The following is a 55,431-nucleotide window of genomic DNA, read 5'->3' on the forward strand; positions in this document are numbered from 1 at the left end:
CCGCGCCGCCGCAGACTGCCGCCGATGCGGCGCGTAGATCACCGAGAACGGCCGCGACCGCCCCCGCAGCTGCGGCAGCACTTCCACCAGCTCCCCACGCTGCAACCGCTCGCGCACGATGAACTCATAGCTCTGGCAGATGCCGATGCCCTGTTCGGCCAGCGACACCACGCCCAGCACATCGTCGGAGGTCTCGATGGACGAACGCGGCAGCCAGTCCACCTCGCGCCCGCCGTCGCGGAAGATCCAAGGCGCCAGCCGCCCGGTGCGCGGCATAACAAACGGCAGGCACAGGTGCTGCTGCAGGTCGTCCAGCGTCTGCGGCGTGCCACGGCGCTGCAGGTAGTCCGGCGCGGCCACCAGCAGCAGCGGGGCGTCTTCAAGCTTCCGCCCAACCAGCCCGCTGTCCGGTAGCTGGCCCAGGCGGATGGCCAGGTCGAAGCCTTCGGCCACCAGGTCCACGTTGCGGTTGGTGATGTTCAGTTCCACCTGCACCTGCGGGTACTGCTGCGCAAAGCGCGCCAGCACGGGCGGCAGCCGGTAGTGACCGTAGGTGGTGGGCACGCTCAGGCGCACGCGGCCGGCCAGCGCACCGTCCTGGGCCAGCACGTCGCGCTCGGCGTCGTCCAGCAGGCCGAAGGCGGTGCGTACCTGGTCCAGATAGAGCCGCCCGGCGTCGGTCAGGCCCACGCGGCGGGTGGTCCGCTGCAGCAGCTGCCGGCCCAGCCGCGCTTCCAGACGGGTAACCGCGCGGCTCAGCACCGAAGGCGTGGTGGACAGCGCCACCGCGCCGGCGGTGAACGAGCCGTGCTCGACCACTGCCAGGAACGCCTCCACATCGCCCAGGTAGTCGAACTTGCGGCTCATTTGGCTCTCCGGCGAACAGATGTTTTGCGATGGGGCCAATTTATCGCCGCTGGGGCGATGAATAAAGTGGCGTCCATTCCCCAATAGGAGCTCCCCATGAACCTGATGACCCGGCTGGCCGCAGCGCTGGCCCTCACCCTGGCCGCCAGCGGCGCGCAGGCCGCCAACGTGCTGGTGGTGCTGTCCGACGAAAACCACCTGGACCTGAAGGACGGCAAGGTGCTGTCCACCGGCTTCTATCTCAACGAGTTGATGCAGCCGGTCAAGCTGCTGCTGGACGCGGGCCACGAGGTGACCTTCGCCACGCCGCAGGGGCGGGCCCCGACGGTGGATGCGTCCTCGGTGACGCCGGCGTACTTCGGCAACGATGCGGCGCAGCTGACGCTGCACAAGGAGCTGCTGGAGAAACTGGCGCTGACCTCGCCGACCGCCTCGCCGGTGGTCAGCCTGGCGCGCGTCGAGCAGCAGGGTTACGCGCGTTTCGATGCGGTCTACATTCCCGGTGGCCACGCGCCGATGCAGGACCTGCTGAAGAGCCCGGCGCTGGGCCGGCTGCTGGCCGACTTCCACCAGCGCAACAAGACCACCGCGCTGGTCTGCCACGGGCCGATCGCGCTGCTGTCCACGCTGCCGGATGCGGGTGGTTTCGTGGCAAAGCTGGAAGCGGGTGCGATGCCGGCCACGCCGAAGTGGATCTACAGCGGCTACCAGATGACGGTAATCAGCAACCAGGAAGAAGAGCAGGCCAAGCCGCTGCTGGGCGGCGGTGAGATGAAGTTCTACCCGCAGACTGCGTTGCAGCGTGCGGGTGCGAAGTTCAGTAGCAACACCACGCCGTGGACGGGGCATGTGGTGGTGGACCGCGAGCTGATTACTGGGCAGAACCCGGCATCGGCGCTGGAGGTGGGGCAGCGGTTGGTGGAGCGGTTGAAGTAAGCCGGGTTCTCCATCGCATGCGGTGCCGTGGCACCATGGCGGACTGGCCTCGTCCTTATGGGTGGGGCCATTTTTCCAGGGAAGCCCTCGAACACGACATGCGAACGTCCATCCACTTCATTCTCTCCGCCCTGTGCCTTGGCTTGCCGTCCGGCTGTGCCAGTGGCCCGGAGGAGCACGCCTCAAGCCGCGAGATCACCGGCGCATTCGTGGCCGACGACGGCCAGCTGTACCTGCTGCCGCGCTTTGAGGAGCCGATGCGCTTCAATGCCGCGCCGTTCCGTGAGTACCGGGCGCTGATGGACAGCCCGCTGCGCGAGGCAGTGGCCTGCGCGCAGATGTACTTCCATGAGGACTGGCGCGACCCGGCCAACAAGGCCAAGGTGCACGGCAGCTATGCGCTGCTGCTGCGGCCGGAGCAGGTGACGCCGGAACAGGCCGCGCAGTTCAAGCTGGAGCGGATTGAAGTGCTCCCGCGCGAGGCGAAGTATGTGGATGAGCGTGCGCGCTACTACCTGCCGCAGGACCGGAGCCGCTACGCGTTGGCGTTTGACCGTGCCTGCAATCTTTCCAAGAAGGGCGGCAGCTATTACAGCGCGCTGTTCGAGGGCGACGGCGAGCGGGTGAAGTTGCCGGATGCTGCGGCGCTGGCGGAGAAGGGGAAGCTGGCACAGCCGATCAATGCGCGGGCGCAGCGGATCCTGCCGGAGAGGGAGGACAAGCCGGGTGTGGGTTCGGCGGCGGGCAAGGTGTTGGGGGCGGCGTTGATCCCTGTGGCGGTGCCGGTGTTTGTGTTGAGCCTGCCGTTCCTGGGGCCGGATCATTGGAAGTGAAAAGGCGTTGAGGGAGAGTCATCCACGTGTGGTGTGGATCTACTTGGGCATCGCCTGAACGTTCATCCTGGAGATCTCTGTGCCCAGCACGCTGGAAACTGTTCTGAAGACCGTAGGTTTCATTGTCCTTGCGGCGCTTCCGTTGGTGATCCTCTGGTTCATCCTTCGGCGAATGTCGGCAACTGCTCGCTCGTCCGTGAAAACGGGGCTGCGTTTGGATCCCCCTCGCCGGATCTCCGGTACATCCATGACATTGGTGATGGTGGATGGCAAAGAGGATCGCGAGCACTATTTCTTTGATACAGAATCGTTCTACCTGCGGCGGGGACCGGTGCCCACAGCGTTTCCGCTCTCGCAGATCACCTCAGTCACACGAACTTCCGACGTCATCTATTCCCGTTATGTCTGGCAGGTGTGCTTCAGCAGAGCATCGGGTAGAAAGTGCGTGACGTTCACCAACAACCTGTCGCTGTTCAATCGGGATTTCCTGCTCTTTCTGGCGGCGGTGCGGAAGGCCAACCCGCTCGCGACCGTTGATCGAGCGAGTCCCTTCTTCTGATTATGTGGCGATATCAGTGGCCCCGATTGGCAAACAGGGGCCCAGGAGGGCGGGTTGTTGTGAATGATCTCGCACGTGTCTCACCCACTCAGCCCATGCTGGCGGCGCGGGCCTGGATATCGTGCTGCACGCGCTGATCTTCCAGCTGCTGCTCCAGCTGGTTGGCGATGGCGCGCTGATGCGCTTCGCGGCTGACGGCGTCGAACTGCTGCATGGATTCTTCGACCGAGGTCTGTGCGGCCAGTTCGGTCGGCATTGCGGCGCGCTGGTGTGCGGGGTCGCTGGGCTCGCCCTGGACCACGAACAGAGTATGACCGGCGGGTTTGTCTGCGGTGGCGTTGCTCAGCAGTACGTGGTCGACGCGGTCCAGGTCGTTGTCCTTGGCCAGCACCAGCAGGCTGGCGGTCATGCGCTCGCTGGCTTCGTCGAAGGTGCGACCGTGTTTGGCGTCCAGCGCCGCTACGCCTTCGCGCACCTGTTGATAGAGCGCATGATCGGGATGCTCGGGCTGGGTAGGCAGCAGGGGCGCGGGCGGCGCTTCGGGTTCCTGGATCGTTGCGCTTGAGGGTGATGCCGGCGGTGCCTCCACGGGTGGTGGCGTGTAGGGAGGCTCGTGCTGCGAGACTTGGGTCGCCGCGTCTGTCATCAGCGGGGGCGCAGCGGGCTCGGCTCTCGCGAGTGTGGCTGGAGCGTCTGACTCCGGCTGGACCGGCGCCGACTTCGCTTCGGCTTCGTGGAGGCGGGCAGTAGCCGGCGCGGCTTCAGCCACTTCGGTCTGGATTGACGGGGCCGGGGAGTGTGGGTCAGTTGCAACGGGCTCCTGCGCAGGAGCCGGGTGCCCGATATCCGGCGTCGGTAGCGCACTCACTTCTGGCTGCGCGGGAGATCGCTCAGCGGAGGGAATGTCGGGTGACGGCACAGGAGCTGCCGGCATCGGGTGCGCAGGAGGATCTGCCTCGGTATGCGCTTGCCGCTCGCTTGACTCATCCCGTGCAGGTTGCGTTGCAGCGGCTGCGGTCGGCTCCTGTCGTGGTGCTTCGCGGCGAGCCGGTTCCTGTACAGATTCCACACGATCCGAAGGCGTCGGCGCTGCAGGCGCAGGAACATGATGCTCCTGTACCAAGGGTGATGTGTTGGGCGCAAGCGCAGCGCGTTCAACGGTGCGCGTATCGATCACTGTTTGTGGCGTCAGGCGTTCTTCGGCGTGCTCTCCGCGAACCTCAGCCACGGCAGCGGCGGCCATCTGCTGCACCTGCGGTGCAGCGACGCCAAGTCGATTGGCTTCCTGCATGGCCTGTTCGTGGGCATCGCGCTCGTTGGCGGTCAATGCCTCGATACTGCGTTCGCGGGCGCTGGGTACGGGCGCCTCCATCTGTTGGATGGCCCGGATCTGCGGGTAGGTACTGTTCAACTCGTCGCGGATGTTGCCCTCGGCCAGCGAATCGTAGATCCAGCCGTCATGCAGCCACTCACCATCGCCCTGATGCTGATAGGTGCGTCCGTCGGAGGCGAGTACGTGATCGGGATGCTCACGGGCCCAGATCACTTCATCAGGAATAGCTCCGTACTGGGACCAGCCCTGTGCGGTGTAGGCCTCCTCATACTGCTTGGCAAAGGCCGCCGAGCTTCGGGCGGCATTGAAGGCCATGATGCCCTGTGCGGCTTCATCAAACTGGGCTGCCTTGGTTGCGTCGGCTACCTCTACAGTGGTGTTCTTGATGCCGTGCTCGAGGACCTGATGGACGACCTCGCGTCGCCATTCGCCGGTTTCCGGGTTGCGCTCCCAGGAGCGCGGGAGTGCGCTGGGTGTATCGCTGGCGTCGCCTGCGATGCTGAAGGGATTGATCGGTTGATCAGGCTCGGACAGCCGCAGCCCGACGGCCCGGCTTGAGGCCTGGTAGTTCAGCTGCTGGGTCAGTTCGGCATCGGCGGTCAGCAGCGTGGTCGCGCCGTAGATCGGGCGGTCGGCCAGGGTGCCGACGGTGCCTACGATCTCCCGCTCGCTGTGTGTCCAGCCATTTTCGGGATGCGCCGGGTCAAACGTCCATACCCTACCGGTGTTGTCGGCCTGATTGTTGATCTGGTACTTCTCAATCCAATCGACGATCTCACTGCCACCCCAGGCGCCCAACCCGCCACCGATGATGCCGGTGACAATGGCGCCGGGGCCGGACTCGATGCCCAGCAGCGTACCGACTTTGGCGCCCACTACCGCGCCGGTCCAACCGCCGACGCTGCGTGCTCCGAAGTCCAGCAGCGCGGCTTCCGCGCCCGTCCGGTTGTCCCGCGCGTAGAGGTCGGCAATCCTTGTTCCTTCCGTCGCGGCTTCAACGACCGTCGCTGCGGCGCCACCGATGACGGCGCCCCGCACCATGTTTGGGCGCACGCGGATGGTGTGATCGATGCCGCGTGCTTCCTGGATGTTGGGCGTAATGCCTTCAACAACCTTGAGCGTTGCGCGCTCATCGAGAACGGCTGCGGCTGTAGGTGGACTTATCTTGTCGTTGAGGGGAAGGGCGGCCGTGAGTTCGGCGTGCCAGCGGCCTTGTGCGCGCCAATCATCGCGCAGGGTTTGGGTGATTCGAGGGTCTTTCAGTCGAGCTTCGCGTTCGGTTTCCAGCGCTGCGCCCGGTAGGCGGGTATCGCTATGGCTGTCGTAGACCTGAGCGCCTTCGCGTCCGTAGAGTCGAATCTGGGTGCCGGTCTCGGCCTGGACCTTGTCCAGATTTCCGGGCAGGGCATCGTAAACGTGTTTGCGCACGTCCTCGGGGACGTAGCGGCCGAAGCCATAGTTGTCCAGAGAGTTGGAAAAGCGTGCATCCACGCCAAGTTCGCTTTCCAGCCGATGCGCGACGACGCCTCGAATCTCCACTTCGTAGCCATTGGCCTGAAGATCCTTGATCAGCGTGATCGCACTATCACCATTGCCCAGCGTCGTGTCGAGGATGAGGTTCCTACGACCCTCGACTGCTCCCGCACGCAGTTCTTTTGCCCAGTGGCTGGCGTCCTCGTGGGTGTGCCCGGCCCAAGTGTACGGGTGCCGCTCGTACAGTCGCTCTACATCTGGATACGCATCGCGTAGTTCGTCGGGATCCACGACAACTACATTTCCGCCAAGTTCCGCTCTGCTGATGTCCTTCAGCGTGCCCTTTCCTGCGCCTGGTTGCCCTGCGAGGAGGATGGCCTTTGGTGTTGTCTGTGAGGTATGGTGACTCAAGCCACTCTCGGGAATGATCGTTTCCCGAAGAACCCGCTGATGTACGTCTACCGGCAACTGACCATCCATGGAGGCCATTAGCTTTACTCCATACTGGCGTCAAAGTGGGCACGCAGCTCGCTGAGATTCGCTAGGCCAATGTTGCTGGACCTGGCAAATGACATCAGTCGTTCCTTTTCTTTGGCTCGTTCAATCGCTTGCGTATCGCCTGATGCCACCGCGGCGTCAATTTCAGCGCGCGCTTCAATCTTGAAGGCGCTCAGGCAGTCCTCCAACTCCCAGACTGCGGCCTCGAAGGGTGGGGTGGACTTGATTCTTCTATTCTCTATCGAATTGAGAGCCTTCTGCAGTCGTTCGATATGATCCGGATAGTCCTTGAGCAATTCAAGGAGCTTTGACGGTACCGGGGGAAGGGGCTGAGGCATGGCTTTCACCTATCTAGCGATTTGATGCGTTCTCATGAGTATCTGCACTTGCAGTGGCAAGTTCAATGCTGCCCACGGCAGGCCGGCTATCGTCTCCCGGCTGGCCAGCTGGAACCTCCGTCTTGGGGTGATCCTGGCGCTGGCCGCATTCGTGCCGCTCTTGGGACTACTTTCTCTCCTGGCAGTCGGCGTTTCAGCGCTGGCCGGCCACCACAAGACTATTCACGTGCCTCGGTCTTTGGCCAAGAAGTAGCCCGCCAGATCGCTGACGTTCAGCATGCTGGCTCGGGAATCTCAAATTCGACGGTACGGATCAATTCTCCTTCACCTTGGTCATGTCTACTCCGCAAGAATGAAGGCATGAGGCATCAGCTGGCTTGTAATTTGGTCCAAACGGCTTTCCGGAAGGATGACATCAGAGATGCGGGCGAAATGACTTGCGGGGCTCAATTGCAGATGCGGCTCCAACTAGCGCCGCTTCTCCGATTCCTTGAAATAATCGCGAAGTTCATGGAGACCTTTCATTCCGCCATTGCCGGATCGCGCTCGGAACATCAGCTTGAATTTGCCGTCGGTCGCTGAAATCAATTCAGCATCACCTGATGCCTTAGCTGCCGTCAGCTCAGCCTGGGCGTCATTGATAAAGCTGTCGAGACAATCCTCGAGCTTCCACACTGCATCCTCAAACGGCGGTAAAGACCCCGTGCTTCTGGTGTTGACGGAAATGAGCGCTTCCCGCAGCCTCTCGATAAGCTCCGGATAGTCCTTGAGCATTTCCCGGAGGTTCGCCGGGACAGGAGGGGAAGCAAAAGCCATGACTATCACCCTTTCGGCAGACCCATGCGGATTCAAGAGTATCCGCATATTCCCTGGCGGGTCCAATATCATTTGCGACATCAGGCGGAGTGCCCGAGCGGCCTCCGTCCTTGGGATCATCGAGTTGAGGCTACGTTGAGGGAGAGCATCCACGCGTGGCGTGGATCTTATCTCTTGCCGATCTGGCACCTTGGGGGCCGAGAGCCCGGCGTGGGCGACCGTGTGGATCCAGGTCTTGCGACCGAGAAGTAGCTTGGGTCCCCACGCCGGATTCTCCCTGAACCGCCCGAACAGTTGGTTGAGTTGGCGCTCGAACTGATAAGACTGGGCAAGCGGGGAGAGCTCTCGACCCTGTCAGCCTAGCGGAGTTCTGCCATGTTTGGGATCGGGATCGATGTGAGCAAAGCCACGCTGGATGTGGTCGTCCATGGAGAGCAGTTTCGCCAATTCAGCAACGACAAGCGCGGCTTTGTGCGCTTGATTCGGTGGCTGAAGACGTGGCCGATCAAGCAGGTCGTTCTTGATGCAAGCGGGGGTTACGAGCGTGCTGCTCTGGATGTATTGCACGCCGCCGGCCTGCCGATGGTGCGAATCAATCCGGCGCGTGCACGGCGATTTGCCCAAGGCACGGGCCGTGCCGCCAAGACCGATCGGCTCGATGCGACAGTGCTGGCGCAGATGGCCCATTTGTTGCCGCTGACCCGCTACGTACCGCCTGCCCCTTGGCAGCAGCGTCTGGCTGAATTTGCGCAATGCCGCAGGCATCTGGTGCAGATGCGGGTCAGTCAGATGCAGCGCTTGCGGCGATTGGTCGATCCGGATCTGATTGCGATGAAGCAACGCCATATAGCCCAGCTATCTGACGACCTGAAGCAACTGGATAAAGCTATTGCCGAGCAGCTTGAGGGACAGCCTGGCTGGAAGAATATCGGCACGCTCAAAGGCGTCGGCCCCATCCTGATCAGCACACTGGCCTGCGAGTTGCCCGAACTGGGCAGCTTGGGAAGCAAAGCCATAGCATCGCTGGTGGGGTTGGCCCCGATGAACCGCGAAAGTGGCACCTGGCAGGGCCAACGGCGGATCAGTGGTGGGCGCGCAGTAGTACGCGAAGCCCTTTACATGGCGGCCCTGACGGCCATCCGGTACGAGCCAGGACTGCGCGCGTTTTACGCTGGCCTGAAGGCCAAGGGCAAAGCGAGCAAGGTGGCGCTCGTGGCGGTCATGCGCAAAATGCTGGTGATCCTCAACGCCCGTAAGCGGGACGCCGAGGTGGCCCTCGGCTGCCCCTGACAAGACAATTGCTACTGGAATCGCGGCAGTCACGTGTGGCGTGGATCTGCGGGGCTAAACTGGTTGCCTGTACTTGATGGAAGCTCGCCCATGTTCAGTGGAAAGGTTGCGGTGGTCACCGGCTCCACCAGCGGTATCGGTCTTGGCATCGCCACGGCGCTGGCACGGCAGGGCGCGGACATCGTGCTGAATGGCTTCGGCGATGCGGCGGAAATCGAGCGCATCCTTTCCGCATTGGAATCCAAGTTCGGGGTACGGGTGGCGCATGACGGCGCCGACCTGTCCCATGGCGAGGCAGTGCGCGGATTGATCGACCACGCCGTCGCGACGATGGGGCGCATCGACATCCTGGTGAACAATGCCGGCATCCAGCACACCGCGTCGATCGAGGAATTCCCGGTGGAGAAGTGGGACGCAATCCTGGCGCTGAACCTGTCGGCGGTGTTCCATGGAACGGCGGCGGCGTTGCCGCACATGAAGCAGCAGGGCGCCGGCCGCATCATCAACATCGCGTCGGTGCACGGGTTGGTCGGGTCAGTGAACAAGTCGGCCTATGTGGCAGCCAAGCATGGCGTGATCGGGTTCACCAAGGTGACCGCGCTGGAGAATGCGGGCACCGGCATTACCGCCAATGCGATCTGCCCGGGCTGGGTGCGGACGGCGCTGGTCGAGCAGCAGATCACCGCGTTGGCCGAGCGCGAAGGCACGGATCAGGAGACCGCCGCGCGTGCGCTGCTGGCTGAAAAACAGCCTTCGTTGCAGTTCGTGACGCCCGAGCAGCTGGGTGAGATGGTGGTGTTCCTGGCCTCGGACGCGGCGGCCCAGATTACCGGTACGGCGCTGCCGGTGGATGGGGGCTGGACGGCGCGCTAGCTGGCTGGCTGCGCCTTGCGCTGCAGCATCGGCAGCGCCACCAGCGTGGCGAGGAGGGTGAACAGCACCAGCGACGAGCCGACCGTGCCGAAGCCCAGGCCGCCCTTTTCCAGCGGCTTGGTGAGCAGGTCGCCGAAGGTGGCGCCGAACGGGCGGGTGAGCACGAAGGCGATCCAGAACAGGATGACCCGGTTGATGCCCTTGATGCGGCTGGCCAGTGCGGTGAGCGCGATGAGGCTGCCGATCAGCAGTGCGCCGCCGGTGAAGCCCAGCCCGGAATCGTCGGCGAGGAAGTCGCCCAGTGCGGTGCCGAGCGTGTTGGAGAACAGCACGGCGGTCCAGTAGAAGCCTTCGGCGCGGCGCGATGCGATGTTGCTGACCGAGATCGACTTCTCCGACATGCGCCATGCCAGCAACACCAGCGCCAGGCAGCCAGCCAGCAGGCTGGCGCCGGTGGCGTAGCCCAAGCCGAGCGTGCGGTCGATCAGGTCCGACATCGTCGTGCCGGCGGTGCTGGTGGCCAGCACCACCGACCAGAACAGCACCGGGTGGAAGCGCCGTGCCGACAACTGCATGCCCAGCAGGCCGGCGAAGATCGCCAGCAGGATGGCCGAGCTGGCCACGTAGCCCAGGTTGAGCGTCATCGACAGCAGGTCGCCGGCGGTCTCGCCGAGCGTGGTGGCGGCGATCTTCATCACCCAGAAGCCAAGGGTGACCGCCGCCACTTTGCTGTGCAGGGACTCTGCGTCTGAAGCACTCATCGAACGTCGCCAAGGATGCCTGTGGGCGATGCTGTGGTGGCGGGCGTCGGAGCGGGGTCGGAACCGGGTCTGGCGAGGGTAAGCGTGCGGGCGGCGTGCGGGCGGCGTTCAGCCGGCGCTGGCGGAGGCCGGAAGGTGAGCCAGCAGGGCGTCCCAGTCGGCCACGAAGCAGCCGTCGCGGCCGCGGTTGCATTCGGTGATCCACGCGTCCAGCGATTCGCTCTGCGCGCGGTAGGCGCTGACATCGCCCAGTACGGCGAAGTGCAGGCGGTAGTTCACCAGCATCTGCAGCCACTGCCCGGCCATTCCGGAGCGCAGCTCGAAGAAGTCTGGAGAGAGGCGCTGCACCGGAATGGCGATCCACTCGGCCTGGTGCCCGAGGGCATCGCCGACCAGGTCGCGCAGGGCGTTGCCATCCAGCTGGGGGCCTGTATCGGAGCTGCGCAGGATGCGGGTACTGCCGATCTGTTCGAGATGGGTGTGCATGGTGCGCTCTGAAGTCCGTATCGTCCGCCCAGTATGGCCGTGGAAGGGGAACGACGGCGAGCGGTTGCAGCATGAATCTGGCGAGTGGACGCGTTAGGCTGCGCCCGGCGCCTGCGCAACGCGGGTTCACTGCAACGGGGAAGGGCATGGCAGGGTGGAAGAGTCGTTCGTTGTTGACCGCGGTGTTGGTGTGGCCGGGTCTGCCGGCTGCAGCCGCCGAGCTGTGCACGGCCAGTGCCTATGGTGACGGGCAGGACAACATCGTGGTGCTGGGCGCGCCCGCTGCGGCACCGGCCACGGGCCAGCGCTATCTGATGCTGGACGGGCGACGTGGCGCCACCGGCGATGCCAACGCACCGGTGAGCTGCAGCGGCGATGTGGTCAGCTTCAGGTCGCCTGCCGGCGCCACGCAGCGCTGGCAGCGACTGCCGACGCGCGATACCGAGGCAACCTTCATCAGTGCGGGGACCACGCTGGTTGGGCAGTTGATCGAGCCGGCCGGCCCGGCCGACCCGACGCGGCCGCTGGTGGTGCTGGTGCACGGCTCGGAACGCACGATGGCGGTGGCGGCGATCTACCAGCGGATGCTGGTGGCGCAGGGAATTTCAGTGTTCGCCTACCAGAAGCGTGGCACCGGCGATTCGGAAGGCGAGTACACGCAGAACTTCGAGCTGCTGGCTGACGACGCGGCGGCGGCACTGACGAAGGCGCGCGCGCTGGCAGCGGGGCGTTTCGGCCGGGCCGGCTACTTCGGTGGCAGCCAGGGCGGGTGGATCGCACCGTTGGCGGCGACGCGCTCGCAGGCGGATTTCGTGGCGATCGGTTTCGGGCTGGTGGTGTCGCCCATCGAGGAGGACCGCGAGCAGTTGTTCGATGAGGCACAGCGCATGCAGCTGGCTGCGGCGGCGTTGGCGCAGGTCGGGCAGCTTTCAGACGCGACCGCGCGGTTGATGCGCACGCATTTCAATGAAGGGTTCGAGGCGCTGGCCAGAGTGCGTACGCAGATCGGCGCCACGCCGTGGGCAAGGACGATCAGTGGCGAATACAGCGGTGACATGCTGCGCATGAGTGACGCCGACCTGCGTCGGATCGGCCGCGCGCGCTTCGACAACCTGGAGCTGATCTGGGACTACGACGCCGAGGCCGCGCTGCGCCGCCTGAAGGTACCGTTGCTGTGGGTGCTGGCCGAGCAGGACCGCGCCGCGCCGATTGCCGCCACGCGTTCGATCCTGTCGCGCCTGCGCGCGTCGGGGCAGCCGATCGAGACCTACCTGTTCCCGGATACCGATCACGGCATGGTCGAGTTCCGTACCGATGCCGAGGGCAATCGCGTGTCGACGCGGATCACCGACGGCTACCTGCGCCTGCTGGCGGATTGGATCAAGCAGGATGTGCGTGGCGGTTATGGGCGTGCGCGCAGATTGAGCGATTGACCGGATGGGGAGCGCTGGCGGCGGATGGCGCTCCGCCGCCGATTGCGGCACGACTCAGTTTGGCTTCGCAAACACATCCAATCCCTTGCCGGTTTCCAGCAGCGACTTCAGGCTCGACAGAACGATCGGCCAGCCCTGGCGGATGCCGGTATCCATGCCGCTGCCCGGCTCCAGTTCCTCATGGGTAACCGTCAGCCGCACCATGTCCTGGTAGGGCACGATGTCGAAGGTGACCCGGCTGTAGGCAGCGGGGTTGTCGGCCTGCGAGGCGGCGGCCCAGGTGATGACCAGGCGCGAGGGTGGCGTGCTTTCCACCACTTGGCCGACCAGCTCGACCGAGCGCGTTTCGTTGGCACGCACATGCTGCCAGCGCGAGCCGGGCTTCCAGTCCGAGACGTTCTCGTGGCCCCAGTAGCGACTGGCGATCTCGGGGCGGGTGATGGCCTCGAACACCTTCTGTGGCGTGGACGCGATATAGATCACGTGGATGAAGCGGGTGGACTCTGCGGACATCGTCATTTTCCTTCCAGTTCGCGTTTCAGGTCATGCAGCAGGCTCAGGCGCTGCTGCTCGAACTTGCGTACCCAGCGCTCATAGACTTCATGCAGTGGCACCGGGTTGATGAAGTGCAGCTTTTCGCGACCACGGCGCACGGTGCTGATCAGGTTCGCGTCTTCCAACAGGCCAAGGTGTTGGGTGACCGATTGCCGGGCCATGTCCAGGTGCTCGCACAGCTGACCGAGGGTCTGGCCGTTGTCCTCGCAGAGCAGATCCAGCAGGGTTCTGCGCGTGGAGTCAGCCAGGGCCTTGAACACCTTGTCTGCATTCATGCGGGGCGTCTTCAGTTCCAGTTGTCGATCCTGACGTCATGCGGGTTGGGCTGGCCCTTGCCGGTTTCCAGCAGCGCTTTGAAGCTCATCAGGAACACCGCCCACTTGGTGCTGCAGTGGGAGGTGAACTCGACACGTTCCTTCCAGCCTTCGTGGGTGAACAGGACGATGCAGTAGTCGCCTTCCTGCTTCAGCGCGAAGCGCGCGTGCGTGCCGATCCATTCGGCAGGGCCGGCGAGGAACCGCCACAGCACGAGCTCGCCTGGAACAAGCTGTTCAAGCTTCATTTCCATGGCGCCGATTTCCTGGCCGTTGTTCGTGAAGCGCACCTTGACCGTGCCGCCGACCTCGCGGTCGCCATGGGTGTTTTCGGCCCACCATCCGGCCACGCCTTCGGGGGTGGCCAGCGCCTGGTACACCTGGCTTGCGGGGGCCTTGATGCCGACCCTGTGTGCGATATCCACCATTGCAGGTTCCTCGCGATGGGCAGGCAGGCGCCGCCCTTGAGTGGACTATATGCAGGCAAATGCCTGCATGGCATGGTGCGATGCTGGCCGCGCGCGGTTTCGGTGATGCGGCGACGTTCGCGGCACTGGCGCGATTGGCCATTGCGCGGGTGAGCGCGACTGCCTGACATGACTGTGGTGGGGCCTGCGGCGACGTGGGCCTTCTTTTTTGAACCATTAGTCTACCTACTAGTAGGTACATTTAACTCTGGAGATGTTCCATGTCGCACTCTCTGTCCCCCCTGGGCGTGATCCACACGGCAGTCAGCCTGGTACCGCTGTTCGCCGGCCTGTATGCCTTCATTCGCCATCGCGCGATCGACCCAGCCACACGTTCCGGCAAGTTGTACCTGCTCGGACTGGTGCTGTCGGTGGCCACGTCGTTCACCGTGTCCAGCACGGGCGGGATCAACCCCGGCCACGCATTCGGGGTGATCGTGCTGCTGGTGGCATTCGGCGGCGTGCTGGCCGCCCGGCTGCGCTGGCTGGGGCGCGCAGCGCGTTACCTGTCAACGTTCGCGCTGTCTTTCAGCTTCCTGCTGTCGTTGGTACCCGGCGTCAATGAAACGTTGACCCGCTTGCCGGCAGCGCATCCGATTGCTGCGGCGCCGATGTCCCCGGTGGTGCTGCAGACGCTGCTGGGATTGACGGTGGCGTTTGTGATCGGCTTTGCCGCGCAGTGCTGGCGCATGCGGTTTCAGGCGGTTTGCAGGCGAACTTGAGCAGATGCGCCTCAGTCCCGCACCGCGAGTGCAGCCAGCAGCGACTGCGGTTCGATCAGCGCAGCCGAACGTGCGGAATCGATCTGGACGTGTCGGCTGCAGAAGTTGAACGATCGACCTTGGGCAGGCGCGGATACGTCTGGAGATGCATCTGGCGTCTCGATCTGCAGCACCTCGTCAACAGCCAGTGCCAGCGTTGAAGTGCCTGCCTTGATCAACAGCATGGCCGGGCATCCACCCTCGAATGCCGGTTGACCGCTCATGCTGCACAGGTCGGCCACCGGCAACGCTTGCCCGCGCACCTCCAGGGTCGGCCTGCCCGGATGATCTACCGGGCCGAACCTCTCCGGGCCGCGTATTTCGATGGCTGCCCGCACGTCGATCGCGAACAGGGCCGTGCCTGCACGCATGACGACGATTTCGAACAGGTCAGCGGGCAATGCGCTTGCGTCCGTTGATGAATGAGCGGGTGGAGACATGCTGTGGGCGTGGAGAAGACCGTGGGGAAGACGCTTTGAATGATGACGGCCGCAGGAGTCACATGGCCGCGCGGGCCAGCGCGCGCGCGGCGGCGGTTCAGGTGCATCCGGCGGTCGCGCGTCGTGCACCGGCGGTGCCGATGCGCGGAAAGTGCGGACGCAGCAGGCCGACGAGCTGATCCATGCCCGGAATGGAATGGCCAAACTCGTCCCATCGCGCATTGACCAGGCCGGACACCACGATCTGCCCGGTCTCGATGTGGGTCATGGCCCAGTAGGGAACGGCACGGGTACTGATCGCCATGTCCAGTACCGGCACCACGGCAGCATGCGAACGGCTGTCATGGATGCGGCGCCTGACCGCCTCCAGGCCGTCGGGCGGGCCTTCGATGTACTGGAAAAAGCGCTGCCCGTCGACGAGCAGCGCTCCGGTGACGTCCACCCGGCGATTGAACGCGGCAGAGCCCGAGACGATCAGGCGGAGGGTTTCATCGGAAAGCCCAGCCGACATGTGGCTGGAGTAAGCAAATGCGTGGAGCATGGAAGGGGCTTCGTGTGACGCCCATCACTATACGTGGGTCTCCACCGTCCGCCGTGAGCCTTTTCTCACGTGGCGCTGGAGAGCGCTGAGTTGGATCAGCAGCCCACCAACCGATCCGCGCCAATACCGCCGCGATGCTGGCTGCGGTACTCGGTAGGGCTCGCATCGACCTGACCTCGGAAGTGCCGTCGGAAGGATTCCTGCGAACCAAAACCGGCCTGTTCTGCAATCCACTGCAATGGCCGGTCGGTGGTTTCCAGCAGTTCGCGGGCGAAGGCCACGCGCTCGCGGATCAGCCAGTCGATCGGCGACAGGCCGGTGGCTTCCAGAAACTGCCGCTGCAAGGTGCGTTGGCTGAGTGCAGCCTGCTCGGCGAGACTGCCCAGTGAATGGGGCTCGCGCAGGTTGCGGCGCATCCACTCCATGAGTTTCGCCAGACGCGTCGGTTCCCCGTTGGGGATCGCGCGGCTGACGCGCTGGCTGCGCCCGGCATCGCGCCACGGTGCCAGCACCAGCCGCTCGGCGACCAGGTTGGCCACGCGTGCGCCGTAATCCTTGCGCACCATGTGCAGCATCATGTCCATGCCGGTGGCTGAGCCGGCCGAGGTGATGATGCTGCCAGTATCCACATAGAGCACATCCTCGCGCACATCAATGCGCGGGAAGTCGCGTGCCAGCGCTTCGGTGAGGCGCCAGTGGGTGGTGGCCTGGCGGCCATCGAGCAGCCCGGCCCAGGCCAGCACGAAGGCACCGGAGCAGATCGAGGCGATGCGCGCGCCGCGTGCGTGGGCACGGATGAGTGCATCGAGCAGTGCCTGCGGTGGGCGCTCGCTGGGTTCGCGCCAACCGGGGATGACGATGATGTCGGCGTCGTCGACGGCATCGAGCGCGTAGGGCAGCTGCACTTGGGTACCACCGAGCATGCGCAGTGCACCGGGCTCGCCTGCGCAGAGCTGGGTGCGGTACCAGGCCACGCCGAGTTCCGGCCGCACGGGTGCGAACAGGCCGACCGCGCAGCCGAACTCGAACAGTCCCTGGCCGTGGCAGGCGACGATGGCGACGAGCGGCGCGTTGGGATCGGCGGATGGGCTGGGCATGGCTTGATGCTACGGGTGGTGATGTGCGCCGCAGAGTGATGCGCGGGCATGAGGTGATGCCTGTGGAGCATGTGTACGGGGGCATTCGTCTGGCTTGGGCACCCGACTCTACCCCGTCGGGTGTCGTCCGCCGCCGGCCGCGTGCGCAGCCCCGCCTAACCTCATTACCAGCAGTCATGTGGGTGGCCGGATATGACGGTTGGGTGACGCGATCCCGCCTGTTGCCGTGGGTGAACAGGCCCTTGAATGGAAGCGTGTTTCCGGCCCACCCCCACGAGCCCCCATGCCTGCCGCCCACGCCCCTGTCCTGAGCTCTCTCGCTGTTCTGATCACAGCCGTCCTTGCCGCGTCATCCAGCCATGCCGCTGAAGCCGATGCGGATCCTGCCACCACGGCAGCCTCCGCCAATGTCGCGGCATCCACGCTGGATGCGGTGGTGGTGACCGGCTCGCGCACCAGCACGCGTACGGTGAAGAACAGCTCCACGCCTATCGATGTGATCTCCGCCGAGGACCTTGCCTCCACCGGCCAGGCCAACCTGCTGGAAGCGCTGCAGCGTGCGCTGCCGTCGCTGAGCCAGATCGGCGGCTACCAGAGCGACCAGGAGAGCCTGATCCGCGGCTACCAGCTGCGCAACCTGTCGCCCGGCTACACCCTGGTGCTGGTCAACGGCAAGCGCCGCAATGCCAGCGCCTATGTGAGCGGGGCGAATGGCGGCGGCTTCCCGGGGCACGCCTGGGCAGACCTGGCACTGATTCCGGTCTCGGCCATCGACCATGTGGAAGTGCTGCGCGATGGTGCTTCGGCGATCTACGGTTCTGACGCGATCACTGGCGTGGTCAACGTGATCCTGAAATCGCAGGCGCACGGTGGCGAGTTTGCCGTGGAAAGCGGACAGAGCATCGATGGCGATGGTTCGCGTACCAGCGTGCGCGCCAATGTCGGCCTGCCGTGGGGCCAGGACGGCTTCATCAACCTGTCCGGCGAGTCCACCCGCCAGCATCATGCGATTCGTACCCGCCGCTACATCGATGGCTACCTGAGTTACCCGGCCGTGGATGCGAACGGCAATCGGGTGGCACTGCGTCCGAACAACCGGTTGCCGGCCGGCGCAACGCCGAACCCGGCCGAAGCCAGCCGCAATGCCGAGGCCAATACCATCCTCAGCTCGCCGTCGTATGCGCTGAAGGCCTTCGCGGTGAACGTGGGCCATGGCCTGGGCGACAGCGCGCAGTTCTACGCCAATGCCACCGCCAGCGACCGCACCGCGCAGGCGATCCAGAACTTCCGCCTGCCGGCGACCATCTTCACTACCTACAAGGCACCCGGCGTGCTGAGCGTGTTTCCCGATGGCTTCCTGCCGGTGCTGGAAACCAAGGAAAAGCAGTACACCGGTACCGCAGGCGTGAAAGGCCAGGTCGCGGGCTGGGACTACGACGCCAGCCTGACCGGCAACCGCAGCACAGTGCGTACCTATACGCGCAACTCGGTGAACTACTCGCTGCCGTACCCCGGCTCGCCCACTGATTTCTACGACGGCAAGCTGGACTACCAGCAGGGCATCGCCAACCTGGACCTGCGGCGTGGCTTCGAGGTGGCAGCGTTTGCCTCGCCACTGGAGGTGAGTGCCGGTGCGGAGTACCAGCACGAACAGTACGAGCGCGGGGCAGGGCAGTGGGAGTCGTATACCGGCTTCGGTGCCGCGGCGTTCGTCGGCTATTCCACCGCCGATGCGGTGAAGGCTACCCGCAACAGCAAGGCGGTCTATGTGGGCGCGGCCACCAACATCACCTCGCGCTGGTATCTGGATGCGGCCGCGCGCTGGGAAGACCATTCCGACTTCGGCAGTGTCTCCACCGGCCGCCTGACCACGCGTTTCGACTTCACCGATGCGCTGGGCGTGCGCGCCACGGTCAGCAACGGCTTCCATGCGCCCAGCCTGGGCGCGCAGTTCTACCAGGCCACTGGCAGCTGCCCGTGCGGGACCACGCTGGTGGCGCAGGTGTCTTCGCCGGCGGCGATCGCGCTGGGTGCCACGCCGCTGAAGCCCGAGAAAGCCACCAACTACAGCCTGGGCGTGACCTGGGACCCGAGCCCGGCGTTCCACCTGGCAGTGGATGCCTATCAGATCGACATCCGCGGCCAGCTCGGTCAGTCAAGCCAGATCGGTTACAACGCGCAGGATCCGGCGCGCGTCACCGACAACAGCGGCACGGTGCTGAGTGTGGCGCAGAAGAACACTATCGATGCGCTGCTGGGCTCGGCCGGCATCAGCATTCTGCCGGGTGATGCGTTCTATGCCAGCTACTTCACCAACGTGGGCAACACGCGTACACGCGGTGTCGAGCTGACGCTGGAGGCGAACCAGGAAACCACGTGGGGCAAGCTGCGCTGGAGCTACGCGGCCAACGTCGGCCGTACCACCATCCAGAAGGTCAGCGACATTCCGGCTGCGCTGCAGGGGCTGCCGAACATCAACCTGCTGACCAGGTCCAGCGAGTACGCGCTGCGCTTCCGCACGCCCAGCTACACCCAGGTGGCCGGGCTGGGCTGGCAGAACGGGCGCTGGCGCTCGAACCTGGACTTCACCTACTACGGCCCGATCAAGCGCCTGAACAACGGCGTGGAGTACAAGCAGCCACCGGTGCTGGTGACCAACCTGTCCGGTGGCGTGGAGCTGGGGGCGGGCTGGAGCGCGGCGCTGGGCATCAACAACGTGTTCGACAAGCGCACGCGCAAGGTGCCCGAGTACGCGCGCAGCGCCACCGATGTGGCCAGTATCGAGACGACCTGGGACAACGGCGATGTGCTGAGCAACGTTGGGGCGTACTGGTACGGGCGGGTCAGTTACCGGTTCTGATCTGGAGCAGTCGAGCATGGCTCGACTCTACAAAAGGCGAAGGGCGGCCGGACGTAGTCCGGCATCATCGAGGAGCAGTTCATGTCTTCTGCATTGAAGGTGGTTGCATTGGTGGGGTCGCCGACCAGTTCGGCGACGTCGCGTACGTTGCTGCTGGTGCGGTATCTGCTGGCGTCTCTGCAGGAGCGGGTGCATGCCAGCGTGGAGCGGGTGGAGCTGGCGCCGATTGCACGCTCGCTGGGCCAGTCACTGTCGCGGGGTGAAGTGGAACCGGCAGTGGAACAGGCGCTGCGGACCATCGAGACCGCCGAACTACTCGTGGTGGCAGCGCCCGTGCACCGTGGATCGTATCCGGGCCTGTTCAAGCACCTGGTCGACTTCATCGAACTGGAAGCGCTGGTGGATACGCCGGTACTGCTGGCGGCAACCGGTGGCAGTGAGCGCCATGCGCTGGTGATCGATCACCAGCTGCGGCCGTTGTTCAGTTTCCTGCAGGCGCACACGCTACCGATCGGGGTGTACGCCACGCCGGCCGACTTCGAGGGTGAGCACATCACCAGTGTGGCCTTGCAGGCGCGCATCGCGCTGGCGACCGAGCGTGCGGCCGGGCATCTGGCCACGCAGTCGCTGGCGGTAGCGGCGCCGCTGCGACGCATCGCCTGACGCCATAACCGGCGGCGCTTTGCTTATGGCCAAGGCGCATCTGCATGGCCGGATCTGACCGCCGATTGTCGCCTGGCATCGCCGTGCCGACGGCTGTCATCTCTAGCATCGATATCGACGCGGCATCGCATGGCCGCCCCCCAATGAGGACGACCCCGTGAGTCTGGACGCAATCGATAAGCCCATCCTGTTCCTGCTCGACCGTGAGTTCGAGGACGGACAGATTCCCGGCCAGCGCTTCTTCTGCCGGCACAGCCTGTTGCTGGAAGGGGCGCTGTCGAGCATCGACGGCCTCGACGCGCAGCTGGACGTACGTCGCATCGGCTTCGCACGGCCGCGCCGCGAGGTGATCGCCGAGATCGGCGAGCAGGACCAGTCGCTGCCGAAGCTGGTGCTGCCGCAGGGCGTGCGCAGCGACCTGGCCAGTGGCGCGCACCAGGATCGCCAGTACATCTCCGGTGCCGAACCGATCCTGGCTGCGCTGAACGGGTTGCTTGGCATTCCCGTGGCCCACCCCTGAGCGAGGACGCGACCATGAGTTATCAGATCAGCGTGTTGGACAAGAGTCCGGTGGCCGAGGGCGCCTCACCGGAGCAGGCGCTGCGCAACAGCCTGCAGCTGGCACAGCGCGCCGAGCAGTTGGGTTACCACCGGTACTGGTTTGCCGAGCACCATGCCGCGCCGACCTTGGCCAGCCCCGCACCGGAAGTGCTCGCGGCCTGGGTAATCGCGCAGACCCGGCGCATCCGCATCGGCAGCGGTGGGGTGATGCTGCGCCACTACGCGCCGTACAAGGTGGCGGAGAACTTCAACCTGCTGGCGGCATTGGCGCCAGGGCGCGTGGACCTGGGCGTGGGCAAGGCACCCGGTGGCCTGCCGGCCTCTACGGCTGCATTGGCAGCGGGGCGGCCGGCGTTTGCCGATTTCGACCAGCAGCTGCGCGACCTGGAGGGCTACCTGTCGGGTACCGACGCCGAGGCGCAGGCGCGCCCGATCCCGCAGCAGGCGCCGGAGCGCTTCCTGCTTGGTGCCAGCCCGCAGAGCGCCAAGCAGGCGGCCGAGCTTGGCTGGCGCTTCGTCTACGCCGCGCACTTTGATGGCGACCCGAAACACATCGAGGCTGCGTTCGATGCCTATCGCCGCGTCTCCTCGCAGCCACCGCTGCTGGCCACGGTGGCCTTCGCCGCACCGACTGCTGAAGCCGCAGCGCGTCACATCGGTGCGCTGCGGGTCTACAAGCTGCACCTCGGTCCCGGGCAAGCGGTGAACCTGCCCAGCCCGGAGGCGGCTGCCGAGTACGCGCGCCAGGTGGGCGTGGCCGACTTCCGCATCGAGGAAACCCGCCCGAGCGTGTTGTCTGGCGATGCGCAGCACGTGCGTGACGAACTGGATGCGCTGCACCGGCGCTTCGGCGTGGGCGAGTTCATTCTCGATGCACCGGTGGCCGACCTCGACGCACGCCTGACATCCCTTGAACTGCTGTCGCCCGCGCCGCGCGCGGCGGTGGCCTGACCTGCAGGAGCGATTCCCATGAGCACGACCCCGCGCCACATTCCGTTCGGCATCATGCTGCAGGGCCCCGGCAGTCACATGCATGCCTGGAAGCATCCATCCAACCCGGCCGATGCCAGCGTCAACCTGCAGTTCTACATCGACATCGCGCGCACTGCCGAGGACAACGGCATCGCCTTCGGCTTCGTGGCCGATGGCCTGTACATCAACGAGAAGTCGATTCCGCACTTCCTCAACCGCTTCGAGCCGATCTCGTTGCTGTCGGCACTGGCGACGGCGACGAAGAAGATCGGCCTGGCCGGTACGCTGTCGACCTCCTACAGCGACCCGTTCACGGTGGCCCGGCAGTTCGCCTCGCTGGATCTGCTCAGCGGCGGCCGCGCTGGCTGGAACGTGGTGACCTCGCCGTTGGAGGGCTCTGGCCGCAACTACGGCCGGCCGCACCCGGAGCACGCGCTGCGCTACCAGATCGCCGACGAGTACCTGGAGGTGGTGCAGGGACTGTGGGATTCCTGGGACGACGACGCCTTCGTGCGCGAGCGCGACAGCGGCACGTTCTTTGCACCGGAGAAGTTCCGCCGGCTCGATCACAAGGGGCGCTTCTTCCAGGTGGAAGGTCCGCTCAACATCCAGCGTTCGCCACAGGGCCAGCCGGTGATTTTCCAGGCGGGTTCTTCCGATGATGGCATTGCGTTGGCTGGCAAGTACGCCGATGCGGTGTTCACCCATTCGCCGTCGCTGGAAGAGACCCGCGCATTCACCCAGAAGGTGAAGAATTCGGCGATCGCGCACGGCCGCAGCGGCAATGACGTGAAGATCTTCCCGGGTATTGGCCCCATCGTCGGCCGCACTGCCGAAGAGGCCGAAGCCAAGTACCAGGCAATCGCCGCACTGGCCACGCTGGAGGACGCACTGGCCTATCTCGGCCGCTTCTTCGACCACCACGATTTCAGCCAGTACGACCCGGATGCACCGTTCCCGGAGCTGGGTGACATCGGCAGCAATTCGTTCCGTTCCACCACCGACCGCATCAAGCAGGATGCGCGTGAGAAGGGCCTGAGCCTGCGCCAGGTGGCGCTTGAAGCGGTGAGCCCGCGACCGAACTTCATCGGCACGCCGGAGCACGTGGCCGATGAGCTGATCCGCTGGTTCGACGCCGGTGCCAGCGACGGTTTCATTCTCGGCTTCGCCGCACAGCGCGAAGGCCTGGACGATTTCGTGACCCAGGTGCTGCCGATCCTGCAGGCGCGCGGCTACCACCAGCGCGAGCTGGAAGGGCAGACCCTGCGCGAGCACTTGGGCCTGCCGTACAAGGCCAGCCGTCATGCGATCGATGCCGAACCGGCGCGGAAGGTGGGGTAAGGCGATGAGCGGAGAGAATTCGGTAGCGCTGGGCCATGCCCGGCGAGATCCCGCGTCCATCGGCGTGCTGCCCGAAATCGCAGCACGCGCCGAGGCGGCGATTGCGATCCGTCATGACCTGCACCGGTACCCGGAGCTGGCCTTTGAGGAGCACCGCACCAGCGCCCGAGTGGCCGAACTGCTGCAGCAGTGGGGCTATGAGGTGACCACCGGCCTCGGTGGCACCGGCGTCGTCGGCACGCTGCAGCGCGGGCAGGGTAGCCGTCGTCTCGGTCTGCGCGCCGACATCGATGCACTGCCGATCCACGAGGACTCCGGCCTGGCCTATGCCAGCCAGACCGAGGGGCTGATGCATGCCTGCGGCCACGATGGTCACACCGCCATCCTGCTGTCGGCAGCGCATTACCTGGCTCATCATGGTGCTATCGACGGCACCCTGCAGCTGGTGTTCCAGCCGGCCGAGGAAACCGGTTCGGGTGCTTCGAAGATGATTGCCGATGGCCTGTTCGAGCGCTTCCTGGTGGACGCGATCTATGGCTTGCATAACTGGCCGGGCGTGCCGGTGGGCCACTTCGGCTTTGTCGATGGCCCGGCGATGGCGTCGGTGGACTGGGCGCGACTGAAGGTGATCGGCAAGGGCGGACACGGCGCCGAGCCGCAGGGTAGCGTTGACCCGATCCTGGCGGCGGCGCACATCGTTACCGCGTTGCAGAGCGTGGTGTCACGCAATGTCGATCCACGGCAGATGGGCGTGGTCACTGTTGGCTCGATCCACGGCGGACAGGCCGCCAATGTGATTCCGGACGTGGTCGAACTGAAGCTGACCGTGCGCGCCTACTTGCCGGAGGTACGCGACACCTTGCGGCGCCGGGTCACCGACATTGCCGAGCAGACCGCCGCCGCGTTCGGCGCACGCGCCGAGATCGAATTCCCGCGAGGCTTCCCCAGCGTGATCAACCATCCGCAGCAGACCGCCTACATCCGCGAGGTGGCGCTGCAGGGCTTCGGCAGTGAACAGGTGGTGCCGGAATTCGCGCCACGCACGGCCAGCGAAGACTTCGCATTCCTGCTGCAGGCGCGGCCGGGCAGCTTCGTGTTCGTTGGCAACGGCGACAGTGCGCCGCTGCACAGCCCGCGCTACGTGTTCAACGACGCGGCCATCGCACCGGCCGCCAGCCTGTGGGCGCGGCTGGCCGAAGACTATCTGGTGAAGGACGTGGCATGAGCAGCAACGAACGCTTCCTCTATACCTCGGTGGATGATCCGCTGGCACGGCCTCTGTTCGATGGCCTGGAACAGGAGTACGACAGCCGCTACGCCGACGTGCGTCGCCGCATCGGCGGCAGCGCCCGCGAGGAGCTGCAACGCTACCCGGCGCAGGCCTTCGCTGCACCGGTCGGGGCGTTCGTGCTGTTGCTGCGCGATGGCGTGGCGATCTCCGGCGGTGCCTTCATGCCGCACCGCGATCCGGACACTGCCGAATTCAAACGCATCTGGACGCTGCCCGGGCTGCGCCGGCAGGGCATCGCGCGTCGCGTGCTTCAGGAACTGGAAGACCAGGCGGCGCGGCAAGGGTACCGGCGGGTGTTCCTGACCACCGGCTTCCGCCAGCCTGAAGCGGTTGGCCTGTACCTCAGCCATGGCTACACCGCGCTGTTCGACCTGGAGGCCGACCCGGAAACCATCGCGCATCTGCCGTTCGAGAAGCATCTACGTGCGCCGGCGCCTGTTGTTGCGCCTACGCAGACCGTGTTGCACGGAGCCCACGCATGAGCACGCCTTCGACCGCATTGGATGGCATTGCCGCCCGTCCTGCGCCAGCGCCTGCGCTGAAGATCGTGCCGGCCCGGCACCCGCTGCAGGTGTTCGGCACAGTATTGGCACTGGCGCTGATCCTGATCGGGCTGCAGTCCGTGCTGGGCAATCCGCGCTGGGGCTGGGGCACCTTCGCCGAGTGGTTTTTCGCGCGCCCGGTGCTGGAAGGGCTGGGACGCACGTTGCTGCTGACCGCACTCGGAACTGGCCTCGGCTTCGCGCTGGGCACCTTGCTGGCGTTGGCCCGTGTGTCCGGTTCGCCGCTGCTGTCGGCGGTGTCGTGGGGCTACGTGTGGTTGTTCCGTTCGATTCCGCTGCTGGTGCTGTTGCTGCTGCTGAACAACCTGGGCTATCTGTACAGCACCATCGAACTGGGCGTTCCCTTCACCGGCATCAGCCTGTTCTCGTACCCGACCACGCAGCTGATTGGTGTGTTCACTGCGGCGGTGCTGGGTCTTACCTTGAACCAGGCGGCGTTCTCGGCCGAGGTGATCCGGGGCGGGATTCTGTCGGTGGACCACGGACAGTACGAAGCGGCCGCCGCGCTTGGCCTGCCGCGTAGCCGCCAGGTGCGCCGCATCATCCTGCCGCAGGCGATGCGCTCGATCCTGCCGGCCGCGTTCAACGATGTAATTGGCCTGGCCAAGAGCACTTCGGTGGTCTACGTGCTGGCGCTGCCGGAGCTGTTCTACACCGTGCAGGTAATCTACCGCCGTAATCTGGAGGTGGTGCCGCTGCTGATGGTGGCCACGGTCTGGTACCTGGTAATCCTTACCGTGCTGTCGCTGTTGCAGCGGCGCGTGGAGCAACGCTTCGCGCGTGGCCAGCTGCAGCGCGAGCGCTCGGTGTCGCGGGTGTCATCGCCCCAGCGTGTGCAGAGCGATGCCGCGCCGCGCGTGGCAAGCCGCCCGCGCATCGCCACGCAGGTGGAAGCGGGCGAGGGTGCTGCGGTGTCGCTGCACGGCGTAGGCAAAGTGTTCGGCGACCAGCCGGTGCTGGAAGACGTGAACCTGGACCTGCGCGCCGGCAGCGTGACGGTGCTGATCGGCCCGTCCGGCGCCGGCAAGTCCACGCTGCTGCGGCTGATCAACCACCTCGAACGCGCCGACGGCGGTTACGTGACTGTCGGCGGCCAGCTGATCGGCTACCGCCGCGAGGGTGACACGTTGTACGAACTGCCCGAGCGTGAGATCCGCCGCCGTCGTGCGGAAGTGGGCATGGTGTTCCAGGGATTCAACCTGTTCCCGCACCTGACCGCGCTGGAAAACATCATCGAGGCGCCAATGGCGGTGCGCGGCGTGCCGCGTGCGCAGGCCGAGCAGCAGGCGCGGACGCTGCTGGAGCGGGTTGGCCTGGCCGACAAGGCCGATGCGTTCCCGCGCCAGCTGTCCGGTGGCCAGCAGCAGCGCATCGCGATTGCGCGGGCACTGGCGCTGCAGCCGAAGGTGCTGCTGTTCGACGAACCCACGTCGGCGCTGGACCCGGAACTTGTGGCCGAGGTGCTGAGTGTGATCGAAGAACTGGCCCGTTCCGGCACCACGCTGGTGATCGTCACCCATGAACTGAGCTTCGCCCGCCGCGTGGCCGACCACGTGGTGATGATGGACCAGGGCAGGGTGATTGAACAGGGCACGCCCGAGGCTCTGTTCGAGCGCCCGCGCCAGCAACGCACCGCCGATTTCCTGGCCAAGACCCTGTAACCCCGGAAGGAACACCATGAGCCCTGCAGCACCGCGTCGTCCCTCGCGCAGCACCCTGTTGATCGTGGGCGTGCTGGTCATCGGCATCGCCGGCATTGTCTATTCGCGCGTACGCCAGGCACCGGATGCCGGTACCGAAGCCGCGACCAGCCTGGCCGGCACCAACGCCGCCGTGCTGAAGGGCACGTTTGACCCGAAGGCGCAGGCGTTGATCCCGGCCGACTATCGCTTCGTCACCCCCGGTACGTTCACCGTGGCGACCCATCCGGGACAACTGCCTCTGGCCGATTATGGGGCCGACAGCAAGGACGTAGTCGGCATCGAGCCCGACATCGCCCGCCTGATCGCCGATGCGCTGGGCCTGAAGCTGGTGATCGTACCGGTGGCCTGGCCCGACTGGCCGCTGGGGCTGGAATCGGGCAAGTACGATGCGGTGCTGTCGAATGTGACGGTCACCGAGGAGCGCAAGAAGAAATTCGATTTCTCCAGCTACCGTTACGACCTGCTTGGCATCTACACGCGCACAGATGGGCCGATCCAGAAGATCGAGAAGCCGGCGGATGTGGCGGGGCTGAAGGTGGTGGTGGGTGCCAGCACCAATCAGGACCAGATCCTGCGGCAGTGGGACCAGCAGAACATTGCCGCCGGCTTGAAGCCGGTGGAGTACCAGTACTTCGATGACGCCGTGGTCGGCCGGTTGGCGGTGATCACTGGCCGCGCCGATGTCTCGTTCGAGCCCAATGCCACCGGCGCGTACTCGGCACGCGACGGCAAGGTGCGGCGTGTGGGCCTGTTCCCGGGCGGCTGGCCGAACGCCGCGGCGATCTCGGTGACCACCCGTAAGGGCAGCGGTCTGGCCGATGCGGTGACGCAGGCATTGAACACCCAGATCGGCAGCGGCACCTATGCGCAGGCGCTGAAACGGTGGAATGTGGCCGAGGAGGCGGTGCCGCAGTCGCAGACCAACCCGCCGGGATTGCCGACGCTGCAATGAAACCGGGCGTGGCCCGGAGGGCCCCTGTAGAGTCGAGCTTGCTCGACTGGCGCATGGTGATCGGCGACATGCAGTCGAGCAAGCTCGCCTCTACCAACGCGCCTCCAGCGTTTTGAACGGCTTTGCCAGCAGCACCCCCTCGGCATCGAAGTTTGAAACGCTACGCCCATCCACACTTACCGTCTTCGGCATCGTGCGCGCCGGCCACCAGACCTTCACCGCCGTCCCGCTGCGCAACCCCTTGCCCAGCGTGACCGTCAGCACCCCTTCGCGCTGCCGCGCCTGCATCTGCAGCGTGCCGTACGCCGTCGGCAGGCGTTCCACCGCCAGCCCATCGCCAGCCACCCACGACGGTGGCGTACCTGGCAGCAGCGACAGCGCATCATCGTCCTCGCGCATCAGCATGCCGAACAGCGTGCGGCCGTACTCGGCGCCGATCCAGGTGTGCGGCATGTCGCCCAGGTAGCGCGGGAAACGCAGGCGCGAGTGCACGACCTCGGCCAGCACCTGCCACTCAAGCGGGCGCCGGTCATGCAGCAGCCCCTGCAGCAGCTCATCGGCCTCCTGCGGCTGGCCCAGGTGCACATAGCTCAGCACGTTGCGGATCTCATACGGCGTATAGGCGTACAGCGCGCCGGGCTGGCTGCGCTTGCGCACGTCCTCCAGATAACGCGCGAAGGTGGTCCGCAGTGCCTCGGCGGGCAGCACGCTCTGCGCGCCGGTGGGATCCAGTGCAATCGAGACGCCGGTGGGATCGCCATCGCCCAGGTCGGCCGAAGAGGGAATGAAGTCGATGCCCTTCCACGCCATCGTCGCCCGGATCGAGGCGTGCAGCGCGTCGTAGAGCAGCTTGTACTGCTCGCGTGCCCACATTGCGGTGTCGTGGTCGCCCAGCGATTCGGCCAGCCACGCACCGTCATGCCAGCCCTTCAGCCCCCAGTAGTCATCCCAGTAGCTGTGGGTGGGCGACGGATAGCCCTCATGGCTGATCGACGGCGCAAGAATACCCGCGAATCGTTCCGGCGCCGGCTGGTCGGCCTTGTAGCCGGGCACCAGCGTGCGCTCGCGCAGTTCCTGCAGGAAACGCAGCGCCGCTTTCACTTTCGGCAGATAGGCACGTACCGACTCGGGTCCGCCATCGAGGCGCGCGACATCGGCCACCAGTGCCACGTACTGGCCTTGGCTGTCGTACTCGATGTCCGAACCGAAGCCGGTGTTGACAGTGCCATCGTCGTTGAGGATCGGCGAGACCAGACCGTTGGCATGCACGCCGTGTTCGCTGTACCAGGCCAGGTAGTCGCGCGCGACGCGTGCTTCGCCCATGCGCAGGAGCACCGCCGAAGTGGCCATGCCGTCGCGGATGAAGGAGCGGTTGTAGTTGCGCGGACCGGGCTGCATCGCCGGGCCGGTCTGGTTGATCAGCATGTAGGCGGCCTGCGCGCGCAGCATGTCGACCAGTGAGGGATCGGGCAGGCGCAGGCCGACCTGGCCCAGCCGTGCCTGCCAGTCGGCGGAGGCCTGCGTGGCCAGGGAATCGAACGCCGCATTGGCATCGCGGGGCAGCGTGGCCAGATCGAGCGCAGGCGCTTCGGGCAGTGCACCCTTGGTATCGGCGGCGGCGGTACCCAAGGGGAGCGCGACCACGATGGCATCGCTGGCGCCCGGCGCCAACGAGACGCGGTAGTTCAACGCAGCCGAGGCAAGACCCTGGTCATCGTGCGCCTGTTGCGCGGAAGGCAGTTGGCCGGCAGCAATGTTCGCGGTGATTTCCGTGGCGCCATCCGTGCCGAACGGCGCCGTACCAGACTCAGCCACCGGCGTGAGCGACTGCAGCAGCGTGCGCCCATTGATGCGCACAGCCTGTCCATCGATCGCCACATCGCGAATGGGTGACAGCCCGCCGTTCTGCCACGGCGGATTCATCTGCATCGGGCGCACGACCAGGCTGAGGGTGCCGTCGATCCGGGTTTTTCCGGTGTTGTGCAGGCGATGGCGCAGGAACGTTACCGGCTGGCCGTTGCGCTCGATGGCGAATACCTCGCTGCGCAACTCCAGCCCGGGCTGCGGTGACCACGTAGCGGAGGGCATCGGCTTCCAGCCATCCCGCAGCGCGTGCTGTATCGGCTGTCCTGCCGCGCCAGCGGCGCGGCCGTCAGCACTTCGCCAGATCGGCTGCACCAGTGGCGCGCCCTTGAAGGCTTCCAGATTGCCGTATTCGTCGAAGATCGATTTCTGCCGGCCCGCATGCACGCCCACTGCGGTCCAATAGGTCTGCTGCATCTGCAGCGACGCCGGGAACAACGCGCGCTGCGCGCCGCTGGCGGCGATCTGGTACTGCTTCATCGGTGTCATCACGGCTTTCGGGCCGAGCAGGCGCAGTCGCGCGATCTGTGGTGCGGCGCCGTCCGCGCTCAGGCGGAATGCACGCAATGGTTGTGCTGCAGTGGCGGCCAACCAGCTTTGCCGATGGCTGGCCGCCTGTGCATCGTGTGCGAGATCCTGCCAGCGGCCTTGCGCGTCCTGCGCCTGCAATCGAGCAGCGCCGCGCGCGCCATCCGCCCATTCCACTACCAGGCCAGCCGTGGACTGCGCGCGGGGCAGGGTGATCTCAAACGCGTGAGCGCCTCCCTTTCCGGCCGGCATTGCGACCGTGCCACCCCCTTGCCAGAGCGCCGCTGCCTGCGTTGCATCGATACCGCTGATGCGTGCGCTGAGCGTGCTGTCCAACGGCTCCATCTCGAAGATCGACACGCCCCAGTCGGAGGTGCGCTGCGGGCTGGCCAGCCGCAGGTAGCGCGCCTGCCGCGGTGCGAAGTACAGCGTTTCCACTTCGCCCAGCGAATCGGCCATGGTGTACGCGGTCTGCCACTGCTGGCCGTCCAGCGAGGTCTGCAGCGAATAGCCTTCCGGGTTGGAGACATCCCAGGTGAGGCGTACGCCGGCCATCATCGCGGGGGCCCCCAGATCGATCTGGAACCAGTGGCCGGGGCTGAAGGCGCCGCCGGTGACGGTCTTCGGGTCGCCGTCGATCAGGTGGCTGATCGCCATCGCCGGTACCTGCTGCGAGGAACTGCTGGCCTGCCATTGGCTGCGCGGGGGGAGGGTCTGTGCCTGTGCGCTGGAGGCCAGGGCGGCCAACAGCAGGGCAGCGGCAGGGCGCAACGGGAAAAGCGGTGTGGAGACCTTGGAGCGTTCGGCGCGCAACGTCATTACGGACAGCCTCGCAGGTTCGACCGGAATCGGGCGAGCGCTACGCTAGCAAGGGATGTAATCGGTTACATGACGCACTGCAGCGCCGCAGGCCGCTTCTGTGGTTGACGCAGCCGAGCATGGCTCGGCTCCACATGGTTTCCGGCGGGTCAAGCGCACCGCACGCTACAGCTCCACCGTCTCCCACCAGCGCGTACCCGCCTGCGGCGCCTGCATGTCCAGTGCTTCGCCCATCATCGGCGTGGCCACCGGCACATTCTTTGCGGCCGCCAATGCGGTGATGCGCTCGAACGGCTGCTGCCATGCGTGCAGGGCCAGGTCGAAGGTGCCGTTGTGGATCGGCAGCAGCCACTTGCCGCGCAGGTCCAGGTGCGCCTGTAGCGTCTGTTCCGGCTGCATGTGCACGAACGCCCAGCGCGGATCGTATGCACCGGTCTCGATCATGGTCAGGTCGAACGGACCATACTTTTCGCCGATGGCCTTGAAGCCGTCGAAGTAGCCGGTGTCGCCGCTGAAGAAGATGCGGAAGTCACCGTCCTGGATCACCCACGACGCCCACAGGCTGCGATCACTGTCGCCCAGTCCGCGGCCAGAGAAATGCTGGCCCGGGGTGGCGGTCAGGCGCAGGCCGTTGGCTTCGGTCGATTGCCACCAGTCCAGCTGTTCGACCTTGCTGGCGTCCACACCCCAGGCGATCAGCTGGTCGCCGACGCCGAGCGGTGCAATGAAGCGCGCGGTCTTGCCAGCCAGCTGCATCACCGCAGCGTGGTCGAGGTGGTCGTAGTGATTGTGCGAGAGGATCACGCCGGCGATCGGCGGCAGATCGTCGATGCTGATCGGTGGCGCATGGAAGCGGGCCGGGCCCATCCACTGCACCGGCGAGGCGCGCTCGGAGAACACCGGATCGGTCAGCCAGTACTGGCCGCGCAGCTTCAGCAGGATCGTGGAGTGCCCCAGCCGGAACAGACTGCGGTCCGGCGCAGCGGCGAGGGTAGCGCGGTCCAGCGGCTGCACCGGAATGGGGTGGGCCGGGACGGTGCCCTTGGGCTTGTTGAACAGGAACGTCCACCAGACCTCCGCACCGTCGCGCAGGCCCATCGCCGGACGGGGCAGGGCATTGCGGAACTTGCCATCACGGTACTGCGGCGAATCGGGGAAGTCGGGAAGGGACCAGGACTTGCAGAAGGTGTAGGCGGTCACGGCGAGGATTCCAAGCAGGAGGACAAGGAGCAGGCGCTTCATGGGTGACGTCCGCTGGGTACACTGCACAGTGTAGTTTCGTCTTTTTCAAAAGTACACTGATGGGTGTAAAATGGTGGCGTCCGTTCAGTTATCCGGTTCCCGCCATGCCCCGTGCCCCACAACGCCTGACCGACCGTAAACGCGATGCCATCGTGCGCGCGGCGGTGGAGGAGTTCCGTGCATCGGGCTACGAGGCGACCAGCATGGACCGCATTGCAGAGGCGGCCGGGGTCTCCAAGCGCACCGTCTACAACCACTTCCCGAGCAAGGAAGCGTTGTTCTCGATGATCCTGGAGGAACTGTGGGAACGCAGCGTGGCCAGCGATGCATTGCCGTACCGCGCCGACCAGCCGCTGCAGGCGCAGCTGCTGCAGTTGCTGGGCCAGAAGCTGGAACTGCTCAGCGATGCCAACTTCATCGACCTGGCGCGGGTGGCGATGGCGGAGATCATCCACTCACCGGAGCGTGCGCAGGCCATCGTCTGCCGCATGGGTGAAAAGGAAAGCGGCGAGAGTGCCTGGATCCGCGCGGCCATCGCTGATGGCCGGCTGCGCGAGGTCGATCCGGAATTTGCTGGCCACCAGCTGCACGGGCTGGTGAAGAGCTTTGCGTTCTGGCCACAGGTGACGATGGGGCAGGCGCCGTTGAACGCACAGGAGCGTGCACGCGTGGCCGAATCGGCGGTGGCGATGTTCCTGGGGTTCTACGCGGTCTAGCTGGCGGCGAAGCGGCGGAACTCGTCGGCAGGCAGCGCCGCCGAGTACAGATAGCCCTGGCCGACATCCACGCCCAGTGCGCGCAGTTGCTGTTCCTGTGCCAGGGTTTCGGTACCTTCGGCCACCACGATGGCGCCGCAGCGGTGCGCGACTTCGACGATGAAGCGCACGATCGACTGCGACTTGGCGTCGGACAGCGTGGCGATCAGCGCCTGCTCGATCTTGACCTCGGCGATGGCCAGCTGCGAGAGCAGGATCAGGGTTGAATAGCCGGCACCGAAATCGTCCAGCGACAGGGTGACCTCGGCCGCCAGCAATTGCGCGATGTTGGCATCGACGACGTCGCGCTCGACGATTTCGGTCCATTCGACGATCTCCAGGCGCAGCATCACGCCGGGCACATCGTGCAGCTGCAGCAGTTCCTGCAGGCGCAGGCCGAAGTCGGGCAGGCGCAGTGACTCGGCCGAGACGTTCACGGCGATTTTCAGCTGCGTGCCATCGCGTCGGCACTGCTGCAGGAAATGGATGGCCGACTGCAGCGTGGCCCATTCCAGTTCAGCCAGCCGCCCCTGCCGGCGCAGCAGCGAGATCACCCGCATCGGCGCGATCAGCCGGTCCTCGCCGTCGCGCATGCGCAGCAGTGCTTCGGCGCCAACCAGCTGGCGATCAAGCAGGCGATGCTTGGGCTGGTAGCACAGCGGTGCGTCGCCCTGCTGCAGCCAACGTTCGAGAGCGACTTCGATCAGGGCGTCGATCTCGCTGTCGCGCTGGATCGGGTCGTCGAAGAACACGACGCCGGATTCGATCGCACTCAGCGCCACGGTGATTGCCCGGAAAGGCAGGTGACCATCATCTACGGCGGCCGGCGGCTTCAGTTCGACCACGGCACAGCGGAACAGCGGCCGGAAACCGGGCCAATCGCGGCCGACCCGATCGGCCAGGTTGCTGGCCAGCTCGGTGATCTGCGGTTGCGTGCGCAGTTCGGACAAGGTCAGATCGCGCACCAGGATCGCCAGCGCGGCATCGCCGAACTGGTAGATATCCAGTTGCCCCGCCGGCAGCGAGGGCAGCAGCCGATGCACCTCTTCGGTACTGTCGCGCTGCCACAGGCCGTTGTCCTGCAGCGGGCCATAGCGCAGGCGCAGATCGCGCAGGTTGCCCATCTCGGCCACGATCAGGCAGGCCTTGCCGACGCCGTCGTTGTCGCGCCAGTAGTGCTGCAGGCGCTCGCCGAGCGCACGCATGTTGGGCAGGCCACTGATCGGATCGACGCGCAGCCAGGCGTGTTCGCGCTGACGCTGTGCATCGATCTGCGCATCGTTGTAGACCAGTGCGAACACCGCGCCCAGCATCAGCAGCGATAGTGGCAGTGCCAGCAGGCGCTGGATCGCCAGCTCCTCCACAGGCAGCTGATGGGCGCCGATGATAACTACGCCCAGCGCCAGGCCCAACGCAGTGACGACGATACGCACGCCCCAAGCCTGCAGGATCATGCGCAGCGAGAGTTCATTGAGCATGCGCGGGTGCAGGCGCCTGCGCAGCCAGACGCCTGCCAGCATCTGCAGCGTGGCCTCGAGGCCGGCCGGCAGGAAATACTGGGTGCCGACGAACTGGTAGCGGGCCAGCAGGCTCGCGCCCAGGCAGGCCAGGCCACCGCGCCAGCCACCGAGCAGGCCGCTGACCAGCAGGATGTCGAAACCCAGGTGGAGCTTGACCACACCCTGGGTGTAGCGGGCCACGAACCAGGAATTGAACAGGTAGATCAGGCCCAGCGCCACGCCCACGTACAGGCGGCGGCCTTCAATGGCATGACCGGCGCGGCGGGTGGCGATCAACAACACGCCGATCATGCCGATGACCGCCGTGGCCTGCAGCAGGTACAGCGGCAGGCTGGGCAGGGCGCTGTCCAGGACCTGGGCCGAGACCCGTGAAAGCGCATCCATAGCAGGTTCCCGCCTGTGACCGACGGCCAGTGCGAGCAGGGTAAACCACAGGCGCCTGCGCGGCCACCAAGGGCCCGACCAAGGTCTCTGCAGTCAGTAGCGCGGGTCGCCGATGGCCGGCAGCACCAGTTCGCGCACGAAGCCGGACGGCGACAACTGCAGCAACGCGCGCACCATCGCAACCACGTCATGCACGGGCACCAGTTCGCCTTCGCCGCGCGCTGCGGCCTCTGCCACCGGCACCGACAGTGCATCGTCGGTGTTGAGGTAGCCCAGCTGCAGGCTGGTCACCGCCAGGCGGCGATCGCGGAAACCCTCGCGCAGTGCATCGGCGATGCCGTTGAGCGCGAACTTGGATGCACCGAACGCCACTTCCGGGCGGCCGCTGCGTGAGAGTGCCGAGGTCGAGCCGGTCAGCACCAGCTGCGGGCGTGGTGCGCCCAGCACCCGCGGCAGCAGGCGCTGCAGCAGCACCAGGGTCGCGGTGATGTTGACGTCGACCAGTCGGGTGAGCGCGGCATCGCTTTCGTCGAGGAAGGCGTACTGATCGCTGAAGGCGGTGTCTTCCCAGATGCCCAGGTTGTGGATCAGCACATCCAGATCGGCCGGTGCCTGCGCTGCGATGTGATTGGCAGCCAGGGTGGGCTGGGACAGATCGGCTTCGATCCACTGCAGGGTGACACCCTCGGGGCATTCAATATCGCGTGGACGCTTGCGCGAAACGCCGATGACGGTGTCGCCCGCACTGCACAGGCCTTCCACGAACGCACGACCGAGGCCCTTGCTGGCGCCGATGACCATCAATTTCATGTTGCTTCCTTGTGGTACTGCGGCAGCCTCAATCGGCTGCCAGAACGGTGTCCCAGTCGGCGAACGCACGCAGGCCGCTGCGCTCGGCGGTAATGATCGAGGCGGTGTTGTCGAGCTGACAACGGTACTGAGGCTGCAGCCCGGCCGCCTGCGCGGACACCGCCATGGCGTGTACCAGCTGGCGCGCGTGCCCGCGACCGCGGGCCTCGGGGAGGGTCAGCACGCCCATGTCGGCCAGGGCTGGATCCAGGCTTCACGGGTACATGCTTCCTGCGGCAACCAGCCGCTCGCCATCGAAGGCGCCGAACACCTGCCAGTGGTCCAGCTCGACCCAGGCGGCGTCGAGATCCTCTTCGCTGGCGCTGGCCTGGAACACGTCGAACACGGCTGCGTCGGCCGGGCCGAGACGGCGGATATGGGAGGGTGCAGGGCGCGCGGCCAGGATCGCAAGTTCTGCGGCAGGGAAGTAGAAGACACGATCCGCGCCATGCGTGCGCTGGCCGAGCTGCTGCAGGCGCTGTTGCAGCTGCGCCAGCGTCCAGTGCGGTTGCACGTGCAGTTGCAGGCGAGCCGCCAGGGCAGGGCGCAGCAGGGCGCGCGCAGGGCCGACGAGTGGCTGCAGCAGCATGCCGTCCTCGCCCTCATCGAAATCATCGCTGCACGCCAACTGCAGCAATGGATCATCCTGCAGCGTGCGCTGCCCGGAGAACACGCCGCGCCAGGTCGCATCGATCGACGGGGCAAACACATCATCCATGACCGGTATCTCGCTCAGTGCCGGGGCAGGTCCACCTGCAGGCCGGCGGCCTTCCATTCGGGGTAACCGGCAGCGAGCCGCTGCGCGGTCAGTCCGGCCTCGCGCAGCATCGCCACCGCATCGTTGGACAGCACGCAGTAGGGACCGCGGCAGTACGCGACAATGTGGACGGCACGCGGCAGTTCGTCCATCCGTGCGCGCAGTTCCGTAACGGGAATGTTCAGCGCGCCGGGCAGGTGGCCCAGATCGAATTCCTCGCGCGGCCGCACATCCAGCAACACCACGCTGCTGCGTTGTTCCAGCAACTGCTCCATGGTCAGTCCTTGCAGTGCATCGCGGCGCTGCAGGCTGTCGTGGATCACGCCGTGCATCTCGCTGCGCTGGTGGTCGGCATAGTCGCGCAGCGCAGCCAGCAGGCTACCCAGCGGACCCCCACCACTGCGGTAGAGGATGCGCTTGCCATCGCGGCGGGTCTGTACCAGGCCGGCACGCCGCAGCTGCTGCAGGTGCTGGATTGAAGGCGTGTGATATGCCTGTCGTGGCGACATTCGTGATGGATGCGGTAGTAGTCGGTGTGGGAGCAACCGCGGTGATGGACCTGTGGGCGCTGGTGCAGCAGCGGTTGTTCGGCATTCCCTCGCTGGATTTCGCGATGGTGGGCCGCTGGCTGGGGCACCTGCCACGCGGGCGCTTCCGCCACGATGGCATCGGCCGCTCGGCAGTGATCAGTGGCGAGCGCGCGCTGGGGTGGACCGCGCATTACGTGATCGGAGTGGTCTTCGCCGCGTTGCTGCTGGCCGTGGTAGGGAGCGATTGGGTGCAGGCACCGACCCTGTGGCCGGCGCTGGCCTTCGGCATCCTCAGCGTTGCCGCGCCGTTCTTCATCCTGCAGCCGGGCATGGGTGCCGGCATTGCCGCTTCAAAGACCCCGGCGCCGGGCAAGGCGCGCCTGTGCAGCCTGGTGGCGCACAGCGTGTTCGGCGTAGGCATGTACCTTTCCGCGCTGCTGTTGGCCGCGGTCCGTGCAGGATGAGCGAGAATCCGTGGGGTCACCGGCAACAGGAACACCGCGGCATGGAAGCACCCAATCCCTTCACTGATGGCCTGCCGCTGCCCTGGGCGTGGCGGGAAGCGTTGGCCAATGCGCGCATCGAGCGGCAGTCGATCGGCGTGTCGCGCGCGGATGTTGCCCGTGTGCATCGGCCAGGCCAGCCCGATGCCTTCGTGAAGTCGGAAGTGATCGACGCCTTCAGTGAGCTCGGTGATGAGATCGCGCGCCTGCGCTGGCTGCAGGCACAGGGACAACCGGCGCCAACGGTGATTGCCACCACCGAAGAAGCGGGCCGGCGCTGGTTGCTGATGAGCGCGCTGCCCGGCCACGATCTGGCCTCGTCGCCGGAACTCGCGCCGCAGGAGCTGGTGGAACTGCTGGCCGACGCGCTGCGTGGGCTGCACGCGTTGCCGGTGGCAGCCTGTCCGTTCGACCAGCGACTGGCCTCGCGCCTGCAGGCCGCGCAGGCAAGGGTGGAGGCGGGCCTGGTCGACGCCGATGACTTCGATGACGAGCGCCTGGGCCAGAGCGCACAGCAGGTCTTCGCCGAACTGTGCAGCACCCGGCCCGATCATGAAGATCTGGTGGTCAGCCATGGCGATGCGTGCCTGCCGAACCTGATGGTGGCCGAGGGACGTTTCAGCGGTTTCATCGACTGTGGACGACTGGGCGTGGCCGACCGCTACCAGGACCTGGCGCTGGCCGCGCGCAGCCTGGTCCACAACTTCGGCGACACGCGTTGGGTCGCGCCGTTGTTCCAGCGCTACGGCGCGGTGGCCGACGAGCGCCGGCTCGCGTTCTACCGGTTGCTCGACGAGTTCTTCTGAGCCCGCGCATGGCTGGCGATGGCCGCGCAGATCAGGCCGCCGACCACGCTCAGGTGCTCCAGCGCGAAGAACAGGGCCAGCTGCTGTTCCGCACCGTGCTTGGTCCAGAAGGTATGCACGATGACGATGGTCAGCAGCAGGAACACCGCCAGCGCGCCGGCGCCCAGCCAGAGCAGGCGATCAAGCAGCAGGCACAGTGAGCCACCCAGCAGCACCACGGCGCTGGCGAGGTTGAACAACACAGGCGGTTGCAGCCCGGCCGCCTGCATTTCGGCCACGCTGTTGTCCCACGCCAGCAGCTTGGCCAGGCCCGAGGACACGAACACCACGGCCAGCAGCAGTCGGGCGAGGAACCACAGCACGCGGCTGTCGAGCAGGGGGGTGATCATCCGTGGCATGCAGGAACTCCGGGTTGAGCGTGGGACAGGCCGCGCAGCATCGGGCCTCAACCGCGGTTGAGGTCAAGGCTGGCTGAACGGAGCCCGACGGTGATCAGGTTGTTGCCTTCTAAGTGGACGAACGTTCGTTCACTATTTACACCATGAACCGAGCCGACCGCAACGAGCAACGCATTGCGCAGATTCTGCAGGCCGCCCTGCAGTGCTTCCTCGCAAAGGGATTCCACCAGACCAGCATGCGTGACATCGCGCAGGCGGCCGGTGTCAGCCTGGGCAATCTCTACAACCACTTCCCGGGCAAGGAAGCGATCATCCTTGCCGTGGCGGTGGCCGAGAGCGAAGAACTGGCACCGTTGCTGCAGCGACTGGCCGCGTCCGATGGCGAGCGCGCACAGGTGCTGGTGTTCCTTCGGGACTTCCACGCACTCTGCCGGCAGCCGGAATGGGCGACGCTGGCCGTCGAAGTGCTGGCCGAGAGCGCACGCAATCCGGCCGTGGCCAAGGCATTCGCGGCCAATCGCAGGCAATTGCAGGCGACCCTGGCCGAAGCCCTGCAGCAGGTGGCACAGCGCGAACGTCGGCGTCCCGTGCTGGCGCCGGCACTGCAGGCGCAGGTGCTGCTGGATGCCATCGAAAGCGATGCGCTGCGTCGGGGGCTGGGCGAAGCCGATGGCAGCGATGAGGCTTCGCTGGATCCTGGCCTGCTCGCGCTGCTGCTCGGGGCGCGCGCATGAACGCCGCTGACCGGCGATTGCACGGCCTTGATCTGGCGCGTTACCTGGCGCTGGCCGGCATGGTGCTGGTCAACTTCCGCCTGGCGATGGCCGTGCCCGCAGAGGGAGAGGGTTGGTTGGCAGGGTTCTTCCATCTGCTGGAAGGCAAGGCCTCGGCGACCTTCGTCACCCTGGCCGGTCTTGGCCTGGTGCTGGCCACGCAGCGGCAGGGGTGGTGGCCAGCCAGTGTGCAGACCTGGCGCCGCGCACTGTTCCTGCTGGTGCTGGGCCTGCTGAACCTGACCCTGTTCCCGGCCGATATCCTGCACTACTACGCGGTGTATTTCGGGTTGGCGGTGCTGTGGCTGCGGGCCTCGCCGCGGGTGTTGCTGGCCAGCATCATCGCTCTGGCGGCCGGTTCGTTCTGGGCGTTGCTGCACTGGGACTACAGCCAGGGGTGGAACTGGCAGACGCTGGAGTACGCCGGTCTTTGGCACTGGCCGGGCGCGGCCCGCAACCTGCTGTTCAATGGCTTCCATCCTCTGCTGCCGTGGCTGTGCTTCTTCCTGCTGGGGATGTTGCTGGCACGCCTGCAGCTGTCGCAACCGCGGGTCCAGCGCGCGCTGCTGGTACTGGGCCTGCTGCTGATTGCGGCTGGACATGGCGTGCAGCAGCTTGCGCAGGGAACGCCCTGGCAGGTGTGGTTGGGAACGCAGCCGATGCCGCCGGGGCCCGCCTATGTACTCACCGGTGCGGGCGCGGCGTGCAGTGTCATTGCCGCCTGCCTGTGGCTGACACGTGTGCGACCGGGTGACTGGCTGGAACCGTTCACCGCGGCCGGGCGCATGACCCTGACCCTGTACGTCGGCCACATCCTGCTGGGCATGGGTACGCTGGAAAGCCTGGGCCTGCTCGATGGCAGTGCATCGCTCGCGTCGGTGCTGCTCTGGGCACTGCTGTTCCTGATGCTGGCGACCGGCGCGGCATGGCTGTGGTCGTGGCAGTTCGCACGCGGCCCGCTGGAGACGGTGATGCGGCGCATCGCAGGCTAGTTCTCCGGTCGTGCCGAGGCGATGTTGTGACGGACATGTCTGTGTCGTGGCGAGCGCATCTGCGATAGTGGTGGCAGGTAACACTTTCCGCTTGCATCCATGTCATTCGCTTCGGCGCAGCATCTCGGCGAAGTCCTGCAACAATCCTATGGCATCACCCCCACCGCCGTGGTGCCACGCCCGGTGGGCGCTGACGCCAATGCCAGCGTGTATCGCGTCGATGCGCGGCACGGGCAGTGGTGGTTGAAATGCCGCACCTACCAGGTCGACCCGGCCGTGTGGGACAGCCTGCATTGGTTGCGCGGCACGCTGGGGATCGATGAGATCGTCGCGCCGTGGCCGGCACTGACCGGTGGTGCGTCGGTGCAGCGCTGGGGATTGCAGTTCACCCTGTTCCCTTATGTGGAAGGCCAGTCCGGGTTCGAGGCGGCGTTGAGCCGCACGCAGTGGAAACGGCTGGGGGAGGTGCTGCGGCGCCTGCACGGCGCACAGCTGCCGGCGGAACTGCAGCGGGCGCTGCCGATTGTCCGGCTGGAAACCGCGGCGCTGGAGACCGTCGGGCAATGGTTGGCCGGCGAAGACCTGGCGGCCGCGAAGGACGGGCTGGGCCGCGCATTCGTTTCGGTATGGGACCAGCAGCATGCGCGCATCGCGGCGCTGCATGCGCAGGCACGGGAACTGCTCGCGGCATTGCAGGACGTGCCGGTAGACCTGTATCTGTGCCACACCGATCTGCATGCCGGCAACCTGCTGATGGGCAATGACGGTGGCCTGCACCTGATCGACTGGGATGGCCTGTCGCTGGCACCGCGTGAGCGCGACCTGATGTTCATCGGTGCTGCCGTTGGTGGGCGCTGGGGGCGCGAGAATCCGCTGGGCTTCGAGGAGGGCTACGGCAGCGACCGCGGCGACCCGCGCTGGATCGCCTGGTACCGGCATTGGCGCATTCTGCAGGACCTGATCGAGTTCCAGCAGGTGCTGCTGGGCAGCGATGGGGAGGAGCGTTCGCCGCAGTTGCGCCGGCAGTCACTGCATTACCTGGGGGAGCAGTTCGCACCGGGCAATGTGTTCGATGCGGCGGAGCGGGTGTATCGCGCGCTGGATTAGGTTCTGGGCCGTTGCCAGCATCGCCCCGGGTAGAGTCGACTATCGCGCGCAGCGCGGTTTCTGCCCGCTCCGAACGAAAAGCAGTCGACCAACAGTCGACTCTACCGATGGCCTGTCCATGCACGACCCGTGGCTTGCCCGTGCAGGCCCCATGGCTTGTCCATGCAGATGGTTTTCATTCTGCGGGCTTGGCTGCTGCCGAGGCAGCAGCACTTGCGGCGCGGCGCGACAACACGGCCTCGCGATGGGCGATGTACGCGTTGGCGGCGAGGATGATGCCGGCACCGATGATCGTCCAGCGGTCCACCGTTTCGTTGAACAGCAGCCAGCCGCATAGCGTGACCAGCGGCAGCTGCAGGAAGCTGATCGGGGTCAGCGCCGAGACTTCGCCCAGCCGCAGCGCACGCGTCCACAACAGCTGGCCGACGGTGCCGAGCACGCCGGTGGCCAGCAGCCACAGCCACGCCATGCCGGTGGGCCAGACCCAGACGAACAATGCCGGGACCAGCGACAGCGGTACCCAGAACACGTAGGTATAGAGCACCACGGTGTCCGCGTTGTCGATACGGGTCAGCTGCTTGATCTGGATCGCCACCAGCGAGCTGAGCACGGCCGCACCGACAGCGACCAGGCTGCCGGCCGTGAAGCCGGCAGTGCCGGGGCGGACGATCACCAGTACACCGATGAAGCCGACCACGACTGCGGCCCAGCGGCGCACGCGCACGGTCTCGCCCAGCCACAGCACGGCGGCGATGGTGACGAACAGCGGCGTGGAGTACGAGAGCGAAACCGCCTGCGCCAACGGCAGGTGGCCCAGTGCCCAGAACGCGCACAGCATCGAGCCCAGGCCGATCGCACTGCGCACGAAATAGCGCGGCAGCTGCCGGGTCTTCAGCGGCGCGTGGCCGGGACGCAGCAACATCGGCAGCAACGCGAGCAGACCGAAGGCATTGCGGAAGAACGCCACTTCCTGGGTCGGCACGTAGCGCGTGGCATAGCGGATGGCCACCGCCATCAGGCCGAATGCCATGGTGCTGCCGAGCATCAGCAGCGCCGCCCGCATCGGGGTGGCGCTGGGGGAAAAGGCGGGGGTGTTCACCACTGTGCGCCGAGCAGGCGGGGCTCCGGTTCGATGGGCACGCCGAACTTTTCCAGCACCGAAGCGGAAATGCGGCGCGCCAGTGCCAGCAGCTCGGCGCCGGTGGCGTTGCCGTGGTTGACCAGCACCAGTGCGTGGCTCGGTGCAACACCGGCATCGCCTTCGCGGAAACCCTTCCAGCCGCAGGACTCGATCATCCATGCCGCCGAGACCTTGCGCTTGTCCTCGCGGTCTGCCGGGAACACCGGCAGTTCGGGGAAGTGCTGCAGCAGCACGTCCACCTGTTCCAGCGGCAGCACCGGGTTCTTGAAGAAGCTGCCGGCGTTGCCCAGCACATCCGGGTCGGGCAGCTTGCGGCGGCGGATCGCAATCACCGCGTTGGCCACGTCCACTGCGCTCGGCAGCTCCACGCCCTGTGCCTGCAGCTCCTCGCGGATGCCGGCGTAGTCCATGCGCAGATCGTGCAGCAGCGGCAGCTTGAGCTCGATGGCGGTGATCAGGTAGCGATCCGGCTGCTGCTTGAACACGCTGTCGCGGTAGGCGAAGCCACACTGTTCGTTGTCCAGCCGCACCCAGGCCTGCTCCTGGCAGTCCCAGGCTTCAACGGCCTGGATGAACTCGCCGACCTGCGCACCGTAGGCACCGATGTTCTGGATCGGCGCGGCACCGGCGGTGCCGGGAATCAACGCCAGGTTTTCCAGGCCGGACAGGCCTTCCTGCAGCGACCACATCACCAGGCCATGCCACGGCACGCCGGCGCCGGCGCGGATCACCGCATGGTCGGCGCGATGTTCCAGGAAACTGATGTCACGGTTGCCGAACACCAGCACGGTGCCCGGCAGGTCTTCGGCGATCAGGACGTTGCTGCCGCTGCCCAGCACCAGCAGCGGGCCACTGGCCACGTCGGGCAGCGCGAGCACTTCCGGCAGCAGTGCGGCATCGTGCAGTTCCAGCAGCTGGGCTGCGCTGGCCTGCACATGGAAGGTGTTCAGCGCCTGCAGCGGCGCATTGCGGGTGAGCGTCCAGCGCAGCGGGGCGTTGCCGTCGACGGTATCCATGGGCGCGCTCACAGTGGGGCCACCGCGCCGCGGCTCGGCGCTTCGCGGCGGCGGCGGATCGCCTCCACGCATTCGGAGACCAGGGCTGGGCCACGGAAGATCAGGCCGCTGTAACACTGCACCAGCGCGGCACCGGCCGCCATCTTGGCCGCCGCATCTGCACCGGACAGGATGCCGCCGACGCCGATCAGCGGCACCGATTCGGGCAGGCGCGAACGCAGGCGGCGCAGCACCAGCGTGGACTGCTCCAGCACCGGCGCGCCGGACAGACCACCGGCCTCGTTGGCCAGCGGATCGCCGGCCACCTTGCTGTGGTCGATGGTGGTATTGGTGGCGATCACGCCGTCCACCTGCAGCTCGCCCAGCACGCGGGCAGCGGCGTCGATGTCGCGCTCGCTGAGGTCGGGCGCCACCTTCACCAGCATCGGCACGCGGCGGCCGTGGCGGGCAGCAAGGTCTTCCTGGCGGTCACGCAGCTGGCTGACCAGCTGGCGCAGTGCGGTCTCTTCCTGCAGTTCACGCAGGCCGGCGGTGTTGGGCGAGGAGATGTTGACGGTGATGTAGTCGGCCAGCGGATAGACCTTGTCCAGGCAGGCGATGTAATCGTCCACGGCCTGTTCGTTGGGAGTGTCCTTGTTCTTGCCGATGTTGATGCCGAGCATGCCGCGGCGGTTGCGCGCGCGTTCGACATTGCGTACCAGCGCGTCCACGCCCGCATTGTTGAAGCCCATGCGGTTGATGATCGCGTTGTGCGCCGGCAGGCGGAACAGCCGCGGCTGCGGATTGCCGGCCTGCGGGCGCGGGGTGATGGTGCCGATCTCGACGAAGCCGAAACCCAGCGCGAACAATGCATCGATGTGCTCGCCATTCTTGTCCAGGCCGGCGGCCAGACCGACCGGATTGGGGAAGGTCAGCCCGAACACCGTGCTGGGCATCGGCGCGATGCGTGCGGCCAGCAGCGGCGTGGTGCCGGTGCGATAGGCCAGGTCCAGTGCGGACAGGCCGAGGCCGTGGGCGCGCTCGGCGTCGAGCGAGAACAGGAAGGGGCGGGCAAGCGAATACATGCGTAGGTTTCAGTCCAGCGTGCCGAGGAAGGCTCGGGTTCGATATTCAAAAGCGACCTGGCCGTCGACCGCGTGGGCGGCGAACAGGTCCTGCAGAGCGTCGATCATCAGCGCGTGGCGCGGATGACCAGATTGCGGGGCATAGGAGGAGGACAGCAGGCGCCCGCGCAGGGCATCGAAATCCAGATGCTGTACGTTTGGCAGCTCCACCCTGCCGCGCAGACCGGGGCCGAACCAGGCCTGCATGGTGGCATCGTCCTGGTAGCGCTCGGCCACGGCGGTGTAGTCGGTACCGTAGTCCAGCAGCAACTGTTCGTAGCCGATCAGGAACGGACTGGCATCGAGCAGTCGTGAATTCCAATAGATCAGTGCCAGGCCACCCGGACGCAGGATGCGCTGCCACTCGGCGCGCACCGCCACGGTGTCGAACCAATGGAAGGCCTGCGCGACGCTGACCAGATCAACGCTGGCATCGTCCAGGCCGGTGGCCTCGGCGCGGCCATCGACGGCGGAAAAGTCCGGATACTGTGGCGCCAGCCACTGTTCGGCGGCGGCGCGCATGGCGGCATTCGGCTCGACCGCCACCAGCGGATGACCGCTGGCCAGAAACTGGCGGCTGGAGATACCGGTGCCAGCACCGATGTCGGCCACCCGGGCCTCGCGGCTGACACCCATCGGGCCGTGCAGCCATTCCAGCAGGGCCGGCGGGTAATCGGGCCGGTAGCGGACGTAGTCGGCGACGCGGCTGCTGAAGCGTTCAGTGCTGTCGGAGGCGGTCATGGCGTCAGTTCGACACCGCCGCCAGCCACGCCAGGCCACCGAAGAACAGGATGAAGACCAGGATGGCGGCAAGCGCGGCGCCGACCATCACCCAGCCCAGTACCAGGCCGGTGACGGCCAGGCCATCGCCTTCCAGTTCATGCGGGCGGCGGCGGATCTCGGCGCGGGCCATGTGGCCGGTGATGATGGCCACGATGCTGGCCACGAAGGGCAGGACGGTCCAGCTGGCGATGCCCATGACCAGGCTCACCACGGCCAGGGCGCTTGTCTGTCGGGGTGCCACGCTCATCGGGGTCCTCCTTGGCAGTGTGCACATGATAGTGCCTCTGCCCGGGCAATCCCATGCCCGGCGGATGCGAGGGCAGGCGTCGACCTTGGTCGACAAAGGGCAATTCAGCAGGGTAGGCGTCGACCTTGGTCGACGAAAGGCATGCCAACCAAGGTTGGCAGCTACCGGGGGCCGGTATCAGCCCATCAACACCTGGCCGCCATCCACGTTGAGCACGCTGCCGGTGACCCAGCGCGCCAGCGGCGAGCACAGGAACAGGGCGGCATCGGCGATCTCGCGCGGGTGGCCGAAGCGGCCGAACGGAATCTTCGCCAGCGTGCCGTGGTACAGGTCGGGGTCTTCGACGCGGCGGCGATCCCACAGGCCGTCATCGAACTCGATGGAGCCCGGTGCGATGGCGTTGACCCGGATGCGGTCCTTGGCCAGGGCCAGTGCCTGTGAGGTGGTGTAGTGCGAAAGGGCGGCCTTGGCAGCGGCATAGGGTGCGCCACCGGGACGCGGCTGCTGCGCGGCAATCGAAGAGAGGTTGAGGATGCAGGCGTCGCCGGACGCACGCAGCCATGGCAGGGCCAGGCGCGAGGCCCGAACGGCTGCCATCAGGTCGATCTGCAGGCTGGCGGCCCAGCCGTCCTCGTCGTCGGCCATGCCGTAGCCGGTGGCGTTGTTGACCAGCACATCGATGCCGCCGAGTGCACCAGCGGCGGCCTGCAGCCAGGCCTGGATCTGGCCGGGGTCGGCCAGATCGGCGGAAAACGTGTGCAGCTGGAAGCCCTGTGCCAGTGCATCGGCGCGCAGGGCATCCAGGCCGGCCTGGCCGCGGGCGCAGACCGCGACCTGCGCACCGGCGCCGGCAAAGGCCAGCGCCATTTCACGACCAATGCCCTTGCTGCCGCCGGCGATGAGCACGCGGCGGCCGGTGAAATCAATCACCGGCTTGCCAGCCTGTAGCGCCGAGCCATGCTCGGCGGCACTTCCTGAAGTGTTCATGGCCCGTCCTGCCGAGCATGGCTCGGCACTACAGATAGCGTTACAGGTCGAACTTGATGCCCTGGGCCAGCGGCAGCGAATCCGAATAGTTGATGGTGTTGGTCTGACGGCGCATGTAGACCTTCCACGCGTCCGAACCGGACTCGCGGCCACCGCCGGTGTCCTTCTCGCCACCGAAGGCGCCGCCGATCTCCGCACCGGACGTGCCGATATTGATGTTGGCGATGCCGCAGTCGCTGCCGGCCGCCGACAGGAACTTCTCGGCGGTCTTCAGGTTCTGGGTGAAGATCGAGGACGACAGGCCCTGCGGCACGCCGTTCTGCATGTCGATGGCTTCGTCGAGGGTGTCGTACGGCATCACGTACAGGATCGGCGCGAAGGTCTCGTGCTGGACCACGGCGTCGCTGTTCTTCAGGCCGGAGACGATCGCCGGCAGCACGAAGTTGCCTGCGCGGTCGATGCGGGTGCCGCCGGTTTCGATGGTGCCGCCGGCGGCCTTGGCCTGGGCGATGGCATCGAGGAACTGCTGCACGGCGCCGTCGCTGTTCAGCGGGCCCATCAGGTTGGCGGCATCGGTCGGGTCGCCGATCTTGCCTTCCACCTGCTTGTAGGCCTTGACCAGGGTGGCCAGCACGTCGGCGTAGATCGAGCGGTGCACGATCAGGCGGCGGGTGGTGGTGCAGCGCTGGCCGGCGGTACCGACCGCACCGAACACGATGCCCGGCACGGCCAGCTTCAGGTCGGCGGTTTCGTCCAGGATGATGGCGTTGTTGCCGCCGAGTTCCAGCAGGCAGCGGCCGAGGCGGCGTGCGACCTTTTCATTGACGGTGCGGCCGACCTGGGTCGAGCCGGTGAAGCTGATCAGCGGCACGCGACGGTCATCGACCATCTTTTCCGACAGCGCGGTGCCGGCATCGTTGATCAGGAAGAAGATGTCCGGGAAACCGGCTTCGCGCAGGGCGTCGTTGCAGATCTTCAGCGAGGCGATGGCGGTCAGCGGCGTCTTGTTGGACGGCTTCCAGATGCACACGTCGCCACAGATGGCCGCCAGGAAGGAGTTCCAGCTCCACACTGCCACCGGGAAGTTGAAGGCCGAGATGATGCCGACCAGGCCCAGCGGGTGGTACTGCTCGTACATGCGGTGGCCGGGGCGCTCGGAATGCATGGTGTAGCCGTACAGCATGCGGCTCTGGCCCACGGCGAAATCGGCGATGTCGATCATCTCCTGCACTTCGCCATCGCCTTCCGGCTTGCTCTTGCCCATTTCCAGCGCAACCAGGGAACCCAGGGCGTCCTTGTGCTTGCGCAGTGCTTCGCCGCACAGGCGCACGGCTTCGCCGCGGCGCGGGGCCGGCGTGGTGCGCCAGATCTTGAAGGCTTCCTGGGCGCGGGCGACGACGGTCTCGTACTCGGCCTCGGTGGTCGCGCGGACCTGCGCGATCGGCTCGCCGGTGGTCGGGTTGACCGGGGTGATCAGCTCACCGCTGGTCGCGCTCGACCACTCCCCGTTGCCCAGGTACGTGCCAGCGTTGATCGCGTCCAGGCCAAGGGACTTGAGCAGCTCGGAAGACATGCAGACTCCTGTGTTTCGTTACGTTGTTTGGCGCCATCGCGGGCAGGTGGGGGACGCGATGAACAGAACCGCCGATGGTAGCAGAGGGCGGTGCGCCGCTTTGATGCGGTGCGGGGCAGGGGGCGGCGACCCGGGCGTCAAGCGGTTGGCATCATGTGAAGATGAGTTGACGGTTTGTGACGCAAGGTGACGCATGTCGACACCCTGCGAAACAAACAAAAATAGTAATGGTTCTAATTACTTAGGTCTGTGCGAGGCGGAAAGTGGTCGCCATTGAGTGACCGGGTTCCTATCTTTTGCGCGTGACATCATTCACAATCCCCGCACATTTAATTGACACAACCTCGACATTTCCGTGCGGGCTGGGGAGTCCCGCGCGCGACAGCGAGCCGCTCGCTGTCGGGTCGGGTAGACATGGAGAAGTGCTTTGCTACATGGATCCGTAGAAGACCTTCCCGCCGAGCGGGCCCGGGCGGGTCGCCGCCGGGTCGAGGCCCGGGCGGCCCTGGAACTGGGGCTGCGCCTGGGTGATCTGTTGCTGCTGCCGGGCATGGCGGTGCTCTCGCACCTGCTGTGCTACGCCACTGGGGCGCCCAATCCCTCGCAGCGCATCGTGTTCGGCGCGGTGATTCTCAGCGCCATCGTCTGCTTCTCCATTGCTCCGGTCTATCGCAATTGGCGAATGCGCGGCCTGCTCGCCGACCTGTGGTTGCTCCTGCTGGCCTGGTCCAGCACGTTCGCCCTGTTCTCGCTGTACGCGGTGCTGGTCGGCCTGGGTGACTCGGTGCCGGTGCGATGGCTGGTGGGCTGGTATTTCACCGGGCTGGCCTCGATGGCGACCGTGCGCGTGCTGTTGCGGGTGCAGTTGCACCGGCTGCGTTCGCGTGGCCTGGATCGGGAGCGCGTGTTGCTGGTGGGCCTGCGGGCGCCGGCCCTCAGGCTGCACCGCCTGCTGCGCGGCAAGCCCGAGCTGGGCAAGGAAGTGGTCGGCTATTTTGCCAGTGCCGGCGACATCGCCACCCGCCGGGGCGGTGACGCGCCGCGTCGCCTGGGCGCCCTGGGTGACGTTTCGCAGTACATGGATCTGCACCGGGGTGAGTTCGACCAGGTCTGGGTATCGATGCCGATGGGCGACACCGGGCCGATCAAGGACATGCTCAAGCAGATCGAGCGCTTTCCCGTGCCTGTGCGCCTGATCCCCGATACCACCGGTCTGGGGGCGTTGAATCCGGGGGTGCATCAGGTGGGCGATGTGCCGATGATCGGCGTTCGCCAGGGCCTGGCCGACCATCGCTTCCGGTTGTTCAAGCGCGTCGAGGACATCCTGGTGGCCGGCGTCGCCGTGGTTCTGTTGTCGCCGCTGTTCCTGGTGCTGGCAGTGGGGGTGAAGCTCAGTTCGCCGGGCCCGGTGTTGTTCCGGCAGCGGCGTCATGGGTTGGGTGGCAAGGAATTCTGGATGCTCAAGTTCCGCTCCATGCGCGTGCATGAAGAGGACGTGGGGCAGTTGACCCAGGCCACGCGCGGCGATCCGCGGGTTACCCGGTTCGGTGCGTTCCTGCGCCGCAGCAGCCTGGATGAGCTGCCGCAGTTCTTCAATGTGCTGGGCGGCAACATGTCGGTGGTGGGGCCGCGGCCGCACGCGATCCAGCACAACAACCACTACGAGCGGGTGATCGAGCGCTACATGCATCGCCACTACGTCAAGCCGGGCATCACCGGCTGGGCGCAGGTGCACGGGCTGCGTGGCGAGACCCCCGAGCTGCGCTCGATGAAGAAGCGCGTGCAGTACGACATCGACTACATCCGACGCTGGAGCCCGACGCTGGACGTGCGGATCATCGCGCTGACCGTGCTGAAGGTGCTGGGCCAGAAGTCGGCGTATTGAGCTGGCCGATATGCGGAACTGCGACGTAATTCCATGAATCTGTTGGCGATTTCATCGCCTGTAATGCGCTTGTAAGGTATCCTGTGCGGCTGCCGCCGGCCGACGCTTGTTCTGGTCGCGCGCGCCGCAAGGAATGCCACAGGATCCAGGTCAGTGTTCAAGAACGTTCTTTTTGTATGTGTAGGCAACATCTGCCGCAGCCCTTCGGCTGAAGTCATGCTCAGGCAGGCCGTGGCCGGCAGGGGCATCCAGGTGTCTTCGGCGGGCCTGGGCGCGCTGGTGGGGCACGGCATCGATGCCACCGCGCAGGAGCTGCTGGCGGAGCGGGGCATGGATGGGTTGGCCCACCGCGCCCGCCAGATCGATGACGCCATCCTCGGCGCCGCCGATCTGGTGCTGACCATGGAGCGCAAGCACGTACGCCGCATCGCCGAGATTGCGCCGCAGGCGTCGGGCAAGACCTTCCTGCTGGGCAAGTGGCAGCAGGATCGGGAGATTCCCGATCCGTACCGCCAGCAGCGTCCCGCGTTCGAGCATGTCTACACGCTGATGGCTGAAGGCGTGGAGAGTTGGGCGCGTCATCTGTAGTGCTGACCTCTCATCCCTGACCGCACCTACATCCAATTGAAGAGTTCTTACTGATGACCACCGATACTCGCAGTCCGGCGCAGGACGATGCCGATGAAATCGACCTGCGGCAGTTGCTCGGCACGCTGGTTGACCACAGATGGTGGATTGCCGGAATTACGGGGACGTTCTTCGTCATCGCGGTTGCCTATGCCTTGTTGGCGACGCCCATCTATCGTGCCGATGCGATCGTGCAGGTTGAATCCAAGGTGCCGAGTCTGCCAGGGCTCTCTGATATCAGTCAGTCGCTCGGCATCGGAGGGGGCACGGCGGAGGCGACAACCGAAATCGCGCTCATCACTTCTCGTTCGGTGGTCGGCAGCGCAGTCGATGCGCTGAAGCTGGATATCACCATCGAGCCCAACCGCTTCCCGCTCCTGGGAGGCTACGTTGCGCGCAAGGCAGAGCGTGCAGATCCGGACGCTCTGGCTGATGTGCGCTTTGGCATGAGCCGTTTCGGCTGGGGCGGCGAGAAGCTGGAGATCTTCCAGCTGGATGTGCCGCGCGCGCTGTTGGCGCGACCGATGACTCTGGTTGTCGGCGAGAACAGCAGCTATGAACTGTTCGACGAAGACGACAATCCTCTGTTGAAGGGGAAGGTCGGCGAGTTCGCCAGCGGCAAGGGGGTGACCGCGCAGGTTGCGGAGATGCGCGCGCATCCGGGTATGCGCTTTGAAGTGACCCGCCAGCGCCACCTCACGGTGGTGGGAGAGCTGCAGAAGAAGGTTGCTGTAAGTGAGTCGGGCAAGGAGTCAGGTATCCTGACGCTGGCCTATGAGAATGCGGATCCTGATCTTGCACAGCGTTTCCTGCAGCAGGTCGCCCAGGCCTATGTGCGGCAGAACGTGGAACGAAACTCGGCCGAGGCCTCTGCCCAGCTGACCTTCGTGAAGGAGCAGTTGCCCAACGTGCGCAATCAGGTGGACGCCGCGCAGAAGGCGCTGAGTGCCTACCAGACGCGTGCCAACTCCGTGGATCTGAGCCTGCAGACCAAGGGACTGCTGGATCAGGAGGTTGCTGTGGAGACCAGCATCCAGCAGCTGCGCCTGCAGCAGGCGGAGATGGATCGCAAGTTCACGCGCGATCATCCGGCGTACCAGGCGCTGATGCGGCAGATTGGAGAGCTGGAGGGCCGGAAGAGCGGATTCCAGGGGCAGGTGAAGCAGTTGCCTGAAGCGCAGCAGGAGCTGCTGCGGCTGACGCGCGACCTTCAGGTCAGCAATGAAATGTATACCGGCATGCTGAATCAGGCGCAGCAGCTGGATGTCGCGCGCGCTGGCACGGTGGGCAATGTGCGCATCGTCGATGCGGCCGAGGTGGATGCATCAACACCGGTGAAGCCCAGAAAGGCACTGGTTGTTCTTGTTGGCACCCTGCTCGGTGGCTTCCTATCGATTGCCTTTGTACTCCTGAGGCAGATGCTCAACCGTGGCGTCGAGGATCCGGCGCAGATCGAGGAGCTGGGATTGCCCGTCTACGCGTCGATCCCGGTAAGTGCGCAGCAGCAGAGCGACTCGGTGCGAGGCAAGTTCCGCGCCGATGGCAAGCTTCACCTGCTGGCCATCAAGGATCCTGCGGATCTTGCGATCGAAGCCGTGCGTAGCCTGCGAACCAGCCTGCACTTCGCCCGCCTGGAGGCAAAGAACAACATTGTCCTGATCTCGGGCGCCAGCCCGAACGCAGGCAAGACGTTCGTCTCCTCCAATCTCGCCGCAGTGATCGCCCAGGCGGGTCAGCGCGTCCTCATCATCGACGCAGACATGCGAAAGGGTACCCTGCATAAGGCGTTGGGTGCAGTGCAGTCGCCTGGCCTCTCTGATCTTCTGGTGGGCAAGGCAGATCTGGCGCAGGTTGTGCGGACGCTGCCGGGCATCGACAGCCTTAGTTTCATTACCCGTGGTGAGGTTCCGCCGAACCCGTCCGAGTTGTTGATGCACGCCAACTTCACGCAGCTTCTTGAGGCACTGTCGCCGCAGTACGATCTGGTAATTGTCGATACGCCGCCGATTCTTGCTGTGACCGACGCGGCAATCATTGCGCATCACGCCGGCACGTGTCTGATGGTGGCGAGATTTGGACTAAATCAGGCGAAGGAGTTGGCGCTAGCCAAGCATCGTTTTGAGCAAAACAACGTTCGAATCAAGGGGGCGATCTTCAACGCTGTGCAGCGTCGTGCTACGGGCTATTACAGCTATGGCTACTACGAGTACAAGTCTTCAACCTGACTTCGGCTGAAGATGGACGCGGAGCCGTGATGTTCGGCTCCGTAGTCGTTCATGACGAGGTGCTGTTGTTTCGATAAGGGAATGAATGCTGCCTGCGCGCTGAGCTTGAGCGGTGCTTGGGTGGAGTAGGGAGCATTGGATATGAAGATCGCGGTTGCAGGGATGGGATACGTCGGCCTGGCCAATGCTGTGCTTCTTGCTCAGCACAATTCTGTCGTCGCGCTGGATGTGGACGCGGCAAAGGTGGAGGCGATCAACAAGCGCCGTTCGCCCATCGAAGACGTTGATATCCAGGGCTTTCTGGACCGAGGGACCTTGGATCTCCGCGCGACCGTGGATAAGGAATCGGCTTATGCCGGCGCCAGGCTCGTCATTATTGCAACGCCGACGGACTACGATCCGGATACGAACTTCTTCGACACGAGCTCGGTCGAGGAGGTCATCCGTGATGTGCTGGAGATCAATCCGTCCGCGACGCTGATCGTAAAGTCCACCGTACCCGTGGGGTTTACCGATCGTGTACGTGCTGAGCATGCAGGCATGAAGATCATCTTCTCGCCGGAGTTTCTTCGCGAGGGTCGCGCCCTGCACGACAACCTCTATCCCAGCCGCATCATCGTGGGTGAGAGTTCGGAGCAGGCCACGGAGTTTGCGTCACTTCTTTTGCAGGGGGCTGCGACGGATAACGTTCCCGTTGTCTTCTGCGGAGCAGCTGAGGCAGAGGCCATCAAGCTGTTTGCGAACACATATCTGGCGATGCGCGTGTCCTACTTCAATGAGCTGGATACCTATGCGGCCTGCCATGGTTTGGATGCGCGTCAGATCATTGATGGCGTGTGCCTGGATCCCCGGATTGGAGAGCACTACAACAATCCCTCCTGTGGCTATGGAGGCTACTGCTTGCCAAAGGACACGCGACAGTTGCTGGCGAACTATCGCGACGTTCCACAGAATCTCATCCAGGCCATCGTGGCGTCCAACTCGACCCGCAAGGACTTCATTGCTGCGGAAGTACTTCGCTCCAATCCCAGAGTGGTGGGCATCTACCGTCTGGCGATGAAGGCCGGGTCGGACAACTTCCGTTCGTCCAGCATCCAAGGCGTCATGAAGCGAATCAAGGCTAAAGGCGTTGAGGTGATTGTCTATGAGCCCACCATCGTCGCCGATGAGTTTTTCCGGTCCAGAGTGTGCAGGGACCTGGGTGAGTTCAAGCGCACTGCTGACGTGATCATTGCCAATCGACGCCACCCTGATCTAGACGATGTGGCAGGCAAGACATACAGTCGCGATCAGTTCGGGGTCGACTGATGCAGGTAGCTGCTGGAAGCGTGCGAGCCGGAACATCGATGTTGATGCTGGTCTCGCTGGTCCTCGCCAACCTGGCGAGTCTTGGTATCCAGTTCGTGATACCGAGGCTGCTGGTCCCGGAGGAGTACACGCGTTTTGCGATGATGTGGGCGTCGGGCCAGCTTGCGGCTGCTGTTCTTTTCGAATGGCTGCGGATTGGCGTGGTCCGTTATTCCACAAGTGACTCTCGCGATCCACGGCAGTTGCCTGAAGCCCTTGGCGCACTTTACCTGGGCGTTCTGGGTGTGGCGGTAGTCCTGGCGGTGCTGCTTCTGGTAACTGGCGATGCTGGGGGGGCAATCTTCACTGCGGGCTTCATCCTCTTCTACGCATGTGCTCAAGGGGCATTCGATGGTCAGCAGGCCAGCCTGAGGGCCAGCTTTCGCAATGTTCGCTTCTCCATTACCTGGATGGCGCGAAGCATCCTGTCATTCATCCTTACGCTTGCCGCGGCGTCGACGTTCTCTGATGGCAGGTTCGCACTTGCGGGCCTGATCATTTCCTTCCTGGTTGCCTCGCTGTTCGCCGGATCATGCCCGCGCTCACTTCGGTGGCCCGCGCGATCGAGCGTGATCTTCCTGATGAAGTTTGGATTGTTCGCTGCTGCCGCAGGGATGATCTCGTTTGCGCTGCCACTCGCCGCGAGATACGCGATGGTGCATTACGCAGGTGGAGCTGAGTCGGCAGGCGCCTTGCTGGCAGTGGATATTGCACAGAAGATCCTGATGGCGCTCGGAACGGCGATCAATCTGGTGCTGCTCCAGCCGGTAATTGGTCGCGTCAATCTTGATCCGGTGGAAGGCAGGCGTCACATGGCCGGCCACTTGGTCAATGTGGTGGCGCTCTTCTCTGCCGCCATGGTTGTGCTGCTCTATGCGAATCGTGTAATGGTGACGTATTTCGTGCCACCTGCATTCCTTGATTCCTACTCGAAGGTTTCGCTTCTCGCGGTCATCTCAGTCGTGCTTGTTTGCTTGAAGAGCTATGGACTCGATGCATTGTTCGCCATCGGGGGCAAGACGGTCTACTCGGTAGCTACCAGCGCATTGGCGTTGATCCTCTTCGTACTCGGATGCGTTGGTCTGTACGCGACC

The 55,431-nt window shown here is 65.5% G+C and carries 54 protein-coding genes and 1 pseudogene (2 of these 55 running past the window's edge); 28 read left to right on the plus strand and 27 right to left on the minus strand.

The window, feature by feature from the left end:
* Positions 1–867, minus strand: the 5' portion of a protein-coding gene (locus tag R1H25_RS09370) for a LysR family transcriptional regulator (protein ID WP_317223420.1). 51 nt of this gene lie to the left of the window's left edge; 867 of the gene's 918 nt are visible here — the first part of the coding sequence; its start codon is at positions 865–867; its stop codon lies off the left edge, out of view.
* Between the two features lie 96 nt (positions 868–963).
* Here R1H25_RS09370 and R1H25_RS09375 point away from each other — a divergent pair, with 96 nt between their 5' ends.
* From R1H25_RS09375 to R1H25_RS09385, 3 genes are all read left to right on the plus strand, one after another.
* Positions 964–1,803 (plus strand): type 1 glutamine amidotransferase domain-containing protein, encoded by an 840-nt coding sequence (locus R1H25_RS09375; RefSeq protein WP_317223421.1) that lies wholly within the window; start codon positions 964–966, stop codon positions 1,801–1,803.
* Positions 1,804–1,901: 98 nt separating this feature from the next.
* The gene (locus R1H25_RS09380; RefSeq protein WP_317223422.1) at positions 1,902–2,636 is read left to right on the plus strand and encodes a hypothetical protein; all 735 of its coding nucleotides are present in this window, start codon (positions 1,902–1,904) and stop codon (positions 2,634–2,636) included.
* Positions 2,637–2,715: 79 nt separating this feature from the next.
* The gene (locus tag R1H25_RS09385) at positions 2,716–3,195 is read left to right on the plus strand and encodes a hypothetical protein (RefSeq protein ID WP_317223423.1); all 480 of its coding nucleotides are present in this window, start codon (positions 2,716–2,718) and stop codon (positions 3,193–3,195) included.
* 88 nt (positions 3,196–3,283) lie between these two features.
* On the opposite strand, the gene R1H25_RS09390 is transcribed toward R1H25_RS09385, so the two are convergent.
* The 3 genes from R1H25_RS09390 to R1H25_RS09400 all read right to left on the minus strand — a co-directional run bounded on the left by R1H25_RS09390 (position 3,284) and on the right by R1H25_RS09400 (position 7,653).
* Positions 3,284–6,490: a zeta toxin family protein gene (locus R1H25_RS09390; RefSeq protein WP_317223424.1), complete on the minus strand. Its 3,207-nt coding sequence runs from the start codon at positions 6,488–6,490 to the stop codon at positions 3,284–3,286.
* 5 nt (positions 6,491–6,495) lie between these two features.
* The gene (locus R1H25_RS09395; RefSeq protein ID WP_241881299.1) at positions 6,496–6,837 is read right to left on the minus strand and encodes a hypothetical protein; all 342 of its coding nucleotides are present in this window, start codon (positions 6,835–6,837) and stop codon (positions 6,496–6,498) included.
* Between the two features lie 468 nt (positions 6,838–7,305).
* Positions 7,306–7,653, minus strand: a complete 348-nt coding sequence (locus tag R1H25_RS09400; protein ID WP_227852190.1) for a hypothetical protein — start codon at positions 7,651–7,653, stop codon at positions 7,306–7,308.
* 375 nt (positions 7,654–8,028) lie between these two features.
* Here R1H25_RS09400 and R1H25_RS09405 point away from each other — a divergent pair, with 375 nt between their 5' ends.
* Positions 8,029–8,943, plus strand: coding sequence for an IS110-like element ISStma6 family transposase (locus R1H25_RS09405; protein ID WP_317223425.1), 915 nt, complete (start codon positions 8,029–8,031; stop codon positions 8,941–8,943).
* 90 nt (positions 8,944–9,033) lie between these two features.
* Positions 9,034–9,816 (plus strand): 3-hydroxybutyrate dehydrogenase, encoded by a 783-nt coding sequence (locus R1H25_RS09410; RefSeq protein ID WP_241881242.1) that lies wholly within the window; start codon positions 9,034–9,036, stop codon positions 9,814–9,816.
* Here the strand turns inward: R1H25_RS09410 and R1H25_RS09415 are convergent.
* Together R1H25_RS09415 and R1H25_RS09420 are read right to left on the minus strand one after the other, a co-directional pair.
* On the minus strand, positions 9,813–10,577 hold the full coding sequence (locus R1H25_RS09415) for a hypothetical protein (RefSeq protein WP_241881241.1): 765 nt from the start codon (positions 10,575–10,577) through the stop codon (positions 9,813–9,815). The genes R1H25_RS09410 and R1H25_RS09415 overlap by 4 nt on opposite strands.
* Positions 10,578–10,685: 108 nt before the next feature.
* Entirely contained in the window at positions 10,686–11,063 is a 378-nt protein-coding gene (locus R1H25_RS09420) for a DUF4180 domain-containing protein (RefSeq protein ID WP_317223426.1), read from the minus strand.
* 146 nt (positions 11,064–11,209) lie between these two features.
* Here R1H25_RS09420 and R1H25_RS09425 point away from each other — a divergent pair, with 146 nt between their 5' ends.
* Entirely contained in the window at positions 11,210–12,496 is a 1,287-nt protein-coding gene (locus R1H25_RS09425) for a S9 family peptidase (protein WP_241881239.1), read from the plus strand.
* Positions 12,497–12,550: 54 nt separating this feature from the next.
* On the opposite strand, the gene R1H25_RS09430 is transcribed toward R1H25_RS09425, so the two are convergent.
* From R1H25_RS09430 to R1H25_RS09440, 3 genes are read right to left on the minus strand one after another with little or no spacing between them, the layout of a single operon-like run.
* Positions 12,551–13,009 (minus strand): SRPBCC family protein, encoded by a 459-nt coding sequence (locus R1H25_RS09430; protein WP_317223427.1) that lies wholly within the window; start codon positions 13,007–13,009, stop codon positions 12,551–12,553.
* A 2-nt stretch (positions 13,010–13,011) separates the two neighbouring features.
* Entirely contained in the window at positions 13,012–13,326 is a 315-nt protein-coding gene (locus R1H25_RS09435; protein WP_088480416.1) for a helix-turn-helix transcriptional regulator, read from the minus strand.
* An 11-nt stretch (positions 13,327–13,337) separates the two neighbouring features.
* Positions 13,338–13,793, minus strand: coding sequence for an SRPBCC domain-containing protein (locus tag R1H25_RS09440; RefSeq protein ID WP_317223428.1), 456 nt, complete (start codon positions 13,791–13,793; stop codon positions 13,338–13,340).
* 59 nt (positions 13,794–13,852) lie between these two features.
* Between R1H25_RS09440 and R1H25_RS09445 the strand changes: the two are divergent.
* A pseudogene (locus R1H25_RS09445) lies at positions 13,853–13,960 on the plus strand (TetR/AcrR family transcriptional regulator); the annotation flags it as partial.
* Positions 13,961–14,053: 93 nt separating this feature from the next.
* Positions 14,054–14,554, plus strand: a complete 501-nt coding sequence (locus R1H25_RS09450) for a hypothetical protein (RefSeq protein WP_049449660.1) — start codon at positions 14,054–14,056, stop codon at positions 14,552–14,554.
* Positions 14,555–14,565: 11 nt separating this feature from the next.
* Here the strand turns inward: R1H25_RS09450 and R1H25_RS09455 are convergent, their stop codons facing one another.
* The 3 genes from R1H25_RS09455 to ftrA all read right to left on the minus strand — a co-directional run bounded on the left by R1H25_RS09455 (position 14,566) and on the right by ftrA (position 16,671).
* Positions 14,566–14,994, minus strand: a complete 429-nt coding sequence (locus tag R1H25_RS09455; protein ID WP_232015540.1) for a chemotaxis protein CheW — start codon at positions 14,992–14,994, stop codon at positions 14,566–14,568.
* A gap of 136 nt (positions 14,995–15,130) precedes the next feature.
* On the minus strand, positions 15,131–15,574 hold the full coding sequence (locus R1H25_RS09460) for a BLUF domain-containing protein (RefSeq protein WP_241881233.1): 444 nt from the start codon (positions 15,572–15,574) through the stop codon (positions 15,131–15,133).
* A 95-nt stretch (positions 15,575–15,669) separates the two neighbouring features.
* Positions 15,670–16,671: a transcriptional regulator FtrA gene (ftrA, locus tag R1H25_RS09465; protein ID WP_164158420.1), complete on the minus strand. Its 1,002-nt coding sequence runs from the start codon at positions 16,669–16,671 to the stop codon at positions 15,670–15,672.
* Positions 16,672–16,954: 283 nt separating this feature from the next.
* Between ftrA and R1H25_RS09470 the strand changes: the two genes are divergently transcribed.
* The 9 genes from R1H25_RS09470 (at position 16,955) to R1H25_RS09510 (ending at position 27,577) form a co-directional block, all read left to right on the plus strand.
* Complete coding sequence (locus R1H25_RS09470; protein ID WP_317223429.1) at positions 16,955–19,531, plus strand: TonB-dependent receptor; 2,577 nt, start codon at positions 16,955–16,957, stop codon at positions 19,529–19,531.
* Positions 19,532–19,612: 81 nt separating this feature from the next.
* Positions 19,613–20,194, plus strand: a complete 582-nt coding sequence (msuE, locus tag R1H25_RS09475; RefSeq protein ID WP_317223430.1) for an FMN reductase — start codon at positions 19,613–19,615, stop codon at positions 20,192–20,194.
* Positions 20,195–20,351: 157 nt separating this feature from the next.
* On the plus strand, positions 20,352–20,714 hold the full coding sequence (locus R1H25_RS09480) for a DUF3088 family protein (RefSeq protein ID WP_317223431.1): 363 nt from the start codon (positions 20,352–20,354) through the stop codon (positions 20,712–20,714).
* Positions 20,715–20,728: 14 nt separating this feature from the next.
* Complete coding sequence (locus R1H25_RS09485; RefSeq protein ID WP_317223432.1) at positions 20,729–21,706, plus strand: MsnO8 family LLM class oxidoreductase; 978 nt, start codon at positions 20,729–20,731, stop codon at positions 21,704–21,706.
* 18 nt (positions 21,707–21,724) lie between these two features.
* Positions 21,725–23,068 carry an LLM class flavin-dependent oxidoreductase gene (locus tag R1H25_RS09490; RefSeq protein WP_317223433.1) on the plus strand — a complete coding sequence of 448 codons (1,344 nt, stop codon included), beginning with the start codon at positions 21,725–21,727 and terminating at the stop codon, positions 23,066–23,068.
* A 4-nt stretch (positions 23,069–23,072) separates the two neighbouring features.
* Positions 23,073–24,293, plus strand: a complete 1,221-nt coding sequence (locus R1H25_RS09495; RefSeq protein WP_317223434.1) for a M20 aminoacylase family protein — start codon at positions 23,073–23,075, stop codon at positions 24,291–24,293.
* A complete protein-coding gene (locus R1H25_RS09500) occupies positions 24,290–24,841 on the plus strand; it encodes a GNAT family N-acetyltransferase (RefSeq protein WP_317223435.1) in 552 nt (183 codons plus the stop codon). The genes R1H25_RS09495 and R1H25_RS09500 overlap by 4 nt, the downstream gene beginning before the upstream one ends.
* A complete protein-coding gene (locus R1H25_RS09505) occupies positions 24,838–26,583 on the plus strand; it encodes an amino acid ABC transporter permease/ATP-binding protein (RefSeq protein WP_317223436.1) in 1,746 nt (581 codons plus the stop codon). Before R1H25_RS09500 ends, R1H25_RS09505 begins: the two co-directional genes overlap by 4 nt.
* 16 nt (positions 26,584–26,599) lie before the next feature.
* Positions 26,600–27,577, plus strand: coding sequence for an ABC transporter substrate-binding protein (locus tag R1H25_RS09510; RefSeq protein ID WP_317223437.1), 978 nt, complete (start codon positions 26,600–26,602; stop codon positions 27,575–27,577).
* Positions 27,578–27,667: 90 nt separating this feature from the next.
* On the opposite strand, the gene R1H25_RS09515 is transcribed toward R1H25_RS09510, so the two are convergent.
* Together R1H25_RS09515 and R1H25_RS09520 are read right to left on the minus strand one after the other, a co-directional pair.
* The gene (locus tag R1H25_RS09515; RefSeq protein ID WP_317223438.1) at positions 27,668–30,787 is read right to left on the minus strand and encodes a discoidin domain-containing protein; all 3,120 of its coding nucleotides are present in this window, start codon (positions 30,785–30,787) and stop codon (positions 27,668–27,670) included.
* 165 nt (positions 30,788–30,952) lie between these two features.
* Complete coding sequence (locus R1H25_RS09520) at positions 30,953–32,029, minus strand: MBL fold metallo-hydrolase (protein ID WP_317223439.1); 1,077 nt, start codon at positions 32,027–32,029, stop codon at positions 30,953–30,955.
* 104 nt (positions 32,030–32,133) lie between these two features.
* On the opposite strand from R1H25_RS09520, the gene R1H25_RS09525 reads away from it, so the two are divergent.
* Positions 32,134–32,745 (plus strand): TetR/AcrR family transcriptional regulator, encoded by a 612-nt coding sequence (locus tag R1H25_RS09525; RefSeq protein ID WP_049449635.1) that lies wholly within the window; start codon positions 32,134–32,136, stop codon positions 32,743–32,745.
* On the opposite strand, the gene R1H25_RS09530 is transcribed toward R1H25_RS09525, so the two are convergent.
* The 5 genes from R1H25_RS09530 to R1H25_RS09550 all read right to left on the minus strand — a co-directional run bounded on the left by R1H25_RS09530 (position 32,742) and on the right by R1H25_RS09550 (position 36,803).
* Positions 32,742–34,688, minus strand: coding sequence for an EAL domain-containing protein (locus tag R1H25_RS09530; RefSeq protein ID WP_317223440.1), 1,947 nt, complete (start codon positions 34,686–34,688; stop codon positions 32,742–32,744). The two genes, R1H25_RS09525 and R1H25_RS09530, sit on opposite strands and share 4 nt — an antisense overlap.
* A 93-nt stretch (positions 34,689–34,781) precedes the next feature.
* Positions 34,782–35,498 (minus strand): SDR family oxidoreductase, encoded by a 717-nt coding sequence (locus R1H25_RS09535; protein WP_317223441.1) that lies wholly within the window; start codon positions 35,496–35,498, stop codon positions 34,782–34,784.
* A gap of 28 nt (positions 35,499–35,526) precedes the next feature.
* Entirely contained in the window at positions 35,527–35,721 is a 195-nt protein-coding gene (locus R1H25_RS09540) for a GNAT family N-acetyltransferase (protein ID WP_317223442.1), read from the minus strand.
* Positions 35,722–35,751: 30 nt separating this feature from the next.
* Entirely contained in the window at positions 35,752–36,255 is a 504-nt protein-coding gene (locus R1H25_RS09545; protein ID WP_317223443.1) for a hypothetical protein, read from the minus strand.
* Positions 36,256–36,269: 14 nt separating this feature from the next.
* Positions 36,270–36,803, minus strand: a complete 534-nt coding sequence (locus R1H25_RS09550; RefSeq protein ID WP_317223444.1) for an ArsR family transcriptional regulator — start codon at positions 36,801–36,803, stop codon at positions 36,270–36,272.
* On the opposite strand from R1H25_RS09550, the gene R1H25_RS09555 reads away from it, so the two are divergent.
* Both R1H25_RS09555 and R1H25_RS09560 read left to right on the plus strand, forming a co-directional pair.
* On the plus strand, positions 36,785–37,288 hold the full coding sequence (locus tag R1H25_RS09555; RefSeq protein ID WP_317223445.1) for a DUF2938 domain-containing protein: 504 nt from the start codon (positions 36,785–36,787) through the stop codon (positions 37,286–37,288). The genes R1H25_RS09550 and R1H25_RS09555 overlap by 19 nt on opposite strands.
* Before the next feature lie 41 nt (positions 37,289–37,329).
* Positions 37,330–38,133 carry an APH(3')-II family aminoglycoside O-phosphotransferase gene (locus R1H25_RS09560; RefSeq protein WP_317223446.1) on the plus strand — a complete coding sequence of 268 codons (804 nt, stop codon included), beginning with the start codon at positions 37,330–37,332 and terminating at the stop codon, positions 38,131–38,133.
* Here R1H25_RS09560 and R1H25_RS09565 read toward each other — a convergent pair.
* The gene (locus R1H25_RS09565) at positions 38,106–38,531 is read right to left on the minus strand and encodes a DoxX family protein (protein ID WP_057500940.1); all 426 of its coding nucleotides are present in this window, start codon (positions 38,529–38,531) and stop codon (positions 38,106–38,108) included. The two genes, R1H25_RS09560 and R1H25_RS09565, sit on opposite strands and share 28 nt — an antisense overlap.
* Before the next feature lie 143 nt (positions 38,532–38,674).
* On the opposite strand from R1H25_RS09565, the gene R1H25_RS09570 reads away from it, so the two are divergent.
* From R1H25_RS09570 to R1H25_RS09580, 3 genes are all read left to right on the plus strand, one after another.
* Positions 38,675–39,265, plus strand: a complete 591-nt coding sequence (locus R1H25_RS09570; RefSeq protein ID WP_317223447.1) for a TetR/AcrR family transcriptional regulator — start codon at positions 38,675–38,677, stop codon at positions 39,263–39,265.
* On the plus strand, positions 39,262–40,296 hold the full coding sequence (locus R1H25_RS09575) for a heparan-alpha-glucosaminide N-acetyltransferase domain-containing protein (protein WP_317223448.1): 1,035 nt from the start codon (positions 39,262–39,264) through the stop codon (positions 40,294–40,296). Before R1H25_RS09570 ends, R1H25_RS09575 begins: the two co-directional genes overlap by 4 nt.
* Before the next feature lie 99 nt (positions 40,297–40,395).
* The gene (locus R1H25_RS09580) at positions 40,396–41,403 is read left to right on the plus strand and encodes an aminoglycoside phosphotransferase family protein (RefSeq protein WP_317223449.1); all 1,008 of its coding nucleotides are present in this window, start codon (positions 40,396–40,398) and stop codon (positions 41,401–41,403) included.
* Positions 41,404–41,578: 175 nt separating this feature from the next.
* Here R1H25_RS09580 and R1H25_RS09585 read toward each other — a convergent pair whose 3' ends face one another.
* The 7 genes from R1H25_RS09585 to R1H25_RS09615 form a co-directional block, all read right to left on the minus strand.
* The gene (locus R1H25_RS09585; RefSeq protein WP_317223458.1) at positions 41,579–42,466 is read right to left on the minus strand and encodes a DMT family transporter; all 888 of its coding nucleotides are present in this window, start codon (positions 42,464–42,466) and stop codon (positions 41,579–41,581) included.
* Between the two features lie 32 nt (positions 42,467–42,498).
* Positions 42,499–43,560, minus strand: a complete 1,062-nt coding sequence (gene murB / locus R1H25_RS09590) for a UDP-N-acetylmuramate dehydrogenase (RefSeq protein ID WP_049449686.1) — start codon at positions 43,558–43,560, stop codon at positions 42,499–42,501.
* Between the two features lie 8 nt (positions 43,561–43,568).
* The gene (locus R1H25_RS09595) at positions 43,569–44,624 is read right to left on the minus strand and encodes a quinone-dependent dihydroorotate dehydrogenase (RefSeq protein WP_057500944.1); all 1,056 of its coding nucleotides are present in this window, start codon (positions 44,622–44,624) and stop codon (positions 43,569–43,571) included.
* 9 nt (positions 44,625–44,633) lie between these two features.
* Positions 44,634–45,404: a class I SAM-dependent methyltransferase gene (locus R1H25_RS09600; protein ID WP_208043677.1), complete on the minus strand. Its 771-nt coding sequence runs from the start codon at positions 45,402–45,404 to the stop codon at positions 44,634–44,636.
* Between the two features lie 4 nt (positions 45,405–45,408).
* The gene (locus tag R1H25_RS09605; protein WP_107379488.1) at positions 45,409–45,693 is read right to left on the minus strand and encodes a DUF4190 domain-containing protein; all 285 of its coding nucleotides are present in this window, start codon (positions 45,691–45,693) and stop codon (positions 45,409–45,411) included.
* A gap of 177 nt (positions 45,694–45,870) precedes the next feature.
* Entirely contained in the window at positions 45,871–46,680 is an 810-nt protein-coding gene (locus tag R1H25_RS09610; RefSeq protein WP_317223450.1) for an SDR family NAD(P)-dependent oxidoreductase, read from the minus strand.
* A 40-nt stretch (positions 46,681–46,720) separates the two neighbouring features.
* The gene (locus tag R1H25_RS09615; protein WP_012480007.1) at positions 46,721–48,253 is read right to left on the minus strand and encodes an aldehyde dehydrogenase family protein; all 1,533 of its coding nucleotides are present in this window, start codon (positions 48,251–48,253) and stop codon (positions 46,721–46,723) included.
* Between the two features lie 427 nt (positions 48,254–48,680).
* Here R1H25_RS09615 and R1H25_RS09620 point away from each other — a divergent pair, with 427 nt between their 5' ends.
* From R1H25_RS09620 to R1H25_RS09640, 5 genes are all read left to right on the plus strand, one after another.
* On the plus strand, positions 48,681–50,138 hold the full coding sequence (locus R1H25_RS09620; protein WP_317223451.1) for an undecaprenyl-phosphate glucose phosphotransferase: 1,458 nt from the start codon (positions 48,681–48,683) through the stop codon (positions 50,136–50,138).
* 153 nt (positions 50,139–50,291) lie between these two features.
* Positions 50,292–50,726, plus strand: a complete 435-nt coding sequence (locus R1H25_RS09625) for a low molecular weight protein-tyrosine-phosphatase (RefSeq protein WP_057496647.1) — start codon at positions 50,292–50,294, stop codon at positions 50,724–50,726.
* 53 nt (positions 50,727–50,779) lie between these two features.
* Positions 50,780–52,990 carry a polysaccharide biosynthesis tyrosine autokinase gene (locus tag R1H25_RS09630; RefSeq protein WP_317223452.1) on the plus strand — a complete coding sequence of 737 codons (2,211 nt, stop codon included), beginning with the start codon at positions 50,780–50,782 and terminating at the stop codon, positions 52,988–52,990.
* 141 nt (positions 52,991–53,131) lie between these two features.
* The gene (locus R1H25_RS09635) at positions 53,132–54,298 is read left to right on the plus strand and encodes a nucleotide sugar dehydrogenase (RefSeq protein ID WP_317223453.1); all 1,167 of its coding nucleotides are present in this window, start codon (positions 53,132–53,134) and stop codon (positions 54,296–54,298) included.
* 38 nt (positions 54,299–54,336) lie between these two features.
* A protein-coding gene (locus R1H25_RS09640) for a hypothetical protein (protein ID WP_317223454.1) crosses the window boundary here: on the plus strand, positions 54,337–55,431 show its 5' portion. It continues 291 nt past the right edge of the window; 1,095 of the gene's 1,386 nt are visible here — the first part of the coding sequence; it begins with the start codon at positions 54,337–54,339; its stop codon lies off the right edge, out of view.

It is taken from the genome of Stenotrophomonas veracruzanensis (assembly GCF_032911525.1).
Taxonomy (GTDB): Bacteria; Pseudomonadota; Gammaproteobacteria; order Xanthomonadales; family Xanthomonadaceae; genus Stenotrophomonas; species Stenotrophomonas africana.

Excerpts from the sequence above, each read along its gene's own strand:
- R1H25_RS09375 (WP_317223421.1), top strand. The coding sequence starts at position 964 with ATGAACCTGATGACCCGGCTGGCCGCAGCGCTGGCCCTCACCCTGGCC.
- R1H25_RS09380 (WP_317223422.1), top strand. The coding sequence starts at position 1,902 with ATGCGAACGTCCATCCACTTCATTCTCTCCGCCCTGTGCCTTGGCTTG.
- R1H25_RS09390 (WP_317223424.1), bottom strand. The coding sequence starts at position 6,490 with ATGGCCTCCATGGATGGTCAGTTGCCGGTAGACGTACATCAGCGGGTT.
- R1H25_RS09395 (WP_241881299.1), bottom strand. The coding sequence starts at position 6,837 with ATGCCTCAGCCCCTTCCCCCGGTACCGTCAAAGCTCCTTGAATTGCTC.
- R1H25_RS09400 (WP_227852190.1), bottom strand. The coding sequence starts at position 7,653 with ATGGCTTTTGCTTCCCCTCCTGTCCCGGCGAACCTCCGGGAAATGCTC.
- R1H25_RS09405 (WP_317223425.1), top strand. The coding sequence starts at position 8,029 with ATGTTTGGGATCGGGATCGATGTGAGCAAAGCCACGCTGGATGTGGTC.
- R1H25_RS09410 (WP_241881242.1), top strand. The coding sequence starts at position 9,034 with ATGTTCAGTGGAAAGGTTGCGGTGGTCACCGGCTCCACCAGCGGTATC.
- R1H25_RS09415 (WP_241881241.1), bottom strand. The coding sequence starts at position 10,577 with ATGAGTGCTTCAGACGCAGAGTCCCTGCACAGCAAAGTGGCGGCGGTC.
- R1H25_RS09420 (WP_317223426.1), bottom strand. The coding sequence starts at position 11,063 with ATGCACACCCATCTCGAACAGATCGGCAGTACCCGCATCCTGCGCAGC.
- R1H25_RS09425 (WP_241881239.1), top strand. The coding sequence starts at position 11,210 with ATGGCAGGGTGGAAGAGTCGTTCGTTGTTGACCGCGGTGTTGGTGTGG.
- R1H25_RS09430 (WP_317223427.1), bottom strand. The coding sequence starts at position 13,009 with ATGTCCGCAGAGTCCACCCGCTTCATCCACGTGATCTATATCGCGTCC.
- R1H25_RS09435 (WP_088480416.1), bottom strand. The coding sequence starts at position 13,326 with ATGAATGCAGACAAGGTGTTCAAGGCCCTGGCTGACTCCACGCGCAGA.
- R1H25_RS09440 (WP_317223428.1), bottom strand. The coding sequence starts at position 13,793 with ATGGTGGATATCGCACACAGGGTCGGCATCAAGGCCCCCGCAAGCCAG.
- R1H25_RS09450 (WP_049449660.1), top strand. The coding sequence starts at position 14,054 with ATGTCGCACTCTCTGTCCCCCCTGGGCGTGATCCACACGGCAGTCAGC.
- R1H25_RS09460 (WP_241881233.1), bottom strand. The coding sequence starts at position 15,574 with ATGCTCCACGCATTTGCTTACTCCAGCCACATGTCGGCTGGGCTTTCC.
- ftrA (WP_164158420.1), bottom strand. The coding sequence starts at position 16,671 with ATGCCCAGCCCATCCGCCGATCCCAACGCGCCGCTCGTCGCCATCGTC.
- R1H25_RS09470 (WP_317223429.1), top strand. The coding sequence starts at position 16,955 with ATGCCTGCCGCCCACGCCCCTGTCCTGAGCTCTCTCGCTGTTCTGATC.
- msuE (WP_317223430.1), top strand. The coding sequence starts at position 19,613 with ATGTCTTCTGCATTGAAGGTGGTTGCATTGGTGGGGTCGCCGACCAGT.
- R1H25_RS09485 (WP_317223432.1), top strand. The coding sequence starts at position 20,729 with ATGAGTTATCAGATCAGCGTGTTGGACAAGAGTCCGGTGGCCGAGGGC.
- R1H25_RS09490 (WP_317223433.1), top strand. The coding sequence starts at position 21,725 with ATGAGCACGACCCCGCGCCACATTCCGTTCGGCATCATGCTGCAGGGC.
- R1H25_RS09495 (WP_317223434.1), top strand. The coding sequence starts at position 23,073 with ATGAGCGGAGAGAATTCGGTAGCGCTGGGCCATGCCCGGCGAGATCCC.
- R1H25_RS09500 (WP_317223435.1), top strand. The coding sequence starts at position 24,290 with ATGAGCAGCAACGAACGCTTCCTCTATACCTCGGTGGATGATCCGCTG.
- R1H25_RS09505 (WP_317223436.1), top strand. The coding sequence starts at position 24,838 with ATGAGCACGCCTTCGACCGCATTGGATGGCATTGCCGCCCGTCCTGCG.
- R1H25_RS09510 (WP_317223437.1), top strand. The coding sequence starts at position 26,600 with ATGAGCCCTGCAGCACCGCGTCGTCCCTCGCGCAGCACCCTGTTGATC.
- R1H25_RS09515 (WP_317223438.1), bottom strand. The coding sequence starts at position 30,787 with ATGACGTTGCGCGCCGAACGCTCCAAGGTCTCCACACCGCTTTTCCCG.
- R1H25_RS09520 (WP_317223439.1), bottom strand. The coding sequence starts at position 32,029 with ATGAAGCGCCTGCTCCTTGTCCTCCTGCTTGGAATCCTCGCCGTGACC.
- R1H25_RS09525 (WP_049449635.1), top strand. The coding sequence starts at position 32,134 with ATGCCCCGTGCCCCACAACGCCTGACCGACCGTAAACGCGATGCCATC.
- R1H25_RS09530 (WP_317223440.1), bottom strand. The coding sequence starts at position 34,688 with ATGGATGCGCTTTCACGGGTCTCGGCCCAGGTCCTGGACAGCGCCCTG.
- R1H25_RS09535 (WP_317223441.1), bottom strand. The coding sequence starts at position 35,498 with ATGAAATTGATGGTCATCGGCGCCAGCAAGGGCCTCGGTCGTGCGTTC.
- R1H25_RS09545 (WP_317223443.1), bottom strand. The coding sequence starts at position 36,255 with ATGGATGATGTGTTTGCCCCGTCGATCGATGCGACCTGGCGCGGCGTG.
- R1H25_RS09555 (WP_317223445.1), top strand. The coding sequence starts at position 36,785 with ATGCCTGTCGTGGCGACATTCGTGATGGATGCGGTAGTAGTCGGTGTG.
- R1H25_RS09550 (WP_317223444.1), bottom strand. The coding sequence starts at position 36,803 with ATGTCGCCACGACAGGCATATCACACGCCTTCAATCCAGCACCTGCAG.
- R1H25_RS09560 (WP_317223446.1), top strand. The coding sequence starts at position 37,330 with ATGGAAGCACCCAATCCCTTCACTGATGGCCTGCCGCTGCCCTGGGCG.
- R1H25_RS09565 (WP_057500940.1), bottom strand. The coding sequence starts at position 38,531 with ATGCCACGGATGATCACCCCCCTGCTCGACAGCCGCGTGCTGTGGTTC.
- R1H25_RS09570 (WP_317223447.1), top strand. The coding sequence starts at position 38,675 with ATGAACCGAGCCGACCGCAACGAGCAACGCATTGCGCAGATTCTGCAG.
- R1H25_RS09575 (WP_317223448.1), top strand. The coding sequence starts at position 39,262 with ATGAACGCCGCTGACCGGCGATTGCACGGCCTTGATCTGGCGCGTTAC.
- R1H25_RS09580 (WP_317223449.1), top strand. The coding sequence starts at position 40,396 with ATGTCATTCGCTTCGGCGCAGCATCTCGGCGAAGTCCTGCAACAATCC.
- R1H25_RS09585 (WP_317223458.1), bottom strand. The coding sequence starts at position 42,466 with ATGCGGGCGGCGCTGCTGATGCTCGGCAGCACCATGGCATTCGGCCTG.
- murB (WP_049449686.1), bottom strand. The coding sequence starts at position 43,560 with ATGGATACCGTCGACGGCAACGCCCCGCTGCGCTGGACGCTCACCCGC.
- R1H25_RS09595 (WP_057500944.1), bottom strand. The coding sequence starts at position 44,624 with ATGTATTCGCTTGCCCGCCCCTTCCTGTTCTCGCTCGACGCCGAGCGC.
- R1H25_RS09600 (WP_208043677.1), bottom strand. The coding sequence starts at position 45,404 with ATGACCGCCTCCGACAGCACTGAACGCTTCAGCAGCCGCGTCGCCGAC.
- R1H25_RS09605 (WP_107379488.1), bottom strand. The coding sequence starts at position 45,693 with ATGAGCGTGGCACCCCGACAGACAAGCGCCCTGGCCGTGGTGAGCCTG.
- R1H25_RS09610 (WP_317223450.1), bottom strand. The coding sequence starts at position 46,680 with ATGAACACTTCAGGAAGTGCCGCCGAGCATGGCTCGGCGCTACAGGCT.
- R1H25_RS09615 (WP_012480007.1), bottom strand. The coding sequence starts at position 48,253 with ATGTCTTCCGAGCTGCTCAAGTCCCTTGGCCTGGACGCGATCAACGCT.
- R1H25_RS09630 (WP_317223452.1), top strand. The coding sequence starts at position 50,780 with ATGACCACCGATACTCGCAGTCCGGCGCAGGACGATGCCGATGAAATC.
- R1H25_RS09635 (WP_317223453.1), top strand. The coding sequence starts at position 53,132 with ATGAAGATCGCGGTTGCAGGGATGGGATACGTCGGCCTGGCCAATGCT.